Raw genomic sequence first — 54,993 nt, 5'->3', positions numbered from 1 at the left:
GTAGCCGTTCCCCTGACACTCGGGCGCGACCCAGTACATCAGGTTCCCGCGCTCGCCGGGCGAACTCACCCACCCGAACGCCACGACGCCCACCGGCTCGGGGTCGCCGTCCTCACCTTCCGTGCTCGCGGTTTCACCGTCTTCTCGCGGGCTCCGCCCGCTCGAACGGTCCGAGGGACTCCGTCCCTCGCTACTCGCTCCATCCGTGGACTCGCTTTGCTCGTCCACGCAGATGAGGAAGTGGTAGTCCTCGTCTTCGAGCATCTCCGCGACGTCCTCGACGGTCTTGATGGTCGTGTCCGTCAGCGGCACGCGCACGTCGGGGTGGTTGCGGCCGTACTGGATGAACTCGTGGTCTTCCTCCTCGATGGGGTGGAGGGAGACCGTCTCTCCGCGCGCGAATGCTGGACCGGGCATACTCGACGGTGACGCCCGCTAGCGCTTATATGCTCGCTGAAATTCAGTTCACCACTCCGTCAGCGCTTGCGCGCCGTGGGAGCGAACGAGCACCGCGAGGAAGGTGGCGACGCCCGTGAGCGCGAACGCGCCGCCGACGTAGAACGCCCACTCGATGCCGTACTGGCTCATCAGCCACCCGCCGAGGACGGGCGCGAGCACGCTGCCCGGCCGCCAGACGAGTTCGCGGATGCCGAACGACGAGGCGACGCCCTCGCCGTTGATGCCCTCGTCGGCGAACAGCGCCATGCTCGCCGGCTCGCGGAACGAGTCCGCGATGCCGAGCAGGCCGTTGACAGCCACGAGCGGGAGGAACGTCGCCGACAGGGTGCCGAGCAGCGGGAGCGAGACGACGACCCCGAGCGCGTTCCCGATGGCGGGCGTGAACGGGACGAGCATCGCGACGACGCCGTAGCCGGCGCCGCCCGCGGCGACGAACAGCGAGCGACCGTAGCGGTCCGAGAGCCGACCTGTGAACGGCTGGAACAGCATGTTCGTGAACTTCTCTGCGCTGAGGACGATAGCCAGCACGACGCCCGTGTACGCGAGGCCGCCGCGGCTGGCTTCGAGGCCGGCGTAGACCGCGACCCACGACCGAACGAGCGTCACCGCGACGGCGTACTGCGCGCGGAAGCTGGTGAGCGTGAGAATGCGGCGGTTCACTGCGAGGTCGCTGAACGGGAATCCCTCGATGCGGGTGTCGTCGGGGTCGAGCAGGAACCAGACCGCGACGAACGCGACGACGAACAGCGCGCCGAGCAGGTAGAAGATTGGCGTGAACCCGTAGAGGTCGTAGAGGGCGCCCGCAGCCCCGAATCCGAACAGCGACGCCGCGAACCGCCACGCGTTCGCCTTCCCGATGTAGTTCGCGCGCTCTCCCGGGCCCGCGAGTTCGCCGACGAGCGAGAGGCTCAACAGCCCCATGCCGGTCGCCAGAATCCCCTGTCCGCCGCGCACGGCGACGAGCTGCCACGACGACTCGACGAGCGTGAACGCGTACGAGACGACGACGCCGAACGCGAGCAGGCCGAGGAAGATGCGGCGCTTGTCGTAGCGGTCGCCCGCCCACGCCATCGGCACGACGACGAGCGTCTGCGTCGCCGTGAATCCCGTGTAGAACAGGCCAATCATCAGGTCGGAGGCGACGAGTTCGGTGGCGTACTTCGGGAGCAGGAGCGCGAGCGCGCTGAACCCGAAGCCGCCGGCGAATCGCGAGACGTACAGCGAGTAGAGTTGGAGTCGGTCCCGGTCCACAGTCGCGGGTAGATTGGGTGGGCAAAGACGGTTGTGAAAGACGGGCGGTGACGTAGTCGCCGGGCGGTGCCACAGCCGACAGAATCAGCAGGTGGAACAGCCGACATCCTGGTGGATTGAAAGGGCGAGCGGCTCTCGGAGAACCCCGACGAAGCAAGCACCGCAGCGAACGTAGTGAGTGAGGAGCGCAGCGAGTCGCGGGAGTCTCGTGAGTGAAGCGAACGAGACCACGGGAGACGAGCACTGCGAGTCTCCCGACGGGCGAGCGCCGCGAGGGCTTTCAGACGGTAGTGGCTACGTAGTCGGCCGCGACGGTGTTTCTGCATCCTGACGCCGCTTCCGCGAACCTTTTGGCTCGCGGCTCCGAGACACGACCATGGATTTGACGGACCGACCGCGGCGGCTGCGGCGGGACGGCGTGCGCGGGCTGGTCTCGGAGACGAGCCTGGCGCCGTCGGACTTCGTCGCACCCGTGTTCGTGGACGCGACGACCGACGAGCGCGTGCCCATCGAGTCGATGCCGGGCCACGAGCGCGTACCCGTCGAGGAGGCGGTGGCGCGCGTCGAGGAAATTCTCGAAACGGGCGTGGAGGCCGTCATCGTGTTCGGCATCCCGGCGTCGAAAGACGAGCGCGGCACGCGGGCGTACGCCGACGACGGCGTCGTACAGGAAGCCGTGCGGCGCATCACGAGCGAGACGGACGCCTACGTCATCACGGACGTCTGCCTCTGCGAGTACACGAGCCACGGCCACTGCGGAATTTTGGAGGAGCACGCCGACGACGACCCGGACCTCACCGTGAAGAACGACGAGACGCTGGACCTGCTCGCGAAGACGGCAGTCTCGCACGCGGAGGCGGGCGCGGAGATGATCGCGCCGTCGTCGATGACCGACGGGATGGTCGCGGCCATCCGCGAGGCGCTGGACGCCGCGGGCTTCGCGGACGTGCCCGTCATGAGCTACGCGGCGAAGTACGAATCGGCGTTCTACGGGCCGTTCCGGGACGCCGCGGACGGCGCACCCGCGTTCGGGGACCGCCGGCACTACCAGATGGACCCCGCGAACCGCCGCGAGGCCACGCGAGAGGTCGCACTCGACGTCGAGCAGGGCGCGGACGTGCTGATGGTCAAGCCCGCGCTCCCGTACCTCGACGTCGTCTCGGACGTGCGCGAGCAGTTCGACCGCCCGGTCGCGGCGTACAACGTCTCCGGCGAGTACGCGATGCTGCACGCCGCCGCCGACAACGGCTGGCTGGACGTCGAGGAGACGGCCCGCGAGTCCCTGCTCTCCATCAAGCGAGCCGGCGCGGACCTCATCATCACGTACTTCGCAGAGAGCGTCGCAGAGACGCTGACCGAGTAGCGCGCTCGCTCGTCCTACGGCCACCTCACGTTCGTTCGCGCGACTCGCTGCGCTCGACCGCGCGCTGGCCGCGCTCGCCTTTCGCGGCAATTATTGTGTAGACGTGCGTCCAGTCTCGACGGTCGAACGACCAGTTATCTGGACGGTTTACGACCTTATATGGACTAAATCCGCTTGTAATTCGAGTGTTCGTCTACCCTATACGAACTAAATAGTACATTCGTCAAGCAAACCTTTACATACTACCCGGTCCTGTAACTGAACTGTAGATGCGTGAAACGAACGCCCCAGCTTCGAACCTGGGAGTGGACGTGCGTACATCCATAACGCCTGTGTCAGCCACTCCCCGCTTCGACAGCGGACCCACCCCGACCCCGGACTGTGTGCTCGCGCCCCCGACAGGGGCGCCCTCGCGGGCGGAAGTGCCCGAAATCGGGTCCCCCGCCGGCGGCGTCGACCCGCGCATCTCCACGGAGGTGATACGTTAGTGACACGACCGCGAGGGCGTCTGTGACCACAGCGGACTGTGCTCACCGTGTGTGCGCCGGCCGCCATCGTCGGACTGTGCTCGAACGGCCGGCACCTTTTGCGGCGGCTGCTGTGACTGATTCTGTGTGATTCTTCGACCCGGTAGCGACGCCAACCCATCAGCTATTTTCGGGGACCCACCTAAGGCTCCCACATGAACCGCGAGACGTCACGCGACCTCTACGACCGCTCGCTCGACGTGCTCGTCGGCGGCGTGAACTCGTCCGTGCGGGCCGCCCCGCAGCCGTACCCGACGTTCGTCGGGAAGGGCGACGGCGGCCACGTCATCGACGCCGACGGCAACCGCTACGTCGACTGGGTGATGGGCCTCGGCCCGCTGCTGCTCGGCCACGACCTCCCCGAGCCAGTGCAGGCGGCCGTCCAGCAGCGCACCAGCGAAGGACCGATGTACGGGATGCCGACCGAACTCGAAGTCGAGCACGCGGAGTTCGTCGCGCGCCACGTCCCGAGCGTCGAGATGCTGCGGTTCGTCAACTCCGGCACCGAGGCCACTACGTCGGCCGTGCGGCTCGCGCGCGGCTACACCGGCCGCGACAAAATCGTCGTGATGCAGTCGGGCTACCACGGCGCCCAAGAGTCCACGCTCGTCGAGGGCAACAGCGAAGAGCGTGGTCCCTCCAGCGCGGGCATCCCCGCCGAATTCGCCGAGCACACGATTCCCGTGCCGTTCAACGACGCCGACGCCGTCACCGAGGTGTTCGCCGAGCACGGCGACGACATCGCCGCCGTCCTCGTCGAGCCGATTCTCGCGAACAAGGGCATCGTCGAACCCGTCGAGGGCTACCACCAGACGCTGCGCGACCTCACGCGGGACAACGGCGCGCTCCTCGTCTGGGACGAAGTCATCACTGGGTTCCGCGTCGGCGGCCTCGGCTGCGCGCAGTCGAAGTACGACATCACGCCCGACGTCACCACGTTCGGGAAGATTATCGGCGGCGGCTTCCCCGTCGGCGCAATCGGCGGCCGCACCGACATCATGGAGGAGTTCACGCCCGTCGGCGACGTCTTCCAAGCCGGGACGTTCTCCGGCCACCCCGTGACGATGGCTGCGGGGCTGGAGACGCTGCAGTACGCCGCCGAGAACGACGTCTACGAACACGTCAACGGCCTCGGCCGGAAACTCCGCGAGGGCCTCTCGGACATCGTCGCCGAGCAGGCGCCCTCGTACACCGTCGTCGGCACGGACAGCCTGTTCAAGGTGCTGTTCACGCGCGGCGGCGACGCGCAGTCCGAGCCGTGCGCGAACGGCTGCGAGCAGGACCCCGACTGCGAGCGCTTCGACGCCTGCCCGAAGAACGGCGCCGATGTCGGCCGCGGCGCGGTCGACCGCTGGAACCGCGTGTTCCGCCCGCAGGTCCTCGACGACGGCGTCCTCCTCTCCCAGAACCAGTTCGAGTCACAGTTCGTCTCGTACAGCCACACCGAGGAGGACGTCGAACGCACGCTGGAAGCCTACCGGAACGCCCTCTAGCTTTTCACGCCCGACCGCCAACACCCGCTATGGCAGAGACGCCCTCCACCGACACGGCCGCTCGCAGCGACGCCACGCCCAACTCGAAGTGGTGGTACTGGGTCGCCGCCGTGCCGCTGTACTACGTCGTCGGAACCGTGCTCGGCTTCTTCCTCGCAATCGCCGTGTTCGCGTTCACGGTGACGGGGATGGGAACGATGGAACACGCAGCGAGGATGCCGATGAGCGCCGGCTTCGGGTTCGCGGGCATCTTCCTGGTTTTCGTCGCGCTTGCCGGCGTCGGCTTACTGCTGTCGCTGGTGTTCCCGTTCGCCATCTACTACGACGCCAGCGCCGTCGCCGACGCGCCCGGCTCGTGGAACCCCGACCCCGAACTGTACGGCATCCTCGGGCTCGCGGGCCTCGTCGCCCAACCGCTGCAAGTGCCGCTGGCGGTGTACTACCTCTACAAGCGCCACGAGTCGGTGGGCGTCCCGTGAGCTACAAACGCCGTGACGCCTAACGCACGGACATGACTGAACTGCGCGTGGACTCGCGGTGGTGGTACTGGGCCGCCGCCGTCCCGCTGGTCACCGCCTTCTGGGTCGTGTGTTCCGTGTGGACGTTCGCCGTCGTCCAACTCGTCCCCGAAGCCGTCGTCTCGGACGCCGGGGACGTGCTCTCGCTGCCCGCCGTCGCGCTCGGCGTCCCCGCGCTCGCGGCGTACCTCGTGTTGCCGCTGGCGCTGTGGATGGACGCCCACGCGATAGACGCCGCGGGCAGCGACTGGCCCGGCGACGACTTCCCGGCGCCCGGCATCGCCGTGCTCGCGGACGTGTTCGTCGTCGGCGGCAGCGTAATGCTGTTCCGGGGGTCGACGCTCGGCGGGCTCGGCGTCGTCGTCGGCGCCGCCCTCGGGTCGTGGGTCGCGGTCCGCTACCTCCGTGACCGCCGCCACCACGTCGCCATGCCCGCGTCCTTCTGGGAGTGGCGCGACGAACTGCGCGCGGGCGACCGCAGAGAGCGCGCGGACGGAACGAGGGGGGAGCGGTAGCGACCCGCGAGTCGCGCGGGCGAGCGGAGGGAGTCCGCGGACGGAACGAGGGGGGAGCGGTAGCGACCCGCGAGTCGCGCGGGCGACGCTGCGCGGTGGTCGGACGGCGTTCTCGCTCCACACGCGGCTCACGGCTCACTTCGTTCGCCGTTCGCCAGAACGTGGTCTCCCTGCGGTCGACCACGCTGCTCACGCATCGCTTCGCTCCGCGTTCGCGCTAACGCGGCGCGCCGCCGACGCGCCACGCATGCAAACGCAGGGGGTTTCAACCCAGCGCGCGGAAGTACGCACATGACCGACGCGATACGCCTCGCTACCCGTGGGTCGGACCTCGCGCTCCGACAGGCCGGCGAGGTCAAGACCGAACTCGAAGACCACCGCCACGACGTGGAACTCGTGGAGGTCGAGACGACCGGCGACCGCGTTGACGACGAACTCATCCAAGACCTCGGGAAGACCGGCGCGTTCGTGCGTTCGCTCGACCGCAAGGTCTTGGACGGCGAGGTCGACGCGGCCGTCCACTCGATGAAGGACGTGCCGACCGACATGCCCGACGACCTCGTGGTGGCGGCGGTGCCGCACCGCGAGAACCCCGCGGACGCGTTCGTCACGCCCAACGGCACCAGCCTCGAGAACCTCCCCGCGGGCAGCGTCGTGGGGACTGCGAGCCTGCGTCGCGGCGCCCAGATTCAGGCCCACCGGCCGGGCCTCGACGTGGAGCCGATTCGCGGGAACGTCGACACCCGCGTCGAGAAACTGCTCGCGCCCGCGCTCCAAGCCGAACACGAGCGCCGCACGGAGGCCGAGAAAGAGCGCATGGAAGCCGACGCGCGCCAGCAGGAGCGCGGCGACTACGAGCCCAGCGAAGCCGTCGAGGAGGGCGTCGAGAACCTCGACGACGAATCCCCGGACGAACAGGAGAGCGAGTCCGACAACCGTCAGAACGCGGAGTTCGACGAGACCGTCGAGGAGTGGTTCGAGTCGCTGACGCCGCTCCAGCAGTCCGCGCTCGAACGCGAGGTCGACACCGAGTTCGACGCCGTGGTGCTGGCGCAGGTCGGCCTCGAACGCACCGGCCTCACCCACCACGTCCACGACGAGGAACTGCCGACGAACACGCACGTGCCGGCGCCCGGGCAGGGCGCGCTCGCTATCACCGCCCGGAAGGACAGCGACGTCGCGGACCAGCTCCGGGACGCCCTCGACCACGTTCGGTCGCGCGCGGAGACGACGACCGAGCGCGTCATCCTCGAGGAAGTCGGCGGCGGCTGCATCGCGCCGATCGGCGTGTACGCGCTCGTGCAGGGCGACGTGGTGCGCACGGACGTCCAAGTGTTCAGCCGGGACGGCACCGAGCAGGTCGGCGAGACCCGGGAACTCGACGTGGAGAACTACGCCAGAGACGCCCGCGAGTTCGCCGCGGACCTCCGCGAGCGCGGCGCGACCGACCTCATCGAGGCGGCCAAACGGGAATGACTGGAACCGTCTACCTCGTCGGCAGCGGCCCGGGCGACCCGGAACTGCTGACCGTGAAGGCCGCGCGCCTGCTCGAAGACGCGGACGTGGTGCTCCACGACAAGCTCCCCGGCCCCGCGATTCTCTCCGAGATTCCCGAGGACAAACGCGAGGACGTGGGTAAGCGCGCCGGTGGCGAGCGCACGCCCCAGTCCGAAATCAACGCCCGCATGGTCGAACTCGCGCGCGAGGGCAACGATGTCGTCCGTCTGAAGGGCGGCGACCCGTTCGTGTTCGGCCGCGGCGGCGAGGAGATGGTCTACCTCGCCGACCACGACGTGCCCTTCGAGGTCGTGCCCGGCATCTCGTCGGCGGTCGCCGCGCCCGCCGCCGCCGACATCCCGGTGACGCACCGCGACCACGCGTCGTCGGTGTCGTTCGTCACGGGCCACGAGGACCCCACCAAAGATGAGTCCGCAGTGGACTGGCAGGCGCTCGCCGACACCGGCGGCACCATCGTCGTGCTGATGGGCGTCGGCAAGCTCCCCGACTACACGAAAGCGCTCCGCGACGCCGGCATGGACCCCGAGACGCCGGTCGCGCTCGTGGAGAAGGGGACGCGGCCCGGGCAGAAGGTCGCCACCGGAACCCTCGACACCATCGTCGAGGCGCGCGACGAGGTCGGCATCGAGCCGCCCGCCGTCACCGTCGTCGGCGGCGTCGCGGGCGTGCGGGAGGAAACGCGATGACGAACCCGACGGTCGCGGTGTTCCGGCCCGCGGACGACCGCCTCGACGACGCGACCGCGCTCCTCGAATCGCTGGACGCCGACCCGGTTCCGGACCCGATGCTCGCCGTGGAGCCGACGGGCGACACCCCGCGAGACGGCGCGGACTACGTGATTCTGACGAGCAAGACCGGCGTCGAACTCGCCAGCGACGCGGGCTGGGAGCCCGGCGACGCCGCGCTGTGCGCCATTGGTGAGGCGACCGCCGACGCGTGCCGGGCGGCGGGCTGGACGGTCGACCTCGTGCCCGACGAGTACACGAGCGCCGGCCTCGTCGACGCGCTCGAAGGTGAAGTCAAGGGAGCGTGCGTGGAAGTCGCGCGCTCGGACCACGGCTCCGCGGTGCTGACGGACGGCCTGAACGACGCCGGCGCGTACGTCCACGAGACGATTCTCTACGAACTCGTCGTGCCCGCCGAAGCCGGCGACTCCGTCGAACTCGCCGCGGACGGCGACCTCGACGCGGCGCTGTTCTCGTCGTCGCTGACCGTCGACCACTGGCTCGACGAGGCCGAAGCACGCGGCGTCCGCGAGGCCGCGCTCGCCGGGTTGAACGACGCCATCGTCGGTTGCATCGGCCCGCCGACCCGCGAGACCGCCGAATCACGCGGCGTCGAGGTGAACGTCGTCCCCGAGGACGCGGATTTCGAGCAGTTGGCGCGCGCCGTCCGCGACGAACTCTGAGCGCGAGCCGGTAGTTTATACGCGATGCCGCGCTACCTTCGCCCGATGGACGCTCCGGTCCCGGAACTCCAAGCGCGCGCCGAGGCGTGCGCGGACGCTCTCCGCGACGCCGACTCGGTGTTGCTCGCGTCGCACATCGACGCCGACGGCCTGACGAGCGCGGGCATCGCTTCGACCGCGCTCGAACGCGCCGGCGTCCCCCACGACGTCGTCTTCTCGAAACAGCTCGACGACGAGGAAATCGCGGGCATCGCCGCCCACGACCACGACACGGTGCTGTTCACGGATTTCGGGAGCGGACAGCTCGACGCAATCACGGTCCACGAGGACGCGGGCGACTTCGTCCCCGTCATCGCCGACCACCACCAGCCCGCCGACGCCGACACCCAGTTCCACCTGAACCCGCTCCTCGAAGGCGTGGACGGCGGGAAGGAACTGTCCGGGGCTGGCGCGACGTACGTGCTCGCGCGAGCGCTGCTCGGAGAGGAAGCGACCGACCTCGCGGCGCTCGCGGTGGTGGGTGCGGTCGGCGACCGACAGACCGTCGACGGCGAGCTCGTCGGCGCGAACACCCAGATTGCCGCAGAGGGCGTCGAAGCCGGCGTACTCGACACCGCCAAAGACCTCGCGCTGTACGGCACGCAGACCCGCCCGCTCCCCAAGCTCTTGGAGTACGCCAGCGAGGTGTACGTCCCCGGTATCACGAACGACGAGAACGGCGCCGTGCGGTTCCTCGACGGCCTCGACTTGGACCTGCACGACGGCGGCGACTGGCGGACGTGGGCGGACCTGAGTCACGACGAGCGCCAGACGGTCGTGAGCGGGCTGCTCAAGCGTGCTGTGCGCCACGGCGTCTCCAGCGAGGACGTAGAGAAACTCGTCGGCACGACGTACACGCTCGCCGAGGAGGAACCGGGCACCGAGTTGCGGGACGCCAGCGAGTTCTCCACGCTGTTGAACGCGACGGCGCGCTACGAGCGCGCGGACGTCGGGATCGCGGTCTGTCTCGGCGAGCGCGGCGACCCCCTCGACGCCGCCCGTGACCTCCTGCGAGAGCACCGCCGGAACCTCTCAGAGGGACTGGAGTGGCTGCAACGCGACGGCGTCACCATCGATGACGACCTCCAGTGGTTCCACGCCGAGGACCGCATCCGGGAGACCATCGTCGGCATCGTCGCCGGGATGGCGCTGGGCAGCGACGCCACCGAGAGCGACCGCCCCATCTTCGGGTTCGGCTACAAGAACGACGAGGAGACGAAGGTCTCCGCCCGCGGCACGTCCCGGCTCGTCGACCGCGGCCTCGACCTCTCCGTGGTGATGAGCGAGGCCTCGCAGGCGGTCGGCGGCGACGGCGGCGGGCACACGGTCGCCGCGGGCGCGACCGTCCCCCGCGGCCGCGAACAGGAGTTCCTCGACGAAGTGAGCGACGTGCTTGCGGACCAGCTAGAGTGACCCGCGGCCGACGCGGCGCGCGAACGCCGCCGACAGCCCGGCGCCGTACTGGACAGCCAGCGAGCCGACGAAGCTCATCGCGATGACGTAGCCGACCGCGAACGCGGGCACGACCGTCCGAATCGTCGGGTCCGCGCTCGTCGCCGCGAGCGTCGCGACGATGAGCGAGAACTCGCCGCGCGCGACCAGTCCGAGGCCGACGCGCGCGGACCTACGGTCGTCCAGCCCGTAGACGCGGCCGCTGGCGTACCCGCTGGCGAGCTTCGCGGCGGTCGTCGCGACGACGGCAGCGAGCAACAGCAGCCAGACGTCCGCGACCACCAGCAGGTCGGTGCCGAGGCCGACCGCGAAGAAGAACAGCGCCGCGAACACGTCCCGGAGCGGGACGACGAGGCTCTCGACGCGGTGGACGAGGCCGGTGCCGTGGAACGCGGTGCCGACGAAGAACGCCGCGACCGCCTCGCTCGCGCCGACCGACAGCGCCGCGCCGCCGACGAGCACGGCCGTCCCGACGACCCGCAGCACGAACAGTTCGTCCGCCTCCGTGTCGAACACGCGGTCGACGTACTCCGTCCCGAAGTGCGCGGCACCGGCGAGCGCCGCGAGGAAGACGAACGACTGGACGACGGTCGTGACAGCGCTCCCGACGGTTCCGCCGCCGCCGACGACCGCCGCGACGACCGCGAGGTAGACGGCGATGACGAGGTCCTCCACGACGAGCGTGCCGAGAATCACCTCGCTCTCCGGGTTCGCGAGCCACCCCGCGTCCGTCAACGCCTTCGTGACGATGGCGCTCGAAGAGATGTAGACGACGCCGGTCACGAGCAGCACGCCGACCGGCCCGAACCCGAACAGCACGCCGAGCGCGACGCCGACCGCCGCGTTCACCGCGAGGTCGATGCCGCCGACCGCGGACAGCCGCCGGCGGTTCCGCACGAGCGTGCCGACGTCGAACTCCAGTCCGAGGAAGAACAACAGCAGGACGATGCCGACTTCGGCAGCGGTCTCGACGACCGCGCTCTCGGAGACCAACTGCAGCGAGACCGTCGCGACGCTCGTTGGCGCGTGCGGCCCGACGAGGATGCCGACGGCGATGTACGCGGGGATGACCGGCTGGTCGAAGTACCGCGCGACCGAGCCGGCGACCGCCAGCGCCGCGAGCGCGATGCCGAGTTCGAGGAGGAGCGCCTCCGCCATCGCGTCAGTCGGACTCCTCGGTGGCTTCGCCCGCGAGGAGCGCCGACAAGGCGTCCTGGTCGGACCGGGACCCGATGGCGACGAAGATGTCACCGGCTTCGAGGACGGTGTCCGCGCCCGGGCTCCCGATGGTCTCGTCACCGCGCTGGATGGCCACGACGGTCACGCCCGTCTCCTTGCCGATGTGGACGTCTCCCATCGTCTCGCCGGCGACCGGCGACCCCTCGGGGACTTCGGTCCACTCGATGACGGCGCCGCCGAGCGGCACGTCGACGTCCTCCAGGTCCAGCGGCTGGAAGTCCGTTCCCTCCAGCGACGTGGCTACCTGCCGGGCCTGCTCGCCCGTGAACTCGAAGAGCTTCTCGGCGTCCGCGTCCGCGTCGCTGCGCCGGAACAGCTCCCGCTTCCCGTCGTGGTGGACGATGACGACGGCGCGCTCGCCGCCCCCAGTCTCGACCTCGTAGCGCTTCCCGACGCCGGGAACGTCCGCCTCGTAGATGACCATGCCTGCAGTGGGGTGCGACGCACGCTTAAAGCTCGGGTGGCGCCCGGACAGCCGACCAATTCTATATCGTAGTATGTGGTTTATCACTGCCCCGAAGTGGTCTGCGGCGACTGCGAGCGGGGCAGCGAAGCGGCGGCGACCCTGCGACGAGCGAACCGACTGGGCGTCCTGAATGGTATCTCGCTCACTCCCCGGAAGTCTATCAGCTGACCAGCGGCTGAACCCGGGGTTGTCGGCGCCGCCACGAAGGCGAGACGAACCCATGAGTGGGGGTGAGGGGTTCGCGGGCCGGCTGTTCGTCGGCGGCGCCGACGAGAGTAGCACGGCCCGGCCCGACCGCCGCCCCGAAACCCGACTCCCCGCAGCGCGCGGTGGTTCCTCGCTCGTCGAACCCCGGGTGTGCGTGACGCGGGTCGACACTCTTTCGCGCGTGCGCGAGTCCAAGCCCGCCTGCTCGTCGCCGAACGGAAGCTCTCCGTGAGTGCCGTCGCCACCACTCCGAATCGAGCGGAGCGGCCAGAAGCTCGCGACGCCGAAGCCGATGGCCTCGGCTCGTCGGCCCCGCTCCGCTCGATTCGGCGACTCGCTGCAACCACTCACCGCTCCCGCTGTCGACGGACCCCTCAATAAATCTTATACCACGATATAGAAACTTGGTCGGCGGGCTCGCAGCTACCGACGGGCACTTCAATCCGACACGGCAAACAACGGGTAATGAGCGACCTGACGGCCGAGGAGTTCGAGGAACAGAAGTACGTCGACTACTTCCCGAAGCTCCAGACCGCGTACAAGAGCGCGTTCGAGACGATGAACGAGTCCTTCGACTCGGATCTGGTCCACGGCATCGACCAGACGATTCTCGCGGAGAGCGAACCCCACTTCGAGGACGGCGAGTTCACCGTCGAACTCCCCGACGACCCGCTCGCTAAACTCGACGGCGTCGTCGCCACTGACGAGAAGACCCAGCACGTCCTCGACCGCTACCTCGAAGAGATTCGCGCGGAGCTGCGCTCACAGTTCGACGTCGACGACGCGTAACCGCGGAGCCGGGGCGAACATCTTGCACCACAGGAGCTAAGCCACGGGAGCACCAACGGGTTCTCATGAGCACCGAGAGTCAGAGCGGCGACGACCTGGAGGAGCGCGTCAACAACTTCCTCCGTCGGAACTTCCCCCAGATTCAGATGCACGGCGGTACGGCCGCCATCCAGAACATCGACCGCGAGAACGGTGTCGTCGACCTCCAGCTCGGCGGCGCGTGTTCGGGCTGCGGCATCTCCCCGATGACGATTCAGGCCATCAAGTCCCGCATGACCAAGGAGATTCCCGAAGTCGACGCCGTGAACGCCGACACCGGCATGGGCGGCGACCACGACAGCGGCATGAGCCCGTCGTTCCCCGGCGAAGAGTCCGGCGAGGACGCCGAGGAAGACGAAGGCCCGCAGGCTCCGTTCTAACCCCCGCATTTCTCTCCGTCTTTCGCGCTGCCGAGCCACGCCATTCTCGCGAAAGACGACCGCAGAACGCCGCTTAGTCTTCTGTCCAGTAGTAAATCGCTTCCTTCTCGACGCCGCAGTTCGGGCACTCCTCGGGGAACTCCTCTTGGAGGTCGCCGAGTTCGCCGCACTCCGAACACCGCCACATGAGCTCCGCGCCGCCGAACTCGTGGCCGGCGCGCTCGTGCTCGATGGAGAGTTCTTCGACGCCGTCGCGCGTGGTCACGAAGAACCCGTCCCTGTCGAAGCCACGGACTGTCCCGAGCTTCTCGCCGTCTTCGTCGTAGACCGCGGTGCCGAGGCCAACACTGGCTGGTTCGTCACTCATACGTCGACGTTCGAGACGCGGCCTGATAAAGACAATCGCCGATTGCGTCGGCGCGGCGGGTCGCTTCGTTCTATCGACAGCCTCGACCAGTAGCAGCGTCGATGTCGTTGCTGGTATTTGTTGGCCGCACTCGAGGTCGCGCGCCGCTTCGACGGTGGACTTCGCCCCGGTACGACAAGTGCTGTCGAGGTGTGTGGGATGTTTGCAGTCGAAGTAGGGCCGTGTCGTCACCTCAGGCGGCCGTCGTCTTGGCAGCAGCCGTCGTCTCGGGCGGCCCGCCCTGTCTTGTAGAACGATTCCCTTTCTTGTCGTTATTTGGGCCGTTCCCGGGCCACCCCCAATCTGGGCACTCACTTCTCTCCTGAACGGTAACAGTCACCGCCGCAGTCAGTTTCCCCGTGACGTGTACGGTCACTTTTTCTCCCGCCTGTGAAACCGGGAACCGCTCCGAATTTCCTGGAATAATTTGTTTGGAAACTTTTCCGCCGGGTAGTTCGTCCGCCCCGCTCGTAATCCGCTCGACGGTGAACGTATCGCTGTACTGGTTCGTCACTGTCACTTTCACTGCACCTCCATTACGACAGGCGGTCGCATTGACGTACGCGTCCTCGCTGTCGACGACGTTCACGGAGACACCGCGGTCGGCGCTCACGCTCGTGAACCCGAGGCTCCCGGTGGCGAGCATCGTCGCCGCCGAGACTGCGAGCAGAACGCTGACCGCGCGTCGGTAGTTCATCTCACTGGAGTTCCGGTGGTTCGTCGGTCGAGCCGATGCGCTGCCCCCGCGCGTAGTACGTGTGTGCGACCGCCGAAACGGCGAACATCGCGGTGACGGCGACCCCCCACGCAAGATGCGGCAGGGCCGCGAACGGCCACGTGCCGGTCCAGACCGCCGCCATCAGCGACGCCGCGACGCCCGAGACTCCGAGGTAGTAGACGCTCCACGGAATCTCGTGGCCCTGCACGACGTCCATGTAGACCTCGACGTCGTTCAGGGAGTCGGTGGGTTCGACGGTGCCGCGGTTCTTGTCGAAGTCGACGACGCCGGCGTCGTCCATCATCGGGAAGTGCGACTGCTGGAGCGCGGTGTAGACGCGCTTGCGCTCCTCGTAGGACACCTGCTCGACGTCGACGCCGTACTCCCACGCGGCGACCTGCTCGGCCACGTCCCCGATTTCGGTGGCGCCGTCGGCGTCGTCGAGCGCGTGGACGGCGTACCGCCGGCGCCGGTTCGCGAGGACGTCGAACAGCTCGTCCTCGGTCGGCGCGTCCGCTGGTGCTTCGTCTCCCGGTACTCCCTCTCCCGTATCGGCGGGCTCCCCCTGCCCCCGATGCTGTGACGCCGATGACACGACGAGCGGAGCTTACCGACTACGCCCCCATAAGTGTTGGCGGTAATTAACGTACCAACTTCTGGTGATACCAATGCCGTAAAACTCTAAAATTCGGGTTTACAGACGTCATCGGGGAATCTTTCACACTTATATTTACGAATAGATTGTTGATACGAACCTGTGTTCGGCCGCTCAGGGCAGGTCTGACGCTCGCGCAGACCGCGGTTGTGGGTTTTCGTCGCCTCCTCAGGCGGGGGCAGACCACTGGGTGCTGGAGTACAGACCGGGACTGAACTCGCTCAATCGTGTCAATACTACTTACCATGGGGGTGATGGGGCAAGTGAGCGCTCTCGGCGACCGCGGTGGTCGCGGGAGTGCCCAAACGAGGCAACTCCAACAATGCAACGTCGCAAGTTCATCGCCGGACTCGGATCGCTCGCTGCCGCCGGGGCAGCTGGAATTGGTACGGGCGCGTTTACGAGTGTAGAAGCCGACCGCTCGCTCGCCATCAATACGGCGGGCGATGCGAACGCCTTCCTTGCATTCAGTCGGGCGAGTGACGGCGATGGTAACGTCTATCCGAACGCGCAGGAGTACGTCGAAGGGGACCTGAGCACCAAGACTTTCAGTATCGATTTCACTAATTCCGACGACACGGACGGCTCCGCGTCCGGCATCAACCAGAATGCGAAGACCATCTTCGATAACCTTCTAGACATCACAAACAACGGTACGCAGGACGTCAACCTCTGGATTGAATCAGATTTAATTGCATCTAACGGCGGGGTCTTGGGAATTTATGCGGAAGGCGAGCTAGGAGTTGACGGTGACGACGGAGAGCATTCATTCCACTATAATGATGATACGCCAAATAAAGCCACCCTCTCACCAGGAGACTCCCTCAAGAATATTGGTATCTACATCCCGAAGGGGCACTCAACGGGTGACCTGAGCGGTGGCACACTCACCGTCATCGCTGAACGCGTTGGCGGGAATCAAGATTAACGTCCTAGACAAATGAGACGGCGTAGATTCCTCGCGAGCGTTGGCGGGCTCGCTGCGACCGGGAGTGTGGCTCTCGGTAGCGGCGCGTTCACCAGCGTCGAAGCCGAGCGAAGCGTCTCAATCGCTGTCGCCCAGGATTTCCAAACCTTCCTCCGCATGGTACCCAACGAAAACGAGGGAGCAGGCGGAGAGAACACCGGGCGGTCCTTCAGTAACGGGAGTGAACTGGAGTTCGAAATCCCCGGTGACGAAAACGGTGAGAGCTCGGAACCTCAAGGTGTTGGTTTGAACTCAGTCTACGAGTTTCACGACTTGGCGACGATAAGTAACCAAGGGACGCAGCCTGTCCGGCTATCCAGCACCTACAACGGCAGCGACCTCGCTAATCTCGCTCTCGTTAACGAGAATGGCATCCTGAGAGACGACCCTCCAACACTCAACGTGGGAGAGGGAACCAATATCGGGCTGTACATCGACACCCATGGTTCCACAGACGGTACGTTCAACGAGACGCTAACAATCATCGGAGAACGTGTCGGCGGGAATCGAGACTAACCGACAACATCCCACACTGGTCATTTCTTTCGGCGGTTCGACTCCGCCGGTGGGTCTCGAACGGATACTGGACAGATGAAACGCTACCTCGCCCTCGCTGCCGCGCTCGCGCTCGCGGGAACACTCGCATTCCCGTCGGTAGCCGCGCCGCTGTTCTCCGGACCGACCGACAATATCGGCGAGGGCGTGGAGCTCGCGCCGAGCAGCGACTACGCGTCCCTCCGAGACGGCGAGCTCGTCGTCGACCTGTCGGCGGCGAACCCGGACGCGGAGGGCGTGAACGACGACGCGGTGACGGGCATCGAGGACGTGTTCCGGATGCGGTACAACGGCTCGCGGGTCGCGCACGTCTGGCTCACGCACGACTCGGAGGCGGTGACGTTCTACGCGGACGGCGCGCCCGTGCAGTCCGAGGCGGCGAACGTGACGCTCGCACCGAACGAGACCGTCGCAGTCGGACTGCGCGTCGACACGACGGGTGAGACCGCGGACGGGCTCATCGACCAGATTACCGTACACGCGCGGGCGGCCGACCCCGAGGATGTCGGGAGCGACGCGAGCACGCCGAGCGAAGCCAGCGGGTCGACAGTCCAGACGAGCGCGCCGAGCGCGGACTCGCGGCAGTTCACGGCGTTGGGTACGGCCTTCGGCGACACGGTCGCGTTCGACGCGTCGCGGCTGGAACTCGACCGCGCGGGGAACGCGTCGCTCTCGCTGGACGACGTTTCGGTGCGGAGCGGGGGCGGAACGCTGTCGATGCGCGTGGCTACGACCGACACGGGGGACGCGCGGTCGCTCGTCGCGAACGCGGGCGCGGAGCCGCTGGGCGCGGTGCGGTTCTCCGTCTCGACCGGGCGCGTCGACGCGGCGACGGTCCGCTTCAGCGCGCCGCCGGCGTACTTCGAGGCGCGGAACGTCACGCCGGCGAACCTATCCGTCTATCGCGATGGTGAGGCCGGCCGCTCGACGCTCGATGTCGAACTGCTGGGCGAGCGCGACGGCCGCCTGCGCTTCGCGGCGGAGACGCCGGGGTTCTCGACGCTCGTCGTGGCCGCAGACCGCGCGCGCCTCGCGGTGACTGACGCGGCTGTCGCGCCGGCGACGGTGTCGCCGAACGAGTCCGTGGCGGTGACGGCGACTATCTCGAACGACGGGAGCCTCGCGGGCGAGCGGACCGTGCCGGTGGCGGTCGACGGCGCGGTCGTCGCGGAGCGGACCGTCAGCGTGGCCGCGGGGGAGAGCGAGACCGTGACTGCCGAAATCACGCGAAACGAGACCGGCGAGTACGCGGTGTCCGTGGACGGGACGGACGCGGGCGCGTTCACCGTGGCTCCCGCGCCGAGCGCGGGTGCGGACGCGGACGCGGAGGCGGCGAGCCAGCCGCAGTCCGAAGCGGCGGATGCCGACCGGCCAGTCGAGGAGCCGGCCGGGTTCGGGCTGGCTGACTTGCTCGGGCTGGTCGGCGCGCTAGCCGTGCTCGCTGCGGTGATCGCCGTGACGCGGCGCACCGAGTGGCGATGACGGGCGTCCGGCGGACAGGCTTTTGCTGTTGCCACGGGGAGGGTGAGCCGTGATGTCGACCGAGCGCAGCGAATCCGTTCGCGCGGCGCTTCGAGATGCAGTTCGGCGCGGGGACGTCGCTGCGCTCGCTGTCGTTCCGGTCGTCCTGCTCGGCGTCTTCGCGCTGCCCGCCGGGACGCGCGAGTCGCTGGCGTTCGCGTACCGCGACCCGACGCTGGCGACGGCGTACACCGCGCACTTCGTCCACTTAGAGACTGGTCACCTCGCGGCGAACCTGCTGGGGTACGTGTTGCTCGCGGGGTCGGGGTACGTGTTCGCGGTGCTGGCCGGCCGGCGGCGGCTGTTCGGCGTCGCGGCCGCGACGTTCGTGCTGGCGTTCCCGTTCGCGCTCTCCGCGCTGAACCTCGCGGTCCCCCGGAACGCGGTCGGCTACGGGTTCTCCGGCGTGAACATGGCGTTCGCGGGCCTGCTCGGCTTGCTGCTGGTGGCGTACGCGAGTCGGCGCGTGGACGGTCGGCTGCGGGTGCGGCACGCGCCCGGCGCGTTCTTCGCGGCTGTCGCCGTCGTCACGCTCGTCGCACTGCCGGCGGGCCGCGTGACGTTCGCGCTCGCTGGCGGGAGCGCGCTGCTCGCGGCCGCTTACGTAAGCTCGGCGTGGCGGGCGGTCCGAGACTCGCGTGGGTCGATGGCTCCCGCTCGGCGGGCGGGCTGGCTGGACCTCGGGCTGCTGGGCGCCGTCCTCTTCTTGGGGTACCCGTTCGTCGGATTTCCCGCGCCATCGCCCGCGGCCGGAACTGTCGTGAACCTCTACGTCCACCTGCTGGGGTTCTGTCTGGGCTTCCTCGTGCCGTACGTCGCGCTCGCGGCCGGCGCGTTCGACGCGGGCGGCCCGCCGGCCGACCACGACCGAGGATTTTTGTCTGATTGACACGTCTGGCCGAGTGAATGTCTGTCCGTCGCGCGCTCACGCTCGGCGGCGAGGCGCTCGTCGTCCTCGTCGTCGTCGCCCTGCTCGTCGGGCAACTGCTCGGGACGCCGGTCCTGCTGGGGTACGTCGAGACCGGGAGCATGGAACCGACGCTGGAGCCCGGCGACGGCTTCGTCGCGGTACCGGCGGCCGTCGACGGCGACGTCGAGGTGGGCGACGTCGTCGTCTTCCGCGCGGAGGAGCTGCAGGGCGGCGGCCTCACCACGCACCGCGTCGTCGACGTGACGGAACGAGGGTACATCACGCGCGGGGACGCGAACCCGTTCACCGACCAAGACGGCGGCGAACCGCCCGTGAAGGACGCGCAAGTCGTCGCGAAAGCGCTCCAGGTCGGCGGCTCGGTCGTCGTCGTTCCGAACCTCGGCACCGTCGTTACCGGACTTCAGGGCGCGTTCGCCGACGTTCAGCGCCGGCTCGCCGTCATAACGGGGTCGCGAGCGTTGCTCGGTACGCAGGGCATCGCGTACCTCCTGTTGGGGCTGTCCGCGCTGCTGTACGTCTTCGACTTGTTCTTCGCCAGCGACGGCCGCGACCGGGACCGCGACCGGAGCCGGGACCGCGAACAGGGGGTCTCGCCGGGCGTCGTCGTCGCCGTCCTCGCCGCGGTGCTCGTGGTCGCCGCGACGGCCGCGATGGTCGTGCCAGCAGGCACCCAGCAGTTCGGCGTCGTGAGCGCGGAGTTCGCCTCCGAGAACCCCACGGTCATCCAGCAGGGCGAGTCCGCGACGCTGCCGTACAGCGTCCCGAACGCCGGTCTCGTCCCGGTCGTCGCGTACGTCCAGTCGGCTAGCGAGGGCGTCTCCGTGACTCCCGAGCGCGTCACCGTCGGCAGCCGCGGCGAAGCGGCCGTCGACGTCACGCTGTCCGCGCCCGACGAGACGGGGTACTACCGCCGGTTCGTCACCGAACACCGCTACCTCGCCGTGCTCCCGACGTCCGTCATCGACACGCTGCACGCCGTCCACCCGTGGCTCCCGATTCTCGTCGTCGACGCCGCGCTCGCGGGCGGGATGGCGGTGCTCGGGTTGGTCGTGCTCGGCGGGCGCCGCGTCCGCGTGCGCAATCGCGAGTCGCGCCACGATCGCTCGCTGTGGCGGCGCGCGCTCCGCTACCTGACTGACTGACGCAGTCGAGTTGGTTCACCGACAGTTCTATACAAGCGCGTTACAGACGGGGAGCCATGGGGGAGGGGTCGCGCTGGCTCAGGGTTCGGGCAGTCGTATCGTCGTGGTTCCCAGTACTAGTTGCGGCACTGGCCGTACTCGCGGTCGCTGGCGGCTGGGCGGCGTACACCGCTCACGCCGCTCCGGGAACCACCCAAGAGCAGTCCGAGCAACTGCACTGGCGGGTCTCCGGCGAGTTCCAGCACGCCGCCGAAATCACCCGCGAGAACCCGATTTTCGACGTGGGGACGACGCTCTCGAACCGCTCGACGTACTTCACCGATGCATCACCAATCCTCGACGGCCGGTACGTCGCGACGTACTCCGGCCTCGACGCGCCCGCCGCGTCCGTCGACCTCGACGCCGCGCTCGTCGTGCGCGCGGTCGGCGGGGACAGCGAGAACACCGTCTACTGGACCGACCGCACGCCGCTGGACGGGACCAGCGCCGACGTGCAGTCCGCGGAGTCGGCGAGCGTCGCGTTCTCGCTGAACGCCAGCCGGCTCGCGCAGCGCCAGTCCGAGATTCAGGCGTCGCTCGGGCAGACGCCCGGCACCGTCGAGGCGTTCGTCGCGGTGGACGCGACCACCGAGGGGAGCGTCGAGGGCCAGCCCGCGTCGCTGTCGCTCAGTCACCGCCTCCCGGTCTCGGTCGACGGCGACACGTACACCGTCGGGCCCGCGGCGACCGGCAGCGAGGCCATGACGACGACCGAGACGGTGACCGTCTCCAAGGAGTACGGGCCGCTGTGGTCGGTCGGCGGTCCGCTTCTGTTCGTCGGTGGCGTCGCCGGTCTCGCGGTGCTCGGCGTCGGTCGGGACCGTAACGAGTTCGCGCTGTCCGCCGACGAGCGCGACCTGCTGGCGTTCCGCGACGAGCGCGCGGAGTTCGACGAGTGGGTCGTCCGCGCGACCCTCCCCGAGGAAGTCCACGACCGCCCGCGCGCGACGGCCGCGTCGCTGTCGGACGTCGTCGACTTCGCCATCGACTCCGACACCGCGGTCGTCGAAGATCCAGACTCCGGGACGTTCTACGCCATCACCGACCAACTGCTGGTCGCCTACGAGCCACCCGCACTCGCTGGCACACCCGAGCCGGACGACGACGCGGACCTCGGTGCGTTCGAGGGCATCGAACCAGTCGACACTAGCGAGAACGGTGCCGACCGCTCGGCGGACGACGCTGACGCTCTCGATGAGTCCGACGACCGCGAAGACACGCCTCAACCGCAGGACTAGCGGGTCGCGGTCGCGTGCGAGAGGAGCCGCACGGCGCGCGATTTTGCAGGCCTAGGTGTTACATGAAGTCCGCGATGCCGCTCTGCTTGTTCTTGTCATTCTCGAAAATCGATTCGAGACTCGCTTCCAGGACCTCCAGTCGCTGCTTGGTGTACTCCCGGCAGTCGTACTCCTCGGCGACCGTGATAGCGGTGTCCATGTACTTGTTCACGGAGCCCTCGTGGACGGTGAGATTCACGCGCCCGCCGCACTCCCGGCAGTCCCCGGTGAGCGGCATCCGGCGGTACTTCTCCCCGCAGTCCAGACACCGCGTCTCCTGGCGGCTGAACGCGCGCAGGTTCCCGATGAGGTCCGGGAGGAAGTGGTACTCGATGACGCGCTCGGCGACGTCCGTCTCGTCGACGGCCCGCAGTTTCCGCGCGAGCTCGAGCTGGGCGTCCATTTTGTCCATCATCGACCCGAGCGTCTTGTACGCCGACAGGCTCGGCCCGAGGTGGATGTCCGAGGTGTCGTGCGTGTGCTCGAAGCCCGCGTACTCAGTGTCGGTCCCGAGGCTCTCTTCGGCAATCTCCACGATGTCCTCGACCTCGCCCGGGTCGGCCATCTCGCGAGTTGCCTCGTAGAACTCCCGCGGATACTGGCTGACGACGTCCATGTTGTGCGCTTCGTCGTCGATTTCGCTCGGGTCGATGCGCGAGGACATCACCAGCGGCGCGTCCATCCGCCCGCCGCGCTGGTCCGGCAAGTACGACTTAGAGAAGTTGACGAGGCCGTCCATCAGCAACATTACGCAGTCCTCGTCACCGTCGCACTGCGCCGCCGCAACGCCGTTCGCGAACAGGGAGTGCGTGTCTGCGACGGTGAGGCAGTACGTGTGGTCGGTGTCACTGGCGACGTGCTCGACGCTGGCGATGCCGTCGCGTCGCGTCGCGCCACCGTCGGTGACGCCAACCGCAGTATCCGCAGTTGCAGCCATCTCGGGTTCGTCGAACGTACTCGAGAGCAGCGTCTCGTCGCCGTCGAGTTCGCGGGCTTCGACGCGTTCGACACTGTTCCCCGCCCAGCACAGGAGCTCGTGGTCCGGCGTCACTGTCAGTTCGCGGCCGGATTCGGCCTCGATGCGAACCATGTGGTCGGGCGCTGGATGCTTCGAGACAGCCTCAACCGGCTTCCGCACGACTTCGCCGTCGTCGTTCACGGACGGCACGAACACGTCGCCGTCGAGTTCCTGCACGAGCGTCCCGAAGTCGTCCTGATTGGCCGTTTCGGGGTCGAGACGGTCCTCGACGAGTGTCTCGATGGGGTCGTGGTGCCACTCGCCGGCTTCGTCCTCGAACCACACCTTCGTCTCCGGGTGGAAGCAGTTCCGACGCTTTGCGGCGTGAAAGTACGGATGCGCGTAGCCGACCGAAGCCGACGTGAATCCGATGACGCGGCCGACGACGGCGGCGGAGGTGTGGGGCGCCATCCCGAAGACGAGTTCGCCGACGAGGTCGTCGCGCTCCTCCAATTCGTAGAACGGGTCGAGGCCGTAGTACTGGGTGAGGAGGTCGTCGACGAAGTCCGCGGTCTGGAGCATGTGTTCGGCGGCGCCGTCCGAGAGCACGACGTCCTGCACGCGGAGTTCGACCAGTTGGTCGTCGTGCTCCAAGGGGTCGCCGTGGATGTCCTCCTCGTATCCGAGTTCGCGGAAGTGCTCGACGGTGACGTCGAGTTCGCTGGGTTTGACCGACGTGACCGGGAGGTCGGTCATGTCGTAGCGGACGGTGCCGTCCTTGAACGCGGTGACGTCGTGTTTGGCGCGCAGGACGCCCTTCTCCATCGGTTCGGGGACTTTCTCCGCGGACATCAACCCCTGCACGCCTTTGAGTTGGTCGAAGGCGTTCTCGCGCTCGCCGACGGCTTGGAGGGCGTCGCGGTACTCGGCGCCGACGTCGACGGTCTGGACGGCGACGTTGTCGAGTTCGCGCTCGCAGCGCGGGCACTCGACGCGGCCGGACTCGTCGGGGTCGCCCTCGATACCGCAGTCGGGGCACTCGTAGTAGGGGTCGGTCCACTCGCCGCAGTCCTCGCAGCGCGGCTCGAACGTCTGGTCGCCGCAGTCCGGGCACTCGCGGACGCCGAGTTGCACGTCGAGTTCGCCGGGCGTGTCGCTCATGTCGGGGGCGTACCGGGCGGCCTCGCTGACGTCGCGCTGGCTGCCGCCGGCTTCGCCGATGGGGAACAGCGTGTGGACCGCCGGGGAGAGGTCGCGGGACTCGGACTTCTCGGGGCGGCCCATACGGTTTCCGATACGCGTGGGCGCGCGCTCGCGAACGTCGAACGGGGCGACCTCGTTGACGGCGGCGAGCGCGTTCGGCCACTCGCGGGCGTCCGCGGAGAGGTCGTCCCACTCCCGAGTCAGGTCGTCGGTAACGCCGAGCGAGCGCGCGAACGGCAGCCAGTCCGGAATCCGAATCTCGTCGTCGTCCTGCGTGTGTTCGACGAGCAGCGCTTCGAGCGGCTCGCGGACCGCGTCCTCGTTGGCCACGACGAGGTCGTCGCCGTCCTCCGTGTGGGCGTCCGCGACGACCTCTGCCAACGCTTCGAAGTCCGCGACGTCGATGTCGTGCCAGAGGTACGTGTACTCGGGGTGGAGCGGCGCGTCGTACTCGCTGGCCCACTCAAGTGCTTGGTCGGCGCCGGGGTGTTCGAGGTCGACGTACGGCGAGTCCCGCAGGGCCTGCACGTCCGCGCCGGCTGTCTCGAAGTCCTGCACCCACCACTCCGGGGCGTAGCTCGCGGGCGCGAGGTCGTGGTTGTTCTCCACGAACTCGCCGTAGTTCACGAGGTACTCGCCGACATCCAGAATCTCGACGACGCCGTTCCTGACTTCGAGGGCTTCCTCGGGGTCGTCGATGCGGCGCACGTCGCCGTTCGCGAGTTTGACCGTCGGCCCCTCGATGGAGTCGACGGGGACGATGCCCGCCGCCTTCCCGGGGCGCTCGGTCTTGATTTGGGTACCGGTCGCGAGGAAGTCGTCCACGAGGTGCATCGTCGCCGGGTGGATGCCCGCCGTCGCGAACCCGTGGTTGCGCGAACGGCCGTACCGGAGCCGGAAGCCGCCCTCGTTAGAGGGGTGGCCGAAGACCGGGCGGCCCGCGATGAGGTCGCGGAGGAACTTGTTCGACGGGTCGACACGGGGCGGGCCGTCGGGCGCCTCGGTGGCGTCGTCGGCGTCGCGCTCGTCTGCTTCGCTCGCGGCTTCGCCGCTCGCGTCCTCCGAGGCCTCCCCCTGGTCGGCCTCGCTCTCTCCGATGGTGCCGTCGATGAGGTCTTGGAGCCACGGCCACTCGACCTCGTCCAAATTCCGCGTGTAGCGCTGAATCTTGGGCGCCTTCAGCGCGATGCCCTCCGCGAGCACGAGACACATCCCGCCACGTGCGGAGTTCGTCGCGATGCGTTCGAGGTCGCGGAAGCCGTCCACTTCCTCGTCGCCGGTCGCCTCCCCGTCTAGCATGACGGGGCAGTGCTCGGTGATAAATTTCGTCTCCTTGTCCTTCGGCGAGTACTGGAGTCCGGTCTCGGAGTCGTAGAGGTCGACCTCCTCGGCGTAGCGCTCGATCTCCTCGTCACGCGGCTTGAAGCGGTCGATGTCCAGCAGCGCGCGGGCGTAGTCCGCGACCAGCACGGACAGCGCCTGCGCGGTCCCGCCCGCCGACCGAATCGGGCCGGCGTAGTAGACGGCGACGTACTCGGTGCCGTCGTCGTTCTGGTTGACTTCGACGCGGTCGATGCCCTCGATGGGCGCCGCGACCACGCCCTCCGTGAGCAGCGCGACCGCGGTGCGGACCGCGCCCTCGACTTTCCCGGCGTTCGTCTCGTAGTCGCCGACGCGCCCCTCGACGAAGTCCTCGACGAGTTCGAGCGCGGCCTCCTCGCGGGACATCTCGCCCTCCAACTCGCGGACGCGCTCGGCGACCCCGTCGATGCCGAGGATGTTCTCGACGCGGTCGGCCATGTCCTTCGCGACCGGAATCTCGACCTCGGGCTTGGGGTCCTCGCCGCGGCGCTTCGCGCGCTCGGCGACGTCGAAGGCGTCGTCGAGGCCGGCTTCCAGCGACGCGAAGTAGTCCTCGTCCTCGGGCCGCATTACAGCCAGAGATCGAGATCGGTGGCGTCGTCGTGCTCGCGGACCAGCTCGGTGTCGAGTTCGCGGACGTACAGCTCGCCGGCGAACACGGTCGCGCGGTCGAGGTGGCCGGCCAGCGCCTGCCCCGAGCGCCGGGAGAGAGTCACGTGCGTGTGCGCGAAGGGTTCACCGTTTAACTCCGAGAGGTTCCCGACGCAGGCCGCCACTTCGAGCGGTTCCTCGAAGCGCGCGGCCTTGTACTCGAAGTCGTCCTGGTCGTAGTACCAGAGTTCGGCGTCCTGCACCGCGCCCATGCCGATAAACCACGCGGCGTCGATACCCCGGTCGGCGGCCAGCGACTCGATCTCCTCGCGCCAGTCGGCGCCGTGGTCGAGTCGCGCGACGAACTCGCGGCCGCCGGAGACTTCGCGGACGTTCATGGGTGCATCCAACGGGCGCGCCAGCAAAAGTCCTACCGTCTAGGTGTCGGGGAACGACGAAACGGAAACCGCGAAAAAGTCGGAACGCCGTCGCCGGCCTATCGCCACGCCGAGAGCGCGGTCGCGTGGTCCGCTGTTACCGACATCCACGCCTCGTCGCAGGAGATGTCCGCGATGACGAGTCGGGACTCGGGGCCCTCGTCGTCGAGGGAGGCCATCACGTCGGTGCCGGACGCGTTCACCGGCTGCGCGGCGTCAGTCGTCATGACGTATGATACAACGTGACACCCACTACTTAAGCCCGTCGGACTGACAGGACGAGTCGAAATACCGCTCTGTCGGCCACGCTGGCGCCCGGTTGTACGTACGTTTCACGTTCCGATTTTATGCGTCGCACATCTACAAAAGCGGTAATTTTATCACTATAGATTAATAACCGGGGTTTGGATGACAGACACTGACAACCTCTCCCGCCGTCGGTTCCTGCAGGGAACCGGCGCCGCTGCGACCGCAGCCGCCCTGGCCGGTTGTACCGGTGGCGACGGCGACAGCGGAGGCACGACGAATGGAACGACCGAGCGCAACGACGAGAACCGTTATCGAGGCCGCCAGGTCGGGACGGCGGACTCGATGGACCCAATCTACGCGACGGACACCACCTCTGGTGCCCACATCAACAACATCTTCGACGGCCTGACCAACTACGTCAACGGCACGGTCAACGTCGAAACGCTCCTCGCGACCGACTACACGGTCTCCGAGGACAGCACCACCATCACCTTCCAGCTCAAGGAAGGCGCGACGTACAACAACGGCACCGAAGTCACCGCCTCCGACGTCGTCTACGCGTGGGAGCGCCTCGCGGCCTCCGACAACTCCAACCGCGCAGGCTTCATCCTCGACACGCTGGGCGTCGTCCACGAGACCGAGACCGACAGCGAGGGCAACGAGACGTACGTGCCCGGAAGCATAGCCGTCGAGGCCACCAGCGACTACGAGGTCACCGTCACCCTCTCGGAGCCGTTCTACGCGGCCCTGGAACTCATCGCGTACTCCGCGTTCGTCCCGATTCCGGAAGGCATCGTCGGCGACATCGAGGGCTACGACGGCGAGATGGACTACGACAAGTTCGCGTCGTCGGACCCCGTCGGTGCCGGCCCCTACGAGCTGGTGGAGTGGAGCGAAGCCACCACCATCCGACTCGACGCCCGCGACGACTACCACGGCGACGAGATTCTCAACGAGGGCCTCGACTACTCCGTGTTCACGGAGTCGAACGCCGCGTTCACGTACGCCACGTCGAACGTCAACGCCGACAGCCCGTACATCCCGTCGGCGAAGTACGACCCGTCGCTGCGGAACTTCGAAGGGACCGACGACCGCGGCCGCCAGTACGGTACCTACGGCCCCTTCGACCCCAATGACATGACCGCCCAGTACTACGAGGTTCCCACCCTCTCCACGTACTACTACGCCTTCGACACGCAGAACGTGGAGAAGCCGGTTCGGCAGGCGGTCGCGCACGCGATGGACCAGCAGGCTATCAACGACCAGGTCATCAACACGCCCGGGAAGCCGGGGTACTTCTTCACGCCGCCGGCGCTGTTCCCCGGTGGCGCCCAGCGCTACAACGAACTCCAGTCCGAGTACCCGTACGGGCAGACGGCCGAAATCGACCAGGCGCGACAGGTCATGGAGGACGCCGGCTACGGGCCGAACAACCAGTACACGCTCGCCTTCGACATGCCGTCCAGCACGGCGTCGTCGTGGGGCGAGCAGGCGTACTCGCTGCTGCGTGACAAGCTCCAGCAGGCACACATCAATCTCGAGTTCCAGTCCGCCGACTGGAGTACGTTCCTCAACCGCGGCCGCAACGGGAACTTCGAGCTCTACTACCTCGGTTGGATCGCCGACTACCCCGGCGCGGACAACTTCCTCTCGCTCATCAACCCGCCGAACACGTTCTTCCAGCAGGGCGGGTCGTCGTACCTGCGCTGGTCCGAGGAGACGGGCGACGCAGCGGGCGACGCGAAGGACGCGTGGGAGACCGTCCAGAACAACCTCGGGTTCTCCGACGAGGCCGCCTCGGCCCGCGAAGAGGCGTACCTCGAACTCGAACGCGCGAACTGGGAGGACGCCGTCCTGCTGCCGTTCCAGCACGGCATCACCCAGAGTTACAGCTACGACTGGATCGAGTCCCCGCGCTTCGGCGCGATGGGTCCGTCCCGGAAGAAGAGCCACCGCACCGAAATCGGCGACCGCGGCGAGTACCAGTAGCGCTCGGACCGACCCCTCCGCCTTCGGTTCGGCTATCCACATTTTCGTACGGCAGAGCCGGTAACTCCGACGGCCGGAGTGACCAAAACGCAAGACCTAAACACGCAAATTCGTATAGAAAGATGCGAACGAGTCACACAACTCGTCGATTACGCCCATGAGCCGGTGGACATACTTCGCGAAACGCCTCGTGCTCGCTATCCCCGTGATACTCTTCGGGACGTCGCTGACGTTCCTCATCATTTACGCGGGCCCGGTCGACCCCGCGACCGCGATTCTCGGACAGAAAGCGACGCCAGAGCGTATCCAACAGGTACACGAATCGCTCGGCTTGAACCAACCGCTGTGGGAGCAGTACGTGGACTTCATCGTCAACATGTTCACGTTCGACCTCGGGAACTCGTGGGTCGTGCAGCCGAACACGCCTGCCTACGAGGTCATCATGAACTTCGCGCCCCGGACCATCCTGATGGGCGCGTGGGCCGTGTTGCTGCCGCTTTTCATCGGCATCCCGCTCGGGTTCTACGCGGGCCTCAACCCGAACACGCTCGGTGACTACTCCGCCTCCTTCGGCGGTATCGTCTGGCGTGCGATGCCGAACTTCTGGCTGGCAGTGATGCTGATGATGGTGCTGTCCCAGTCCGAGAAGTTCCTGCTCGGGTTCGACTGGCAGAACTTCATCGTCACCACGAACGTTGCGGGCGCCCCGGACATGAGCAACATCTGGAACTTCCAGAACTTCCTGGAAGCCTCGAAACTCATCCTCCCGGCCTCGCTGGTCCTGGGGTCGGCGTCGATGGGCAACGAGATGCGCATCGGGCGGACCGCGTTCCTCGAAGTGAAGAACTCAAACTACGTCGAGATGGCGCGAGCCAAGGGACTTCCCGGCCGCACCATCGTCTGGAAGCACATCTTCCGGAACGCGCTCATCCCGCTGATTCCCGTCATCACCGCGGAAGCCGGCGTCCTCGTCGGCGGTTCCGTGCTCGTGGAGACGGTGTTCGGCATCAACGGCATCGGGTGGCTGTTCTTCAGCGCGGTGATGAACGGCGACCTGCCGCTGTCGGGCGCGCTGATGTTCCTGTTCATCCTGTTGCTCGTGGGCCTGAACATCCTCCAAGACTTCCTGTACACGGTCGTCGACCCCCGTGTCGGGTTCGAGAGCGAGGCCTAACACATGCAAAGCGAAACCGACCAGGTAGACTCCACGCTCGTACAGCGAATCAGACAGAACCCGACGCCTGCGGTGCGTTGGGGTGCGGTGATGGCCATCCTCGTTCTCGTCGAACTCGGCGCGCTCGCCGGGGTCGTGATGTCGATTCCGTGGGACGTCCCGGTCAACGCCATCGCCAGTACAGTCCCCGTCCTCGGTGACATCTTCGCGTCCATCGCGTCCGTGTTCGCGGCCGCCGGCGACGCTGTCGCGAACCTGCCGACGCTGCTCAGCCGCGAGTGGATTCCCAACCAGGGCTACCTCGTGCCCGGTGACGGCTGGCAGAACACGTTCCTCGGGCTGGAACCGAAGTACGCGTGGCTGCTCCGCGTGGGACTCGTCTACGCGTACGCGTTCGCGTTCCTCTACTGGGTCTGGCGGGGCTACCTCGTGTTCCGGCGCCACTACCGGTACGCCGACTGGACGCCCGCCGACGACATTGTCGACCGCTTCCGCGGCCACACGTGGGGTCAGTTCGGCCTCGTGTTGGTCGTCGTCTTCCTCGTGATGGCGGCGTTCGCGCCGACGGTCAGCCCGGTCAGTCAGGAGAAGAACATCATGCAGCCGTACGGTCACAACGTCACGTACTTCGACGCCGAGACCGGCAGCGTCGAGCAGGTGACCGTCGGCGTCGCGAACCTCAACTCGCAGTCCCGGGGCCAGCAGGGCAACGTCGCCCCGTGGACGTACGACGCCTACGATAGGTTCCATCCAGCGGGGACACTCCCGTCCGGGAAGGACTTGTTCACGTTCATGGCGTACGGCGCGCGCATCTCGCTGTTCATCGGGATTATCGCGTCCGGCATCGCGGGCGGTATCGCGCTCGCGCTCGCCCTGTTGACGTCGTACTACAAGGGGCTGGCCGACATGACCGCGGTCGTGATGAGTGACGCGTTCTCCGCGATGCCGCGGCTGCTCGTGCTCGTCATGCTCATCTACGTCCTCCGGGAGACGTGGATTATGGAAATCTACAGCGGCGCGTTCTTGCTCGCCCTCCTGTTCGGCATCTGGGGGTGGATGGGGCTGTGGCGCTCCATACGCGGGCCGTCGCTGCAGATCGTCGAGAACGAGTGGATCAAGGCGGCGGAGGGATTCGGCGAGAAGCCCCGCCGCATCGTCACGAAGCACGTCGCGCCGTTCGTGTTCAGCTACCTGCTCATCTACCTCTCGATGTCCCTGGGCGGGTACATCATCGGTGCGGCGGGCCTGTCCTACCTCGGGCTCGGCGTGACTGCGCCGACCCCCGAGTGGGGGCGCGCCATCTCGATGGGGCAGAACCTCATCAGCACGCAGTCGTGGCACATCTCCATCCTGCCCGGCGTCGCGATTACGCTGCTGGTGCTCGGCTTCAACGCGTTCGGGGACGGCGTGCGTGACGCCCTCGACCCGAAGGCCGGCGGCGACGGCGACGCGTCCGGTGAGGCCGCGGCCGCAGGGGGTGGTGCCTGATGAGTTCCCAGCAGTACGCCGAGGACCGGGACAGCGACCAGGACCCCCTCCTGAAGGTCGATAACCTCCAGACGGCGTTCTTCACGGACAAGGAGACGATTCGCGCCGTCGACGGCGTGAGCTTCGACATCCGGCGCGGCGAGTCCGTCGGCGTCGTCGGGGAGTCCGGCTCCGGGAAGTCCGTGACCGCTCGCTCCATCATGGGGCTGGTCGACAGCCCCGGTCGCATCGTCGGCGGCTCCATCAAGTACAAAGGCGAGGAGCTGACCGACAACTCCGAGAAGGAGTGGCAGAACGTCCGCGGCGGCGAAATCGCGATGGTCTTCCAGGACCCGCTGACGTCGCTGAACCCCGTCTACACTGTCGGCAACCAGATCAAGGAGTCGCTGCGACTCCACCAGGGGCTGCGCGGTCAGGAAGCCACCGAGGAAGCCATCAACCTCCTCGAAGACGTCGGCATCCCGGACGCGCCGCGACGGGTCGACGAGTACCCCCACGAGTTCTCCGGGGGGATGCGCCAGCGCGCCGTCATCGCGGTGGCGTTGGCCTGCGACCCCGACCTGCTCATCTGCGACGAGCCGACGACGGCGCTGGACGTGACCATCCAAGCCCAGATTCTGGACCTGCTCGAAGACCTGAAAGTCGAGCACGACCTCGGCATCATGTTCATCACGCACGACCTCGGCGTCATCGCCGAGATTACCGACCGCGTGAACGTGATGTACGCCGGGGAGATGGTCGAGTCCGCGCCCGTCGAGGAGCTGTTCGACAACCCGAAACACCCGTACACGGAGGGGATGCTGGAGAGCATCCCCGGCCGCAACGAGCGCGGCGAACCCCTCCGCACTATCGAGGGGGAGGTGCCGACGCCGAACGAACCGGCGACGTACTGTCGGTTCGCGCCGCGGTGTCCGAAGGCGTTCGACGACTGCGAGCAAGTCCACCCGGTGCAGGTGGACGTCGCCGACGGCGCCCAAGAGCACCGCGCGGCGTGCCTGCTCTACCCCGACGACGTCTCGCAGAACGAAGCGGTCGAAATCCACCAGTCGCGTGAGGACGACACCGAACGAGAGGTGAACGAATGACGGCGCTCTACCAGCAGGAACGAGAGGCAGAGATGGGCGCAGCGACCGGCGAGACGCTCCTCGACGTGCGCGACCTTCGAACGTACTACGGCGGCGGCGGCATGTTCGCCGGGAAGCCGGTGAAGGCCGTCGACGGCGTGAGCTTCGAAATCGAACGCGGGGAGACTCTCGGCCTGGTCGGCGAGTCCGGCTGCGGGAAGTCGACGCTGGGCCGCACGCTGATGCAACTGGAGTCCGCGACGGGCGGCGAGATTCGCTACGACGGCACCGACATCACGACGCTGTCCGGGAGCGACCTCAAGGAGTGGCGACAGAACGTCCAGATGGTCTTCCAGGACCCCGACTCCAGTCTCAACGACCGGATGACCGTCGGGGAGATCATCATGGAGCCGCTGAACGTCCACGACTGGCGGACGCCCAAGGAACGCCGTCAGCGCGTCCGCGAACTCCTCGAAACCGTGGGGCTCAGCGAGGAGCACTACTTCCGGTATCCGTTCCAGTTCTCCGGCGGGCAGCGCCAGCGCATCGGTATCGCTCGCGCGCTCGCGCTCGAACCGGACTTCCTCGTGCTCGACGAGCCGGTGAGCGCGCTGGACGTCTCCGTGCAGGCGAAGATTCTGAACCTCCTGAACGACCTCCAGGAGGAGTTCGGGTTGACGTACCTCATCATCGCCCACGACCTCTCGGTCGTCGAGCACGTCTGCGACCGGGTCGCGGTGATGTATCTGGGGAATCTCATGGAACTCGGTTCGACCGAGCAACTGTTCGAGGACCCCGCGAACCCGTACACGAACGCCTTGCTGTCGGCGATTCCGGAGGCGGACCCGTCGGTGGACAAGGACCGCATGACGCTGCGCGGGACGCCGCCGAGTCCGCGGGACCCGCCGAAGGGCTGCGTGTTCAGCACGCGCTGTCCGGTGAAGATTCGCCCCGAGGAGTACGCGGACCTCGACGACGAAGTGTGGGAGGGCATCGAAGTGTTCCGCGAAATCGTCCGCGAGCGCGCCGGCATCACGAAGTCCACGACCGACCGCGTGAAAGAGCTGCTCGGAATGAGCGCCGACGGCACGGACATCGAGGAGGTCGTCGACGACTTGTTCGGCGGCCTCGACGTGCCCAGCGAGGTCAGCCAGCACGTCGACACGGCCGTCGAGTACGTGAACCACGACGACGTGGCGAGCGCTCGCGAACACCTCCGCGAGGAGTTCGGGAGCGTCTGCGAGCAGGAGGTCCCGGAGAACCACGTGGTCGACGACACCGGTCGCTTCAGCCACTGTCACCGCCACCGGAGCGAGTACGAGGAACCCAGCGAGTTCCTCGACTCCCACGGGCGCTCCCAGTAGTCGATGGCTCGTGCTACGTCCGGCGTGCCGGACGCGCCGTCCGACCGCGTCGGCCAACTGTTGGACGCGGTCACGTACGCCGTCTGGCTGACCGTCGCGTTCGCGCTCGTGTCGGCGGTGCTCTCGGTGCTCGTGGGCTGGCCGGCGGCGCCGGGCGTGAAGTACGGGCTGTTCGTGTTCGGCTGGCTGGCGTTCGGCTACGGGACGTTCAAACTGCTGCCGTCGCGGCCGTGGAAGGACGACGGCGAACCCGGCCCCTTCGAGGCCGGCGCGGGCGAGGCGACGAAGTTCCAAGCGCTCGTGCAGCGCCTGCCGCCGGCGCGGTTCCGGCCGACGCCAGTCGTCGCCCGCCTCCCGACCGGCATCCGGGTGTTCCTCGCGTCGCTGGTGATGTTGGCGACGTCGATTGCACTTGAGCAATTGTTCGGAATCGGGCCGTAGCGTCCCTGAAACGTCGGCTATCGCGGAACTTTCTTACGTGTGAGAACACAACCCGTGCCCATGCCGAAGGAGCCCCTCCGTGACGACGACCTCCCCGAGGAGCAAGCAGAGCGGCAGGCGCGACAGGACAGACTTGAAACCGTCGCGACGAACGCCGACGAGTACAAGCAGTCCTGGAAGGCGACCCTCGAAGACCTGCACGCGCTCGCCGAGCAGCGCGAGGCCGAGGGATGGGACGTTCTCGAACTGACCGCCGGCGACACCGCGCCGATGGGGCGGGACACGAACGACGACGAGGGCGAGTTCGGGCTCTCGTACGTCGTCGGCGCCGACGACGCGGAGGCGTTCCGCGAGGTCTTCGAGGCCGGCGACTTCCCGGTCTACGACGTCTACCGACAGACCCAGATGGGCCACGTGTTCATCGTCACGGAGCTCCGGGACCCCGACACCGAGCAGGCCGTCTTCATCGCGGGGGCGTACGTCCAGCGCGACGAGCAGATGTGCGCGTACACCGCCCGCGAGGAGGGCGAGATGTACACGTACGTCCGCAAGCTCGACGGGACGACACTCGGCGTGTTCCGCCACGAGGGCTACGAGAAGTTCTTCCCGCACGCCGATCGAATGCCCGACCTCGACGAGGGTTGGACGTCCGACGCGTAGACTGCCGGAGTCGGACGCGAGACGCGCGGAATCGGTGTCGTAGCCTACAAATGGGTGGGAATAGTACGACGCCTACATGAACGTCGCTGACGCGATGACTTCCCGGGACGACGTGGTTACCGTCGAGCTTCCGGGGACGCGGGACGATATTCTCGAGTACATTCAGGAGCGAGCGTTCTCCTCGGTGCCCGTGGTGAAGTCGGGCGAGGACGGCGAGCAGTACCGGGGACTGGTCTCCCGGGACGACCTCATCGAGCACCCCGAGGAGGACCAGTTGGCGATGCTGATGCGGGACGTGCCGACGACGACCACGGACGCCAGCGTCCGCGAGGTCGCGGCGTTGATGCGCCGCGAGGGGACGCGTCGCGTGCCGGTCGTCGAGGACGGTCGCCTCGAAGGCATCGTCACCGTCACCGACGTGGTGCGGGCCATCGCGGACGGCGAGGAGGACGGCGACACGGCGGTCGGCGACCTCGCGCGAGCGGACGTGAACACGACGTACGTGGAGACGCCGCTGACGGTCGCAGAACGCGAAATTTCGCACGCGAACGTCCCCTACACGATCGTCCTCGGTGACGACGGCGACATGGCGGGGATGCTGACCGAAGTCGACGTCATCGAGGTCGCGCGCGTCGTCGAGGGCGAGGCCGACACGGGCGACTCCATCGCGGACGACGACGACGACTGGAAGTGGGAGTCCATCAAGGCGGTCGGCGCGCGCTACCTGCCGACGCGGAACGTCGAGATTCCGGCGGCGCCCGTGCGGGAGTTCATGACTGCCGACGTGGTGACGGTGACGAAGCGCCGGACCGCCCGCGAGGTCGCACAGACGATGCTGACCAACGACATCGAGCAGGTGCCGCTGGTGTCCGGCGACAGCCTCGTCGGCATCGTGCGCGACGTCGACCTGCTTTCGGGGCTGGCCGATGAGTGAGGACGCCCTCGACGAACTCGCGCGCCGGCGCGGGTTCTTCTTCCAGGCGAACGAGGCGTACGGCGGCGTCTCTGGGTTCTACACGTACGGCCCGGAGGGCGCGGCGCTGAAGCGAAACGTCGAGGAGACGTGGCGGGACCGCTTCGTCACTCGCGAGGGGAACATGGAAATCGACGCGCCGACGGTGACACCCGAGCCAGTCTTCGAGGCGTCGGGCCACCTCGACGGCTTCGACGACATGCTCGTGGAGTGCGCGGAGTGCGGGGAGAGCCACCGCGCGGACCACGTCGTCGAGGACAACACGGACATCGAGGACGCGGAGACGTACGCGACCGAGAAGGTCGAGGACATCATCGCGGAACACGACCTCGTGTGTCCGTCGTGTGGCGCGCCGCTCGCGGGTCAGTCCGTCGACGAGTTCAACCTGATGTTCGGCACGACAATCGGCCCGGGGTCGGGTCAGCCGGGCTATCTGCGCCCGGAGACCGCTCAGGGGATGTTCACGGAGTTCCCGCGGCTCAAGGAGTACGCGCGCAACCAGCTGCCGTTCGGCGCGGCCCAGATCGGGACGGGCTACCGCAACGAGATCAGCCCGCGGAACGCGCTCGTCCGCGCCCGCGAGTTCACGATGGCGGAACTGGAGTTCTTCGTCGACCCCGAGGGGGAGGGCCCCGACCTCGCCCGCGTCGAGGACGTCGAGTTGCCGTTGTACCCCGCGGACGCCCAGCAGGCCGACGGCGAGCAGTACCGCGAGTTGACGCCACAGGAAGCCCTCGACGAGGGCGTCGTCGGCGACGAGTGGGTGGCGTACTTCCTCGCGCGCTCGAAGGCGTGGTTCGAGCGCGTCGGCGTGGACATGGAGCGGTTCCGGTTCCGCCAGCACCTCCCCGGCGAACTGGCGCACTACGCCAGCGACTGCTGGGACGCGGAGGGCGAGGTCGACGGCGACTGGATCGAGCTGGAGGGCGTCGCGTCGCGGATGGACTACGACCTCTCGAAGCACAGCGAGCACGCCGACGACACCTTCACCGTCTTCAAGCAGTACGACGAGCCGAAGACCGTCGAGCGCGCGACCGTCGACCCCGACATGGCCTACTTGGGGCCGGAGTTCGGCGGCGACGCGGGCGCGGTCGCGGACGCGCTGGAAGCGCTCGCGGAGCGCGACCGCTCGGCGTTCGATAGCGACGCAGTGACAGTAGAGGTCGACGGAGCGGAGCACACGGTCCCCACCGAGAAGACCGGCTTCTCGGTCGAGGAAGTCACCGAGTCGGGGCGCCACATCGTCCCGCACGTCGTCGAACCGGCGTTCGGCGTCGGGCGCGCGGTGTACACGGTGCTGGCGCACAACTACCACGAGGACGAAGTCGAAGGCGAGACCCGGGACGTGCTGCGGCTACCCGCGGAAGTCTCTCCGACGACGGTCGGCGTGTTCCCGCTGATGGACAAGGACGGCCTCGGCGAGACCGCCCGCGACCTCGCGGCGGACCTCCGGGAAGCCGGGCTCTCGGTGACGTACGACGACTCCGGGAACATCGGCCGACGCTACCGTCGCCAGGACGAGGTCGGGACGCCGTACTGCGTCACCGTCGACTACGAATCCCTCGAAGAGGACACGGTGACGCTGCGTGACCGCGACACCACCGACCAGGTGCGCGTCGACGTCGACGAGCTCGTCGACGTCGTGAGCGCGCTCCGGGACGGCGAGCGCGAGTTCGCGGACCTGTAACGGTGAGCGAACTCGACCGCCGGCTCGTGCACGCCAGCGGGGCGCTCCTCCCGGGCGCGTTCCTCGCGGGCGTGCTGCCGTGGGCGGCGGTCGAGTGGCTGCTGGTTCTGGGGTCGGTCGTCGCGGCCGGCCTCGAAGTGCTTCGCTTGTCCGGGTACGTGTCGTGGCGGATTTTCGACCGCTTGACGCGCGACTACGAGCAGGACAACCCGGCGGGGTACGCGCTGTACGTGTTCTCGTGGACGGCGACCGCGTGGCTGTTCGACCCCGCGCTCGCGGTGCCCGCGATGTTGATGCTGGCGCTCGCGGACCCCGCCAGCGGCCTCCTCTCGCAGCGCAGCGGCCTCGGGACGAAACAGGGGTGGGTGTTGCTCGCGACGTTCGGGGTCTGCATGGCTATCGCAAGCCTGCTCGGCGTTTCCCCGGTGCCGGCCGTCGCGGGCGCGCTCGCGGCCACCGCCGCCGACGGCGCGACGCCCGTGGTTCGCGGCTACGTCATCGACGACAACGTCACGATTCCGCTGGGCGCTGCGGCGGCGATGTGGCTCGTGTGGCTGTTCGTGTGAGCGGTTTCGCATTCGTTTCTACTGCGCACTTCGTCGTTCACGACACCCGGAAAGCCCCAACGGGCTCGCGGTTCCCTCCGGTCACCGCTCGCACGTTCCGAGGCCTCCCGTCGGTCGGCCTCGCGTCGCACAGAAAGCCTATCAGCGCGAGCGCCCACCGTTGACGTAATGTCCGACGCGCAGGCCGCCCACACGAGCGACCCGTCCGGCCTCGTCGCCGACCTCGAAGCCGCGCACGACGCCCGCGACGACGCCCGCGACGCGGTCGAGGACGTCGGGAAGGCGCGACTCCGGAGCCTGCAGGACGCGCTCGACGGCCTCGAACGCCTCTTCGACCAGTACGAGGCCGACGCCACCGGCACGGGTGACTTCAAGTCGTACATCGACTTCCAGGACGACCTCGTGGCGTTCGTCGAATCGCTCGACGAGGACCTCCCCGAGCGCGACGCCTTCGAGTCGCTGCTGGACCTATTCAAGAAGCGCCGGCTCTCCGAGGCGGACTTCGCGGAGGCCCGCGACAGACTCGCGGACGCCCGCTCGCTCGCGGGCCGACTGGACGACCTCGAAGACGCTCGGGCGGCGTACGCCGACACGCGGACGCGCGTGGAGGCGCGCGCCGACGAGTACGCGGCGGAGGTCGAGCAACTGGAGCGCCTCCAGCGCCTCGGCGACGCTGACCTCGACGCGCCCGTGGCGACGCTGCGCGACCCAATCGAGACGTACAACGAGCGCGTTCGCGCCGCGTTCGGGTCGTTCCGGGACTCCGCGCCGGCCCGGGACGTGCTCGGATTCGTCGAGACCGCGCAGGCGTACCCGCTCGTTGGCTTCGACCCCGTGCCCGACGACCTCGCGGCGTTCGTCGCGGACCGCGACGCGGGCGCGGAACCGCTCTCCGAACTGCTGGAGTACGCGGAGTACTCGCCGTCGAAACTCGACCACTACGTCGACGCGCCGCGCGCGCTGAAGCGCGCGGTCGGCGGTAACCGCACGTACCTCGACCGACTGGACGCCGGCCCGCTGACCGTCGACTGGCCGCCCGGCCCCGCCGACGACCTCCAGTACCGGCTGGAGGAACTCGTCTCGGTCGTCGACCGGTTCGCCGACGACGACGCGCTCGCGGCGCTGCACGACGTCCGGCGTCGGGTTCGCGACGACAACTACCAGCGCCTGCGTACCGCAGCAGTCGCCGAACACGAACTCACGGACGCGGAGAAACAGCGTATCGAGTCCGGTGTCGCCGACGACCTCGCGGCCGCCCGCGAGGCCGAACGGGAACTCCGGGACGCTCTCGACCGGCTCTAGACGCCGGCTTTCGCGGCGCGGAGCGCGGCGGCGAACTCGTCGGCGAGCGAGCCCGCGCGCTCCTCGCTGGTGGCTTCCGCGTAGATGCGGACGACCGGCTCCGTACCCGACGGGCGTGCAAGCACCCACGCGTCGCCGTAGTCGAGGCGGTAGCCGTCGATGGTGGTGCGTTCGGCGTCGGCGTCCAACGCCTGTTCTTCGGCCGCGCCGAGCAGCGCCTCGCGCTCGGCGTCGTTCTCGTAGCCGACGTTGACGCGGACGTTGTGGTAGTCGCTGTACGGCGCGACGACCTCGCTGGCCGCGCTGTCGGCGAGCAGTTCGAGGAAGCGAGCGCCCGTGTACGCGCCGTCGCGGGTCATCCGGTAGCCCGGGAAGATGACCCCGCCGTTGCCCTCGCCGGCGACCGGCACCGTCTCGCCCTCCGACTCCAGTTGGCGGATGCGCGTCATAATCTGAGTGGAGCCGATGGGCGTGAGTTCGAGGTCCGCGCCCGTGCGCTCGCAGACGTCCACGAGGCGCTGGCTGACGTTCACCGCAGAGACAGTGGTATCGCTGTCGTCGAGTTCGGCCTCCGCGAGCGCCGCCAGCGTCGCGTCGCCCTCGATGTAGTCGCCGTGTTCGTCGAAGAAGATGGCGCGGTCGGCGTCGCCGTCGTGGGCGATGCCGACGTCGGCGTCGGTCGCCCGCACGAGGCCGCCGAGGTCGTCGAGGTTCTCCGCGACCGGCTCGGGGTCTCGGCCCGGGAAGTGGCCGTCCGGCTGGCCGTTCACGGTGACGACCTTGCAGCCGAGGCGCCGGTAGAACTCGGGGCTGGTGAGCGCGCCCGCGCCGTGGCCGGGGTCGAGCGCGACCGTGAGGTCCGCCGCTGCGATGGCCTCGCGGTCGACGGCGTCCAGCAGCTGTTCGACGTACTGGCGGCGCGCGGACGCGACGTCCACGTCGTCGCCGACGGCGTTCCACGCTACCTCGTCGAACTGCTCGGTGAGGAACTTCCGCTCGATGCGTTCGAGGTCGTCGACCGGCAGTTCCACGCCGTCCGCGCCGACGAGTTTGACGCCGTTGTACTCCGCGGGGTTGTGGCTCGCGGTCACCATCACCGCGGGCACGCCCTCGCGCTCGGCGTACGCCTGCAGGCCGGGCGTCGGCACCACGCCCAGTCGGTCGACGTCGACGCCGACGCTCTGGAGGCCGGCGGTCGCGGCGTTCACGAGCATCCCGCCGGTCGTTCGCGTGTCGCGCGCGACGGCCACGCGGTCGGTCCGCCACACCGACCCCGCGGCCTTCGCCACCCCCTGCACGAACCCGGGAGTGAGCTCCTCGTTCGCCACGCCCCGGGTGCCGCTGGACCCGAACACTTTCATGTGCGTTCCTGCGGCCGCCCGCGCCTAATCGCTTCCGAACTGGCCGAACTGTTCCGGTTCTACCCGTTGTCGTCGGTCTCCTCGACGCGCACCCGGTACGCGTCGCCGTCGTACCGGTAGACGGCGTCGCCCCGCCCGCAGCGCTCACGCAGCGCCGCCGCGAGCGCGTCGCCGGTCTTCCGGTCGACGTCCGTCACTATCCACTCGCCGTCGGGAGCTGTCGTCGCGGATTTCAGCACGCGCTCTAAGGCTGAGTGGGATTCCACGAACGACGCGGACAGCGTGCAGGCGGTGGCGTTCTCCGCGGCGCTGTCGCTGGCGCGCCGCGCGCGCACCTCTACCGGATTCTCACCGACCACGTCCAGACAGCCGCCACCAGCGGCCAGCGCGGCCGCCGCTGCGAGCACCGACCGCCGTCGCATGCGCCGCCATACGGCAGCCACGCTAAAGGCTTTTCGCGGCGCGCGACGCAACCGCAACGCTAACGCTGTCCCGCGAGACGCGTTCAGGTATGCCGACTATCCGCGAGAAGCGCGTCTACACCGACCAGTCCGAGACCGTCGACGCGTACGTCGCCGCCGAACTCGGCGTCGCCGTCGCGCGCGTCTCGCAGGACAAAATCGGCGAATTCAGTCTCGTCGAGCGCTGTACGGCCCGCGACGTCGCAGCGACCGAGCGCGGCATCGCGGCCGCGACCACCGAGGACGTGCTCGTCGGGGACGACGACGGCTTCGAGGCGACCGGGTTCGGGCCCGCTATCGCGGTCACGGACCTCGACGGCGACGTGCTCGCGGCTGGCGAAGACGGCCGGCTCGCGCGCTACGGGGACGGTGAGTGGACGACCGTCGCCAGTGTCGACGCCGACGTTCGCGCGCTCGACGCGGACCTCGTCGCCGCCGCCGACGGCGTCCACCGCCTCACCGACGACGGCCTCTCCGCGGTCGGACTCGACGACGCCCGGGACGTAGCGGCCGCGGGCGTCCCGCTGGCCGCGACGCCCGACGGCCTCTTCCGGCTCGGTGCGGGCTGGATGCACGCCGTCGACGGCGCCTTCGAGGTTGCCACCAGCGACCCCGTGACCGCGGACGCGGGGGAACTCGGACGCGCCCACGCTGCGACCGCCGACGCGCTCTACGAACACGCTCCAGGCGACGACGCCGGCGAGTGGACCAGCCGCGACCTTCCCGTCCAGCAGTCGGTCGTCGACGTAGCGTACGCGACCGACGCCGTCGTCGTCCTCACCGCCGACGGCGCGCTCGCCGCCGACGCCGGGGACGGCTTCCGACACCGTAGCCTCGGGCTCCGCGCGGCGTCCGCGCTCGCCGTCGTCGCCGAGGGAAACGCGTAAGCCGCCGGCAGGCCTCGCGTCTGGTATGATACTCAGCGGGTCCGCGACCCAGCAGCTCGCCGCGGCGCTCGCGGCGGAGCTCGGCGACGACCTCGCGCGCGTCGAGTACGAGTCGTTCCCGGACGGCGAGCACGTCGTCCGCGTCCCACCCGTCGACGGTCGCGCCGTCGCCGTCGCCTCCACCGTCTCCAGCGACGCGCACGTCGAACTCCTCCAGTTGCAGGACGCCGCCCGCGAGGCCGGCGCCGACGAAATCGTCACCGTCATTCCCTACATGGGGTACGCCCGGCAGGACGAGGCGTTCGAACCCGGCGAACCCGTCTCGGCGCGCGCGATGGCGCGCGCCATCTCCACGGGCACCGACCGCGTGATTACGGTCTGCCCGCACGAGCGCCGCGTCCTCGGCTTCTTCGACGTCCCCGCGAGTGCCGTGGACGCGTCCGCGCGCCTCGCGAACCCGCTGCCCGCGGACCTCGCGGACCCGGTCTTCCTCGCGCCCGACGAGGGCGCCGTCGGCCTCGCGGAGTCCGTCCGGGACGGCTACGGCACGGGCGACACCGACCACTTCGAGAAACACCGCCACTCCGGCAGCGAGGTCACGGTCACGCCCAGCGATGTCGACGTCTCCGGCCGCGACGTCGTCGTCGTCGACGACATCATCGCGACCGGCTCCACGATGAGCGAAGCCGTCGGCGAACTCGACGACCCCGCGCGCGTCTACGTCACCTGCGTCCACCCGCTGCTCGCCGGGAACGCCCGCCTCAAGCTCGCGAACGCCGGCGTCGAGGCCGTCTACGGCACCGACACCATCGAGCGCGCCGTCTCCACCGTGAGCGCCGCGCCCGCCGTCGCGGAGACGCTGCAGTCGCTGTAACCGCTCCTTCCCCGAAAATAGTCGTTCGTTCGCGCTCGCGGCCTACAGCTCCTCTATTTCGAGCGCGAGCTTCGTGCCCTCGACGTCCCACTCCTCGCGGTAGCCGTCCTCGACTTCGCCGAGTTCGCGAGCGCGGGTCTCCTCCTCGATGAGGTCTTCGTGCTCGGAGACCAGCCGCGCGACGCGGTCGTCGAACACCACGACGTCGAGGCGAATCTCGGCGTCCATCGCGAGGTCGAGGTCCTTGCGCATCTCCTGGACGCGCCGGATGACCTCGCGGGCGTACCCCTCGCTCTCGACGTCCTCGTCGAGTTCGGTGTCGACGTAGACCGTCCCACCGTAGGACTCGCTTTGCTCGTCCGACGAGCCTTCGCTCGCAGCGCTCGCGAAGACCCCCTCGAAGTCGGCGCCGGCGACGTGCTCGGGCGCCTCCTCGACGAACTCGACCATCTCCGGGGTGAGTTCCACGTCGCGGCCGAGGTCCTCGCTGACCTGCTCGGCGAGCGCGTCGAGGTCCGCGGACTCGACGTGCGCGTCGTTGAGCGCCTGCATGACCTCGCCGGCGTCGTCGCCGAACGCGGGGCCGAGCACGCTCATGTCGGCGCGCGCGCTGAACGCCAGTTCGCCCCAGCTCTCGCCCTCGTCGACGACTTCGACGCGGCGCGCGTTCAGGCGGTCGGTGAGCAGGTCGGAGTGTTCGCGGACGGCGCTCGCGACGCGGTCGTCGTCGGCGTCCACGACGATGCGCGTCACCGGCCAGCGGAGCTTCCGACCCGCCTGCTGGCGGGCGTGGCTGCCGGCTTCCTCGATGTCCCGCAGCGCCGCCACGTCGTCTTCGAGCGCGGGCTGGCGGTAGCGCTCCTCGACCTCGGGCCAGTCGCACATGTGGACGGTGTCGTAGGCGTCCTCGGCCGTGAGGTGCTGGTAGAGCTCGTCCGTCACGAGCGGTGCGTACGGCGCCAGCATCGCGGTGACTTCCAGCAGCGCGCGCTGGAGCGTGGCGTAGGCCGCGGTCTTCGACTCGGAGTCGCCCTCCTCCCACATGCGCTCGCGGACGACCTGCACGTAGTACCGGGAGAGGTCGCCCGTGACGAACTCCAGAATCTCGTCGAGGGCCTTGTGCTGCTGGAAGTCCTCCCAGTGGTCGGTCGCGTCGCCCTTGACGCGCTGGAGCGTCGAGAGCAGCCACTCGTCGACCGTCTCCAGGGAGACGTCGTCGACGGACACGCCCGCGTTCTCACCGCCGAACGGCTCGGGGACGTTCGCGTCGAAGTCGTCCATCGCCATGTACGGCCGCGGGAACCGGAACACGTTCCAGAGAATGTTGAGGTCCCGCTGCATGTTCTCGGTCTCCTCCCACGAGAACCGCATGTCTTGGCCCTGCGGGCTCACCGACAGCAAGAACAGCCGCATCGGGTCGGCGCCGTACTCCTCGATGACCTCGTTGGGCTCGATGGTGATGCCCTTCGACTTGGACATCCCGCGGCCGTCGGGCATGTTCGCGTACCCGTGCATGAGCACCTCGTCGTAGGGCACTTCCCCCATCGCCGCCGTGCCCATGCCGAGTTGCGACCAGAACCAGCCGCGGGTCTGGTCGTGGGCTTCCATGATGAGGTCCGCGGGCCACAGCTCCTCGAAGTCGTCCTCCTGCTCGGGGTAGTTCAGGGTGCCCCACGACGCCACCGACGAGTCCAGCCAGACGTCGAAGACGTCCGGGACGCGCGTGTACGTCGTACCGTCGACGGTGATGGTGATGTCGTCGACAGTGTCCTTGTGGAGGTCGACCGTCTCGGGGTCGATGTCTTGGTCGGCGAGTTCCGCGAGTTCCTCGCGCGTGCCGACGACGAGCACGTCGTCGACATCGCCGCTCCAGTCGCTCTCGGGCGTCCAGATAGGGACGGGAATGCCCCAGTAGCGCTGCCGGCTGACGTTCCAGTCCGGCGCGTCCTCGACGAAGTCGCGGAAGCGGTTGTCCCGCGCCCACTGCGGGTGCCACTCGGACTCGTCCATGTTCTCCAGCAGTTCGTCCTTGACGTCGGTGATGGTGATGAACCACTGGTCGGTGACAATCTGGATGATGCCCGTGTCGCAGCGCCAGCAGTGCCCGTAGGAGTGAGATACGGTCTCCTCGGCGAGCAGCGCGCCCTTCCCTGCGAGGTCGTCGATAATTCCCTCGTTGGCGTCCCGGACGAACTCGCCCTCGTACTTACCGCCTTCCGCAGTGTAGACGCCGTCCTCGCCGACCGGACAGAACACCGGCAGGCCGAGTTCCTCGCCGCGGTCGAAGTCCTCCTCACCGTGGCCGGGCGCGGAGTGAACGAGGCCCGTGCGGTCGGCCTCCACCCAGTCGCCGTGGTAGACCTCGTGCGTGCCGTCGGCGCCCACGGGGTTCGCGGGCACCTCGTCGGCCAGCGGCGGCGTGTACGACCAGCCGAGCATGTGGCTGCCCGTGAACGACTGTTCGACGTCGTAGTCGTCGTAGCCGCCCGCTCGTAGCACGTCCTCGACGCACTCCTCGGCGACGTAGAGCACGCGCTCTTCGCCGTCCTTCGTCGCGCGAACCTGCTGGTAGTCGCCGTCCTCGTCGACGGCGACGTACTCGTTGGCGGGAATCGTCCACGGCGTCGTCGTCCACACGACCAGCGACCCCTCGCGGTCGTCGAGGTCGAAGGTCACGTAGATGGAGGGGTCCTCGACGTCGTCGTACTCCACTTCGTTGTTCGCGATGGCGGTCTCGCAACGCGGACACTGACTGATGGAGCGCTTCCCGCGCTCGACGAGGTCGCGCTCGTGGACGCGGTCGAACGCCCACCACGCCGACTCCATGTACGACGGGTCGACGGTCTTGTAGGGGTTCTCCCAGTCCATCCAGACGCCGAAGCTCTGGAAGTCCGACTGCAGTCCCTCCAGATTCCGGTCGGCGAACTCCTTGCAGGCGTCGATGAAGTTCTGTTCGCCGTACTCCTCGATGTCCTTCTTCGACTCGAAGCCCAGCTCTTCCTCGACTTTCGTCTCGATGGGGAGGCCGTGCATGTCGTAGCCCGGGCGGTCGGTGACGTCGTAGCCCCGCATCCGGTGGTAGCGGATGTAGGCGTCCTTCAGCGTCTTGTTCCACGTCGTCCCCATGTGCGCGGCGCCCGACGTGTACGGCGGGCCGTCCACGAAGAAGAAGTCCTCGCCGTCCGCTCGGTGTTGCTTGGTCTGCTCGTACGCGTCGACGTCGTCCCAGTAGTCGAACACCCGGTCCTCGACGTCCTCGGGGTCGTACTGGTCGGGTACGTCGGCGAATCGGCTCATGGCGTACCCGTCTCGCTCGCACCTCAAAGGGTAATCGGTTGTACAGTCGCCCCCGGGTTACGGAAGTGCAAGGAGAAAGCCTCGCCCTTCAGGGCGGGGATGAATCCGACAATCGACTACACAATTCACCGTTCGATTGCACGGCAGGATATTCCACGTTGCGTCATCCACACCTTCAAGTAAGTTTGACAACATAGGTTACGTATGGCGAAACAGGTCGTCACCCGTACCTACACTGCTTCCATACGGAACCAGCAACAGGTGCAAGACGACCTTGACGCCCTCGGGTTCTCAGCCTCGAAACTCTGGAACGTTGGGCGGTGGGTCTGCGACCGTGTGTGGAGTGAAATCGGCCACATTCCCAGTCACACCGAACTCACCGCGTACCTCAAGAGCCACGAACGTTATGATGACCTGCATTCTCAGTCAAGTCAGCGAGTCCTTCAAGAACTCGCTGAGGCGTTCAACGGCTGGTACACCAAACGACGCAACGGAGATACACGGGCGAACCCGCCCGGCTACCGCAAACACGGTGACGAACACCCGCGAAGCACGGTCACGTTCAAGCAGAAAGGCTTCAAACTCGACACCGAGTACGGGAGAGTCCGACTTAGCAAAGGCTCGAACCTCAAGGAGTATTGGTCGGACTTCATCCTCTGCGAGTACCAGACCCGCCCCGATGTTGACCTCTCCACCGTGGAGAACGTCCAACAAGCCAGAGTCGTCTGGACTAGTGACGAGTGGGAGTTGCACTTCGTGTGCAAGGTCGAAATCGAGGTTTCTGAAGCACCCGGTGAGAAAACCGTGGGTGTTGACCTCGGTATCAACAACTTCGCCGCGCTCGCCTACGAGGACGGTCACAGCGAACTGTACCCGCTGAACTGTTTGAAGCAGGACGACTACTACTTCAACAAACGCATCGCTCGCTGTGATGACTCCGATTCCGAGCAGGCCACGCGGTTGAACCAGAAGAAGTCGGCTCGGCGCACCCACTACTGCCACACCCTCTCCAAGCACATCGTCGAACGGTGCGTAGACAAAGGTGTGGGAACGATCGTGGTGGGCGACCTCTCCGACATCCGCGAGGATGAGGAGAACGGCGAGTCAAAGAACTGGGACAAGCACGGAAACCTCGACCTGCACTCGTGGGCGTTCGACCGCTTCACCTCGATGCTTGAGTACAAAGCCGAGATGGAAGGCATCACGGTCGAGCAGGTATCGGAGCGTGATACATCGAAGTCGTGTTCGTACTGTGGTCGGAAGCGTAGCGCGAACCGTGTGGAGCGCGGGTTGTACGTCTGTGACGAGTGCGAGACGGTGGCGAACGCGGACGTGAACGGTGCTGAGAACATTCGACAGAAAGTATCTCCGAGTTCACCGAATCTGTCGGTGAATAGGAGTAACGGCTGGTTGGCACAGCCATCGACGTACCTGTTCGATTCAGAGAGCGGCTGCTTCGCACCGCGAGAACAGGTCACATCGTAGACCACAATATCCCAACGCGGGAATCCTCGCCCTTCAGGGCGGGGAGGATGTCAAGCGCTGCCGCCGCCGATTCGTGCGCGCACCTTGTCCGTGAACAGCATCGTGCCCGCGGCGATGGCGACGACCCCGATGACCGCCAGCCACACGCCCAGCACCGTCTGCCCGCTCCCGATTGTGGTCGCGCTCCGCAGTTCCGTGAGCACGCCCGTCCCCATCAGTCCCGCGCCAAGCACGGCGTACCCGAGCGTGACGGCGACGTCGAATAGCTCCGCGGCGTTGTTGAGCATGCTCCGGCGTAGCCTGCCGGCGCTCATAGCCTTTCTGTTCGAGACAGAAGGCTTAGTAGCGGTGACGCGCGTTCTCGCCACATGGGACGCTACGGCAACCTCGACTACTCGTCGCTCGTGAAACGCTCGACGCTCGCCAGCTTCGCGCTGTTCGTCGTCGGCGCGCTCGGCCTCGCGCTGGGCGGCGGCTCACTGCCCGCCTGGGAGCACGCGCTGCTGTTTGACGCGGAAATCATCGGCGTACTCGGTATCCTCGTCTGTCCGCTCGTGTTCGGCATCGTTCTCCCGCTCACGGAGTAACACGTTCTTCTCGCGCGTCGACACGCACGACGCTCTTACCCCGGCCAGCCAGCGCCACGGCGGTCGACGCAGTGTGCCGTCAGGACTAACACCGGCTGCGTCGTCTGCTCACGCATGGCCGACGCTTTCGAAGCGCTCGCCGACGCGGACGTTCGCGGCGACGCCACGTTCACGCTCGACGCCGAACACGCCACCGTCGCCTTCGGTCCCCACGACGACCCGCCGGGCGACCCCGCGGCCGTCGACGCGACGCCCGAGGAAGCCACGCGCGTGCTCGGGACGCCGCACCTCCTCGCGCAGTTCGAGGCGCTCGTGCGCGAGACGCTCCGCGGCCGCCTCCCCGAGGGCACCGGCGTCGTCGACCGCGGCGCCTCGGTGTCGCACCTCGCTCCCGTCTCGGTCGGCCGCGACGTCGACGTCTCCGTGACGCTGGTCGGCGTCGAGCGCCCGGACCTCTCGTTCGCGTGCCGCGCGGAGCGCGACGACGGCGCGTCCGTCGCCACCGGCGACCTCACGCTCCGCGTCGTCGACCGCGACCAGTTCCGGGACAGCGTCGCCGGGCGCCGACGCGAGTAGGCTTTTAATCGAGGCGGTCGTTTGGCCGCACATGAGCGAGGACTGCATCTTCTGTCAGATTGTGGACGGAGAGATTCCCGCGCGCGTCGTCTACGAGGACGCCGACGTGCTCGCGTTCCTCGACGCGAACCCGCTGGCGGCCGGGCACACGCTCGTCATCCCCAAAGCCCACCACGAGACGCTCGGGGACGTCCCGCCGGAGAGCGGCGAGATGATGTTCGCGGCGCTGCACTACCTCACGCCCATCGTCGAGGAGAGCGTCGACGCCAGCGGCAGCAACGTCGCGTTCAACAACGGCGAGGCCGCCGGGCAGGAAGTCCCGCACGTCCACGGGCACATCATCCCGCGCTTCGACGACGACGGCGGCCGCCCCATCCACGCCGTCGCGGGCGAACGCCCGGACCTCTCCGACGACGAACTCGACGACATCGCCGCCAACATCGCCGACAGCGCCGGCGAAGACTGACGAGGCGAACACACAAATTTTAGTGGCGGAACGCGGGGAAACTACTGGCATGCAGTCACGAACTGCCGCGCTCGTCGGTGTCGCCGGCGGCGCCGGCACCACCCGTACCGCCGTCGAAACCGCCGGCGTACTCGCCCGAGACGGCGCCAGCGTCGGCATCTTCGACGCCGCGTTCGCCACGCAGGGACTCGCACAGTACGTCGACGGCCGCATCGACACAGACGCCACGTCCCTTCTGATCGACCCGGACGTCGACCCCACCGCGGCGCGCCACGACCTCGCGCCCGACGCACCCGGCGAAATCGCTGCGTATCCCGCCTTCGCGCCGTTCGCGCGCATCGCCGAGGCGAAAGCGCCGAACGCGGCCGAACGCCTCGAAACGCGACTCGCGGCCCTCGAAGCCACCCACGACTACGTGCTCGTGGACACGCCGCCGGTCGCCGCGAATCAGGCCGTCGCCGCCGCCACGAGTGCCGACCGCGTCGCGGCCGTCCTCCCACCGGGTGACCGCGGCGTCGACAGCCTCCAGCGCGCCCGCGGCCGCCTCGCGGACGTCGGCACCGGCTTCGACCTCGCGGTCGCGAACCGCGTCGCCGACGCGCCACCGGACGCCGACCACGCCCTCCCCCCGCACGCCGAGACCGGAGTCCCCGGAGCGCCAGTCACGTTGGACGGAGATGGTGCCTATACCGCTGGAATCGCCGCGTTCGCCGCGTCGCTGTTCGACACCGAACTCGACGTCGAAATCGAGGACGACACGCTGCTGGACGCCGCCCGCGAGAAACTCGCCTGACTACGCGTCCGGCAGCGTCGCCGCCAGCGCGTCACGCTTCTCGACCATCGCGTCCTCCGCGTTCGACAGCGCGCTCTCGACGGCTTCCGCGGCGCCCTCGATTGGTTCGTGGGTCGCGACGTACGCCGCGAGCGCGAACTCCCGCTCGCTCGCGGCGGTGAGTTCGAGGGCGTCGGCGCGCGAGCACTCCGCGGCCAGCCAGTCGTCGAGCATCTCGCGCTGCAACGGGGAGAACGGGGACAACCCCTCGAACCCGAGGCGGTGCAGCGCCTTCGCCGCCGTCGTCGGCGCGACCCCGGCTTCGTCGGCGGCGTCACCGACGCTCGCACCGCCCGCGTACGCCTCCGCCATCGCCGCGGCCGCCTCGGCAGCCACCGGGAGGTCGTCGTCGAACGCGGTGAGTCGCGACGCCAGCGACTCCGTCGTCCGGTCGACGCTCGCAACCCCGCGCTCGCGCTGGCGCGTGGTCACCGTCACTCCCTCTGCGATGTCCGCCAGTCCCATACTGATTCGTTCTCCCCGCTAACACTTAAAATTACGAGTGGTCCGCGGTTGGACATCCACGCTACGCCCGACGAACGTACCGGTTATCAGTACGTTCCCAGCGCCCAGGAGCGGCGTTCACGGCGGTTCCAGCCCACGCTTAAATACTGCTTCCGGACCTACGTTCAGGTGATGAGCCAATCACTGACCTGTCCCGAGTGTCAGGGTTCCGTCCGCCAGCGAGCGACCGAACGCGTCTGCACCGACTGCGGACTCGTCGTCTCCGAGGACCGCATCGACCGCGGCCCCGAGTGGCGCAGTTTCGCTGACGACGACACCAACCCAGAGCGCACCGGCGCGCCGCTCACGCGCGCCAGACACGACCGCGGCCTCTCCACGGAAATCGGCCGCTCGACCCGCGTGAAGGGGCGCAAACGCCGCCGCCTCAAGCGGATGCGCCGCCAGCACAAGCGTGCCTCCATCCCGTCGAAAGCCGACCGCAACCAAGTGTACGGGTTCACCGAGATTCGGCGCCTCGTCGGCAAACTCGACCTGCCGCGCAGCGTCCGCGACCAAGCGTGTGCGCTGTTCGACTCCGCGCAGAACGACGGCCTGCTCCGCGGGCGCTCCATCGAGGGGTTCGCTGCCGCGGCCGTCTACGCGGTCTGCCGGACGAACGCGCTCTCGCGCACGCTCGGCGAAGTCGAAGCCGTCGCCCGCGCCGACGAGGGCGAACTCTCGGCCGCCTACGACGCGATGAACCGCGAACTCGGCCTTCCGACTGGACCAATCGACCCACGTGACTACCTGCCGCGGTACGCGACCGAACTCGACCTTTCCCAAGACGTCGAGCGCGCCGCCCGCGAGTACGTCGCGGAAGCCGAAGACAGGAACCTCGTCTCCGGGCGCAACCCCAGCGGCGTCGCCGCGGCGTGCCTCTACACGGCCGCCTGCGACCGCGACGTTCCGCTCACGCAGGCCGACGCCGCCGACGTCGCGGACGTGACGCCGGTGACGCTGCGGTCGACGTACGACGACCTCACCGAGTAGCGCTACTGCGTCGCCCGCACTCGTTCTGCCAGCGCCGCGAACCGCGTCACAGCCGCTGCCTCGCCGTCGGCTGCCGCGACCGGGAGTCCCGCGTCCATCGCCGCCGCCACCGACTCCTCGTCGGGCACCGCGACCACGGGCGCGCCCAGCGCGTTCGCCACCTCCTCGCCGGCGCTGTCCGCTCGGTTGTACGCGACGGCCGCGAGTCCCGCGTTCAGTTCGACGGCCAGTGACCGCGCGCGGAGCGCGTCCGCCAGCGCCGCGCGGTCCGGCGTCGTCACGAGCACGCAGGCGTCCGCGACCAGCAGCGGCAGGCCGACATCCGCACGCAGGCCCGCGGGACAGTCCACGACCACGTCGCCGTAGGCATCCGCGACAGCATGAAGCGCGTCCACCAGCCGTCGCGGGTCGCCCTCGCGAGCGCCAGCAAGCGTCCGCCCACAGGGGAGCACGTCGACTGCGCCGGACTCGCGGACCGCCTCCACCGCGTCGGCACGGCCCGCGAGCACGTCGTGGAGGTCCGGCCCACGGCCCGCCGGCACGTCCGCCATCCCGAGGTCCGCGTCCACGAGCACCGCCCCCAGTTCGGCCGCGAGGTTGAGCGCCGTCGTGGTCTTCCCGACGCCTCCCTTCCCGCCGCAGACAGCCAGAATCACTCCACGTCCTCCCGGAGGCGACTCGCGCGCGCCGCCAGCGCCGCCACACCGTCGCGGTCGGCATCCGTCGTCTCCCCGGTCGTCGCGCGCTCGTCGACGGCCGCCAGCCACTCGCGGACCGCCTCCGGGAGCACCGTGGTCGGCGGGCTGACGGCGTCGGCAGGCGGTCGCGGGTCGCCGAGGTCCGCCAGCGTCTCCGCCGCGGTCGGCTCACTCTCTCCCGCCCGTTCGCTCCACGTGACCTCGACCGGCGGGTCCGAGGGGAGCGCGGGCGTCGCGTAGCCCAGCGGTTCCGCTGCGCCCGCCGCGACGACGCCCTCCCAGCCGCCGTCGTCCCACCCCAGTGCCGGGACTCCCTGTTCGCGGGGCGGCAACACGGGGCCGTCACAGCGATTCGCGACTCGAACGCGCTGGGCGTGCTCACCGTCGTTGAGTACGCGGACCGCGACCAGCGTCACGCCGCGCTGCCGGTGAGTCGCCGTCTCCAACTCCATGCTCGGGAGTGGCCGCGCTCTCGGGCTTAAACTTCCACCAGCGCGACCGGCGCGTCGAGCGCCGCGGCCGCTCGCGACGCGTTCTCGAACTCGCAGGCGACCACGAGCGGTGCGCCCGGGCGGGCGAGCCGCGCGGCCGCAGCCCCGGCCACCCAGTCCGGACCCGAGAACTCCCGGGGCGGGGCCGGCTCGCTCGACACGGGCAGCGCGTCGAGAGCGGCCCGAAAGCGGTCGCCGTACACGTCCGCGAGTTCTCGCCGCGCCGCCCGCCGGAGGTTGTCCCGGCGGTCCGCCAGTGACAGCCGTCGCTCGCGGGCGTCCCGCGCTTCGCGCGCTCGCTCCCTGGCCGCCGCCAGTTCCTCTTTGGCGGCGTGGTGGTCGGTCTCCAGCGCGGCGAGTTCGCGGGTCGCCTCCCGTAACGCGGCTTCCGCGTCGCCGGCGTCCGCGTCGCTCTCTCGCTGGGCTTCGACGCGGCCGCTCGCCCGCGCCACGCGCTCCCGGAGGCGGTCGACGTCGCTTGCGGTCTCAGCAACGCGCTCGCGGACAGCCGAGAGGTCCACATTTGGGGCGTCGATGGCCGCGAGGTCGTCCTCGGCGGCTCGGAGTTCGGCGTCGTACTCGGTCGTCGCGCCGCGAGTGCGCGCCGCGGCCGCGAGCGCCGCGACGGGCGCGACCGACATTCCGCGATGGAGGAAGCCGACGCGCTCGTGGACGGGTCGCGGGCTGGCGCACGCCACCCGGTCGTCGTCGGCGTCTCGAACCGCTGCCGCCACGGACGCCGCAGTGACGTTGACGTCCCGCAAGTCGAGCGCTCGGCCGCAGCGCTCGCCACCAGCGAGGTCGACTCTCATAGCTCCTCGTCGGCCATCGACTCGGGGTCGGGATGCTCGCTTCCCGACGCGAACTTCGCGTACGGCGTGCTCGCGGCCTCCCGGTCCTCGTAGGCGGTGGCCGCCTCCCGCACGCGCTCGGGGACGTCGCTGAACTCGTTCAGCGGCGCGGTCCGCTCGACCTGCACGTCGCCGGCGTGTTTCTCTCGGAGGCGCAGCGCGTGGAACGCCGCGAGTTCGGTCTCCGCGAGCAGCGCCGCGCGCCCGAACCGCCGGACGACGGAGTCCTCGTGCGTCGAGCAGACGTTGCGCAGGCTCTGCCGGGCGGCCTGCGAGTGTGTCGCGACCAACAGCACGACCTGACACTCTACTTGGTGCTAAAAATTAGTTTCGAACGCGTGGAATCAATTTGCCGGTTCGACGCGAAACTCGGGGGATTCGTCGACCCGCGCGGCGACACGCTCGCGGGCAGCGGCCTTCGACTCGGCAACGACGACGACGCCCTCCACGCGTGGGTCGCCGGTCGCCCGGTACGCCGACAGGTCGCCGTCGTCGAACTCCGTCGCGTACGTCCGTAGCACACCGAGCACGCGGTCCTCCACGTCGCCCAGCGAGGCGTCGCCAGCCTCGAAGTCCGCGAGCGCGTCCTCGACGTTCCGCAGCGCGCTGATTCGATCCATCTATATCGCCCGCAGGTGGTCCTTGTTCGGCTGGTAGAGCTCGCCTTTCTCCTTGAGCTTCTCAATCTCGTGTTCGGCTTTCGAGGCGTCCATCCCGACCTCCTCGGCGCGGTCGAGCACCTCCTCGACGGGCGCGCCCTCGTCGAACTCGTCCTCGATTTCCTTGATGATTGCTTTGACGTTCTTCACGCGGTCGCGCTGGGTCTTCGAGCGCCCGGTCTCGACGACGTCGGCGTCGTACTCGCCGGTCTCCGGGTCGACGCCGATGTCCTGGAGACACGACCGCACGATCTCGATGACGCGCTCGGCGTCCTCCTTCTCGACGGTGTCCGAGAGCCGGACGCGCGCGGACGCCTCGCCGAGTCGCACCAGGGCTTCCAGTTGGCGCGCGGTCACCGGGACGGGCGAGTCCTCGCCCTGCCCCTCCGCGCGCAAGTCCACGTAGAACTCCTCGATGGCGTCCCGCGCCTCGTCGGTCATCGTCGGATAGCAGTTCCGCCGCGAGTACGCGATGTACTTCCGCAGCAGCGACGCGTCGATGGCGGGCGCGACGTTGTCGGTCTCCGCGCTAACCTCGTCCTCGGTGTGGTTCGCGCTCGCGAGCTGCTCCTGCTGGGTGTTGAGTTCGCCC

57 protein-coding genes (2 of these 57 cut by a window edge) are annotated in these 54,993 nt (G+C 68.2%); 36 read left to right on the top strand and 21 right to left on the bottom strand.

Translation table 11 applies throughout. The features are described from left to right. Both AVZ66_RS12285 and AVZ66_RS12280 read right to left on the bottom strand, forming a co-directional pair. On the bottom strand, window positions 1-417 hold the 5' portion of the coding sequence (locus AVZ66_RS12285; RefSeq protein ID WP_058984366.1) for a GNAT family N-acetyltransferase. It extends 222 nt beyond the left edge of the window; only the first 417 of its 639 coding nucleotides appear in the window; the start codon lies at window positions 415-417; its stop codon lies beyond the left edge, outside the window. 48 nt (window positions 418-465) lie between these two features. After that, entirely contained in the window at window positions 466-1,710 is a 1,245-nt protein-coding gene (locus AVZ66_RS12280) for an MFS transporter (protein WP_058984365.1), read from the bottom strand. Between the two features lie 376 nt (window positions 1,711-2,086). Here AVZ66_RS12280 and hemB point away from each other — a divergent pair, with 376 nt between their 5' ends. The 8 genes from hemB (at window position 2,087) to AVZ66_RS12240 (ending at window position 10,504) form a co-directional block, all read left to right on the top strand. Continuing rightward, on the top strand, window positions 2,087-3,073 hold the full coding sequence (gene hemB / locus AVZ66_RS12275) for a porphobilinogen synthase (protein WP_058984364.1): 987 nt from the start codon (window positions 2,087-2,089) through the stop codon (window positions 3,071-3,073). A 682-nt stretch (window positions 3,074-3,755) separates the two neighbouring features. Continuing rightward, on the top strand, window positions 3,756-5,093 hold the full coding sequence (locus AVZ66_RS12270) for a glutamate-1-semialdehyde 2,1-aminomutase (protein WP_058984363.1): 1,338 nt from the start codon (window positions 3,756-3,758) through the stop codon (window positions 5,091-5,093). 29 nt (window positions 5,094-5,122) lie between these two features. Further along, window positions 5,123-5,572 (top strand): hypothetical protein, encoded by a 450-nt coding sequence (locus tag AVZ66_RS12265; RefSeq protein ID WP_058984362.1) that lies wholly within the window; start codon window positions 5,123-5,125, stop codon window positions 5,570-5,572. Window positions 5,573-5,604: 32 nt separating this feature from the next. Continuing rightward, window positions 5,605-6,126 carry a hypothetical protein gene (locus tag AVZ66_RS12260; protein ID WP_058984361.1) on the top strand — a complete coding sequence of 174 codons (522 nt, stop codon included), beginning with the start codon at window positions 5,605-5,607 and terminating at the stop codon, window positions 6,124-6,126. Between the two features lie 291 nt (window positions 6,127-6,417). Beyond that, window positions 6,418-7,602 (top strand): hydroxymethylbilane synthase, encoded by a 1,185-nt coding sequence (hemC, locus tag AVZ66_RS12255; RefSeq protein WP_058984360.1) that lies wholly within the window; start codon window positions 6,418-6,420, stop codon window positions 7,600-7,602. Beyond that, window positions 7,599-8,330, top strand: coding sequence for a uroporphyrinogen-III C-methyltransferase (gene cobA / locus AVZ66_RS12250; protein WP_058984359.1), 732 nt, complete (start codon window positions 7,599-7,601; stop codon window positions 8,328-8,330). Before hemC ends, cobA begins: the two co-directional genes overlap by 4 nt. After that, complete coding sequence (locus AVZ66_RS12245) at window positions 8,327-9,052, top strand: uroporphyrinogen-III synthase (RefSeq protein ID WP_058984358.1); 726 nt, start codon at window positions 8,327-8,329, stop codon at window positions 9,050-9,052. The genes cobA and AVZ66_RS12245 overlap by 4 nt, the downstream gene beginning before the upstream one ends. A gap of 45 nt (window positions 9,053-9,097) precedes the next feature. After that, complete coding sequence (locus AVZ66_RS12240) at window positions 9,098-10,504, top strand: DHH family phosphoesterase (protein WP_058984357.1); 1,407 nt, start codon at window positions 9,098-9,100, stop codon at window positions 10,502-10,504. Here the strand turns inward: AVZ66_RS12240 and AVZ66_RS12235 are convergent. After that, window positions 10,496-11,701 carry a cation:proton antiporter gene (locus tag AVZ66_RS12235; RefSeq protein ID WP_058984356.1) on the bottom strand — a complete coding sequence of 402 codons (1,206 nt, stop codon included), beginning with the start codon at window positions 11,699-11,701 and terminating at the stop codon, window positions 10,496-10,498. The two genes, AVZ66_RS12240 and AVZ66_RS12235, sit on opposite strands and share 9 nt — an antisense overlap. 4 nt (window positions 11,702-11,705) lie before the next feature. After that, window positions 11,706-12,206: a cation:proton antiporter regulatory subunit gene (locus AVZ66_RS12230; RefSeq protein WP_058984355.1), complete on the bottom strand. Its 501-nt coding sequence runs from the start codon at window positions 12,204-12,206 to the stop codon at window positions 11,706-11,708. A 262-nt stretch (window positions 12,207-12,468) separates the two neighbouring features. Between AVZ66_RS12230 and AVZ66_RS16325 the strand changes: the two genes are divergently transcribed. The 3 genes from AVZ66_RS16325 to AVZ66_RS12220 all read left to right on the top strand — a co-directional run bounded on the left by AVZ66_RS16325 (window position 12,469) and on the right by AVZ66_RS12220 (window position 13,663). Further along, on the top strand, window positions 12,469-12,687 hold the full coding sequence (locus AVZ66_RS16325) for a hypothetical protein (RefSeq protein WP_157575662.1): 219 nt from the start codon (window positions 12,469-12,471) through the stop codon (window positions 12,685-12,687). A gap of 233 nt (window positions 12,688-12,920) precedes the next feature. Beyond that, a complete protein-coding gene (locus AVZ66_RS12225; protein ID WP_058984354.1) occupies window positions 12,921-13,244 on the top strand; it encodes a DUF5783 family protein in 324 nt (107 codons plus the stop codon). 65 nt (window positions 13,245-13,309) lie between these two features. Next, on the top strand, window positions 13,310-13,663 hold the full coding sequence (locus AVZ66_RS12220) for a NifU family protein (protein ID WP_058984353.1): 354 nt from the start codon (window positions 13,310-13,312) through the stop codon (window positions 13,661-13,663). 73 nt (window positions 13,664-13,736) lie between these two features. Here AVZ66_RS12220 and AVZ66_RS12215 read toward each other — a convergent pair whose 3' ends face one another. From AVZ66_RS12215 to AVZ66_RS12210, 3 genes are all read right to left on the bottom strand, one after another. Continuing rightward, the gene (locus tag AVZ66_RS12215) at window positions 13,737-14,030 is read right to left on the bottom strand and encodes a rubredoxin-like domain-containing protein (RefSeq protein ID WP_058984352.1); all 294 of its coding nucleotides are present in this window, start codon (window positions 14,028-14,030) and stop codon (window positions 13,737-13,739) included. 232 nt (window positions 14,031-14,262) lie between these two features. Next, window positions 14,263-14,766, bottom strand: coding sequence for a hypothetical protein (locus tag AVZ66_RS16320; RefSeq protein WP_157575661.1), 504 nt, complete (start codon window positions 14,764-14,766; stop codon window positions 14,263-14,265). A gap of 1 nt (window position 14,767) precedes the next feature. Continuing rightward, complete coding sequence (locus AVZ66_RS12210; RefSeq protein WP_058984351.1) at window positions 14,768-15,382, bottom strand: hypothetical protein; 615 nt, start codon at window positions 15,380-15,382, stop codon at window positions 14,768-14,770. Window positions 15,383-15,764: 382 nt separating this feature from the next. On the opposite strand from AVZ66_RS12210, the gene AVZ66_RS12205 reads away from it, so the two are divergent. From AVZ66_RS12205 to AVZ66_RS12180, 6 genes are all read left to right on the top strand, one after another. After that, window positions 15,765-16,370, top strand: coding sequence for a hypothetical protein (locus tag AVZ66_RS12205; RefSeq protein ID WP_058984350.1), 606 nt, complete (start codon window positions 15,765-15,767; stop codon window positions 16,368-16,370). A gap of 66 nt (window positions 16,371-16,436) precedes the next feature. Next, window positions 16,437-16,925, top strand: coding sequence for a hypothetical protein (locus tag AVZ66_RS12200; protein WP_157575660.1), 489 nt, complete (start codon window positions 16,437-16,439; stop codon window positions 16,923-16,925). Window positions 16,926-17,000: 75 nt separating this feature from the next. Further along, entirely contained in the window at window positions 17,001-18,446 is a 1,446-nt protein-coding gene (locus AVZ66_RS12195) for a DUF1102 domain-containing protein (protein ID WP_058984348.1), read from the top strand. 52 nt (window positions 18,447-18,498) lie between these two features. Next, window positions 18,499-19,374: a hypothetical protein gene (locus tag AVZ66_RS12190; protein ID WP_058984347.1), complete on the top strand. Its 876-nt coding sequence runs from the start codon at window positions 18,499-18,501 to the stop codon at window positions 19,372-19,374. A gap of 17 nt (window positions 19,375-19,391) precedes the next feature. After that, a complete protein-coding gene (locus AVZ66_RS12185; protein ID WP_058984346.1) occupies window positions 19,392-20,558 on the top strand; it encodes a signal peptidase I in 1,167 nt (388 codons plus the stop codon). Window positions 20,559-20,614: 56 nt separating this feature from the next. Next, entirely contained in the window at window positions 20,615-21,835 is a 1,221-nt protein-coding gene (locus tag AVZ66_RS12180; protein ID WP_058984345.1) for a DUF5305 domain-containing protein, read from the top strand. A 58-nt stretch (window positions 21,836-21,893) separates the two neighbouring features. Here the strand turns inward: AVZ66_RS12180 and AVZ66_RS12175 are convergent, their stop codons facing one another. The 3 genes from AVZ66_RS12175 to AVZ66_RS16685 all read right to left on the bottom strand — a co-directional run bounded on the left by AVZ66_RS12175 (window position 21,894) and on the right by AVZ66_RS16685 (window position 26,652). Next, window positions 21,894-25,967, bottom strand: a complete 4,074-nt coding sequence (locus AVZ66_RS12175) for a DNA-directed DNA polymerase II large subunit (protein ID WP_058984344.1) — start codon at window positions 25,965-25,967, stop codon at window positions 21,894-21,896. After that, entirely contained in the window at window positions 25,967-26,386 is a 420-nt protein-coding gene (locus tag AVZ66_RS12170) for a PPC domain-containing DNA-binding protein (protein WP_058984343.1), read from the bottom strand. Before AVZ66_RS12170 ends, AVZ66_RS12175 begins: the two co-directional genes overlap by 1 nt. 98 nt (window positions 26,387-26,484) lie before the next feature. After that, window positions 26,485-26,652: a hypothetical protein gene (locus tag AVZ66_RS16685; RefSeq protein WP_197407764.1), complete on the bottom strand. Its 168-nt coding sequence runs from the start codon at window positions 26,650-26,652 to the stop codon at window positions 26,485-26,487. A 181-nt stretch (window positions 26,653-26,833) separates the two neighbouring features. Between AVZ66_RS16685 and AVZ66_RS12165 the strand changes: the two genes are divergently transcribed. The 11 genes from AVZ66_RS12165 (at window position 26,834) to AVZ66_RS12115 (ending at window position 39,382) form a co-directional block, all read left to right on the top strand. Then, the gene (locus AVZ66_RS12165; protein ID WP_058984342.1) at window positions 26,834-28,663 is read left to right on the top strand and encodes an ABC transporter substrate-binding protein; all 1,830 of its coding nucleotides are present in this window, start codon (window positions 26,834-26,836) and stop codon (window positions 28,661-28,663) included. A 157-nt stretch (window positions 28,664-28,820) separates the two neighbouring features. After that, complete coding sequence (locus AVZ66_RS12160; protein WP_058984341.1) at window positions 28,821-29,837, top strand: ABC transporter permease; 1,017 nt, start codon at window positions 28,821-28,823, stop codon at window positions 29,835-29,837. Between the two features lie 3 nt (window positions 29,838-29,840). Further along, entirely contained in the window at window positions 29,841-31,325 is a 1,485-nt protein-coding gene (locus tag AVZ66_RS12155; RefSeq protein WP_058984340.1) for an ABC transporter permease, read from the top strand. Then, window positions 31,325-32,410, top strand: coding sequence for an ABC transporter ATP-binding protein (locus AVZ66_RS12150; protein WP_058984339.1), 1,086 nt, complete (start codon window positions 31,325-31,327; stop codon window positions 32,408-32,410). Before AVZ66_RS12155 ends, AVZ66_RS12150 begins: the two co-directional genes overlap by 1 nt. Beyond that, window positions 32,407-33,753: an ABC transporter ATP-binding protein gene (locus tag AVZ66_RS12145; RefSeq protein ID WP_058984338.1), complete on the top strand. Its 1,347-nt coding sequence runs from the start codon at window positions 32,407-32,409 to the stop codon at window positions 33,751-33,753. Before AVZ66_RS12150 ends, AVZ66_RS12145 begins: the two co-directional genes overlap by 4 nt. Before the next feature lie 3 nt (window positions 33,754-33,756). Further along, window positions 33,757-34,194 carry a hypothetical protein gene (locus AVZ66_RS12140; RefSeq protein ID WP_157575659.1) on the top strand — a complete coding sequence of 146 codons (438 nt, stop codon included), beginning with the start codon at window positions 33,757-33,759 and terminating at the stop codon, window positions 34,192-34,194. Between the two features lie 60 nt (window positions 34,195-34,254). Further along, the gene (locus tag AVZ66_RS12135) at window positions 34,255-34,854 is read left to right on the top strand and encodes a hypothetical protein (RefSeq protein WP_082678841.1); all 600 of its coding nucleotides are present in this window, start codon (window positions 34,255-34,257) and stop codon (window positions 34,852-34,854) included. A 76-nt stretch (window positions 34,855-34,930) separates the two neighbouring features. Further along, entirely contained in the window at window positions 34,931-35,788 is an 858-nt protein-coding gene (locus AVZ66_RS12130; protein ID WP_058984336.1) for a CBS domain-containing protein, read from the top strand. Beyond that, window positions 35,781-37,514, top strand: a complete 1,734-nt coding sequence (gene glyS / locus AVZ66_RS12125) for a glycine--tRNA ligase (protein ID WP_058984335.1) — start codon at window positions 35,781-35,783, stop codon at window positions 37,512-37,514. The genes AVZ66_RS12130 and glyS overlap by 8 nt, the downstream gene beginning before the upstream one ends. A 2-nt stretch (window positions 37,515-37,516) precedes the next feature. Next, on the top strand, window positions 37,517-38,080 hold the full coding sequence (locus AVZ66_RS12120; protein WP_058984334.1) for a hypothetical protein: 564 nt from the start codon (window positions 37,517-37,519) through the stop codon (window positions 38,078-38,080). A 168-nt stretch (window positions 38,081-38,248) separates the two neighbouring features. Further along, entirely contained in the window at window positions 38,249-39,382 is a 1,134-nt protein-coding gene (locus tag AVZ66_RS12115) for a hypothetical protein (protein ID WP_058984333.1), read from the top strand. On the opposite strand, the gene glmM is transcribed toward AVZ66_RS12115, so the two are convergent. Then, window positions 39,379-40,743 carry a phosphoglucosamine mutase gene (gene glmM / locus AVZ66_RS12110; RefSeq protein ID WP_058984332.1) on the bottom strand — a complete coding sequence of 455 codons (1,365 nt, stop codon included), beginning with the start codon at window positions 40,741-40,743 and terminating at the stop codon, window positions 39,379-39,381. The two genes, AVZ66_RS12115 and glmM, sit on opposite strands and share 4 nt — an antisense overlap. Window positions 40,744-40,802: 59 nt before the next feature. After that, window positions 40,803-41,165, bottom strand: a complete 363-nt coding sequence (locus AVZ66_RS12105) for a hypothetical protein (protein WP_058984331.1) — start codon at window positions 41,163-41,165, stop codon at window positions 40,803-40,805. A gap of 89 nt (window positions 41,166-41,254) precedes the next feature. Here AVZ66_RS12105 and AVZ66_RS12100 point away from each other — a divergent pair, with 89 nt between their 5' ends. Together AVZ66_RS12100 and prs are read left to right on the top strand one after the other, a co-directional pair. Beyond that, window positions 41,255-42,091: a hypothetical protein gene (locus AVZ66_RS12100; protein WP_058984330.1), complete on the top strand. Its 837-nt coding sequence runs from the start codon at window positions 41,255-41,257 to the stop codon at window positions 42,089-42,091. Window positions 42,092-42,116: 25 nt separating this feature from the next. Then, window positions 42,117-42,965 carry a ribose-phosphate diphosphokinase gene (gene prs / locus AVZ66_RS12095; RefSeq protein ID WP_058984329.1) on the top strand — a complete coding sequence of 283 codons (849 nt, stop codon included), beginning with the start codon at window positions 42,117-42,119 and terminating at the stop codon, window positions 42,963-42,965. Window positions 42,966-43,007: 42 nt separating this feature from the next. On the opposite strand, the gene ileS is transcribed toward prs, so the two are convergent. Beyond that, a complete protein-coding gene (gene ileS, locus AVZ66_RS12090; RefSeq protein ID WP_058984328.1) occupies window positions 43,008-46,262 on the bottom strand; it encodes an isoleucine--tRNA ligase in 3,255 nt (1,084 codons plus the stop codon). 204 nt (window positions 46,263-46,466) lie between these two features. Here ileS and AVZ66_RS12085 point away from each other — a divergent pair, with 204 nt between their 5' ends. Further along, window positions 46,467-47,747 (top strand): RNA-guided endonuclease TnpB family protein, encoded by a 1,281-nt coding sequence (locus AVZ66_RS12085; protein ID WP_058984327.1) that lies wholly within the window; start codon window positions 46,467-46,469, stop codon window positions 47,745-47,747. A 50-nt stretch (window positions 47,748-47,797) separates the two neighbouring features. Here AVZ66_RS12085 and AVZ66_RS12080 read toward each other — a convergent pair whose 3' ends face one another. Next, a complete protein-coding gene (locus AVZ66_RS12080) occupies window positions 47,798-48,034 on the bottom strand; it encodes a hypothetical protein (RefSeq protein WP_058984326.1) in 237 nt (78 codons plus the stop codon). Between the two features lie 81 nt (window positions 48,035-48,115). Here AVZ66_RS12080 and AVZ66_RS12075 point away from each other — a divergent pair, with 81 nt between their 5' ends. The 4 genes from AVZ66_RS12075 (at window position 48,116) to AVZ66_RS12060 (ending at window position 50,169) form a co-directional block, all read left to right on the top strand. Beyond that, entirely contained in the window at window positions 48,116-48,334 is a 219-nt protein-coding gene (locus tag AVZ66_RS12075; protein WP_058984325.1) for a hypothetical protein, read from the top strand. A gap of 114 nt (window positions 48,335-48,448) precedes the next feature. Further along, window positions 48,449-48,910: a thioesterase family protein gene (locus AVZ66_RS12070; RefSeq protein ID WP_058984324.1), complete on the top strand. Its 462-nt coding sequence runs from the start codon at window positions 48,449-48,451 to the stop codon at window positions 48,908-48,910. A gap of 31 nt (window positions 48,911-48,941) precedes the next feature. After that, window positions 48,942-49,376 carry an HIT family protein gene (locus AVZ66_RS12065; protein ID WP_058984323.1) on the top strand — a complete coding sequence of 145 codons (435 nt, stop codon included), beginning with the start codon at window positions 48,942-48,944 and terminating at the stop codon, window positions 49,374-49,376. Between the two features lie 49 nt (window positions 49,377-49,425). Next, window positions 49,426-50,169: a division plane positioning ATPase MipZ gene (locus AVZ66_RS12060; protein ID WP_058984322.1), complete on the top strand. Its 744-nt coding sequence runs from the start codon at window positions 49,426-49,428 to the stop codon at window positions 50,167-50,169. Here AVZ66_RS12060 and AVZ66_RS12055 read toward each other — a convergent pair whose 3' ends face one another. Then, entirely contained in the window at window positions 50,170-50,673 is a 504-nt protein-coding gene (locus AVZ66_RS12055) for a hypothetical protein (protein ID WP_058984321.1), read from the bottom strand. 171 nt (window positions 50,674-50,844) lie between these two features. On the opposite strand from AVZ66_RS12055, the gene AVZ66_RS12050 reads away from it, so the two are divergent. Continuing rightward, on the top strand, window positions 50,845-51,702 hold the full coding sequence (locus AVZ66_RS12050) for a transcription initiation factor IIB family protein (protein WP_058984320.1): 858 nt from the start codon (window positions 50,845-50,847) through the stop codon (window positions 51,700-51,702). A gap of 2 nt (window positions 51,703-51,704) precedes the next feature. On the opposite strand, the gene AVZ66_RS12045 is transcribed toward AVZ66_RS12050, so the two are convergent. The 6 genes in view from AVZ66_RS12045 to AVZ66_RS12020 are tightly spaced (at most 48 nt apart) and all read right to left on the bottom strand, a layout consistent with a single transcriptional unit that may run on beyond the window. Beyond that, the gene (locus AVZ66_RS12045; protein WP_058984319.1) at window positions 51,705-52,358 is read right to left on the bottom strand and encodes an AAA family ATPase; all 654 of its coding nucleotides are present in this window, start codon (window positions 52,356-52,358) and stop codon (window positions 51,705-51,707) included. Continuing rightward, window positions 52,355-52,852 (bottom strand): hypothetical protein, encoded by a 498-nt coding sequence (locus AVZ66_RS12040; RefSeq protein ID WP_058984318.1) that lies wholly within the window; start codon window positions 52,850-52,852, stop codon window positions 52,355-52,357. Before AVZ66_RS12040 ends, AVZ66_RS12045 begins: the two co-directional genes overlap by 4 nt. A 26-nt stretch (window positions 52,853-52,878) precedes the next feature. Further along, the gene (locus tag AVZ66_RS12035; RefSeq protein ID WP_058984317.1) at window positions 52,879-53,703 is read right to left on the bottom strand and encodes a hypothetical protein; all 825 of its coding nucleotides are present in this window, start codon (window positions 53,701-53,703) and stop codon (window positions 52,879-52,881) included. Beyond that, window positions 53,700-54,038 (bottom strand): hypothetical protein, encoded by a 339-nt coding sequence (locus AVZ66_RS12030; RefSeq protein WP_058984316.1) that lies wholly within the window; start codon window positions 54,036-54,038, stop codon window positions 53,700-53,702. Before AVZ66_RS12030 ends, AVZ66_RS12035 begins: the two co-directional genes overlap by 4 nt. Window positions 54,039-54,086: 48 nt before the next feature. After that, complete coding sequence (locus AVZ66_RS12025) at window positions 54,087-54,362, bottom strand: hypothetical protein (protein ID WP_058984315.1); 276 nt, start codon at window positions 54,360-54,362, stop codon at window positions 54,087-54,089. Next, window positions 54,363-54,993, bottom strand: partial view of an LAGLIDADG family homing endonuclease gene (locus tag AVZ66_RS12020; RefSeq protein ID WP_058984314.1) — the 3' portion only. It continues 3,932 nt past the right edge of the window; only the last 631 of its 4,563 coding nucleotides appear in the window; its start codon lies off the right edge, out of view; the stop codon is at window positions 54,363-54,365.

Source organism: Halobacterium sp. CBA1132 (genome assembly GCF_001485535.1).
Taxonomy (GTDB): domain Archaea; phylum Halobacteriota; class Halobacteria; order Halobacteriales; family Halobacteriaceae; genus Halobacterium.
This window is presented reverse-complemented; position numbering and strand designations above follow the sequence as displayed.

What these genes read in the sequence shown, in the direction of transcription:
- hemB (WP_058984364.1), top strand. Translation starts at nt 2,087, where the DNA reads ATGGATTTGACGGACCGACCGCGGCGGCTGCGGCGGGACGGCGTGCGC.
- AVZ66_RS12270 (WP_058984363.1), top strand. Translation starts at nt 3,756, where the DNA reads ATGAACCGCGAGACGTCACGCGACCTCTACGACCGCTCGCTCGACGTG.
- AVZ66_RS12265 (WP_058984362.1), top strand. Translation starts at nt 5,123, where the DNA reads ATGGCAGAGACGCCCTCCACCGACACGGCCGCTCGCAGCGACGCCACG.
- AVZ66_RS12260 (WP_058984361.1), top strand. Translation starts at nt 5,605, where the DNA reads ATGACTGAACTGCGCGTGGACTCGCGGTGGTGGTACTGGGCCGCCGCC.
- hemC (WP_058984360.1), top strand. Translation starts at nt 6,418, where the DNA reads ATGACCGACGCGATACGCCTCGCTACCCGTGGGTCGGACCTCGCGCTC.
- cobA (WP_058984359.1), top strand. Translation starts at nt 7,599, where the DNA reads ATGACTGGAACCGTCTACCTCGTCGGCAGCGGCCCGGGCGACCCGGAA.
- AVZ66_RS12245 (WP_058984358.1), top strand. Translation starts at nt 8,327, where the DNA reads ATGACGAACCCGACGGTCGCGGTGTTCCGGCCCGCGGACGACCGCCTC.
- AVZ66_RS12240 (WP_058984357.1), top strand. Translation starts at nt 9,098, where the DNA reads ATGGACGCTCCGGTCCCGGAACTCCAAGCGCGCGCCGAGGCGTGCGCG.
- AVZ66_RS12235 (WP_058984356.1), bottom strand. Translation starts at nt 11,701, where the DNA reads ATGGCGGAGGCGCTCCTCCTCGAACTCGGCATCGCGCTCGCGGCGCTG.
- AVZ66_RS12230 (WP_058984355.1), bottom strand. Translation starts at nt 12,206, where the DNA reads ATGGTCATCTACGAGGCGGACGTTCCCGGCGTCGGGAAGCGCTACGAG.
- AVZ66_RS16325 (WP_157575662.1), top strand. Translation starts at nt 12,469, where the DNA reads ATGAGTGGGGGTGAGGGGTTCGCGGGCCGGCTGTTCGTCGGCGGCGCC.
- AVZ66_RS12225 (WP_058984354.1), top strand. Translation starts at nt 12,921, where the DNA reads ATGAGCGACCTGACGGCCGAGGAGTTCGAGGAACAGAAGTACGTCGAC.
- AVZ66_RS12220 (WP_058984353.1), top strand. Translation starts at nt 13,310, where the DNA reads ATGAGCACCGAGAGTCAGAGCGGCGACGACCTGGAGGAGCGCGTCAAC.
- AVZ66_RS12215 (WP_058984352.1), bottom strand. Translation starts at nt 14,030, where the DNA reads ATGAGTGACGAACCAGCCAGTGTTGGCCTCGGCACCGCGGTCTACGAC.
- AVZ66_RS16320 (WP_157575661.1), bottom strand. Translation starts at nt 14,766, where the DNA reads ATGAACTACCGACGCGCGGTCAGCGTTCTGCTCGCAGTCTCGGCGGCG.
- AVZ66_RS12205 (WP_058984350.1), top strand. Translation starts at nt 15,765, where the DNA reads ATGCAACGTCGCAAGTTCATCGCCGGACTCGGATCGCTCGCTGCCGCC.
- AVZ66_RS12195 (WP_058984348.1), top strand. Translation starts at nt 17,001, where the DNA reads ATGAAACGCTACCTCGCCCTCGCTGCCGCGCTCGCGCTCGCGGGAACA.
- AVZ66_RS12190 (WP_058984347.1), top strand. Translation starts at nt 18,499, where the DNA reads ATGTCGACCGAGCGCAGCGAATCCGTTCGCGCGGCGCTTCGAGATGCA.
- AVZ66_RS12185 (WP_058984346.1), top strand. Translation starts at nt 19,392, where the DNA reads ATGTCTGTCCGTCGCGCGCTCACGCTCGGCGGCGAGGCGCTCGTCGTC.
- AVZ66_RS12180 (WP_058984345.1), top strand. Translation starts at nt 20,615, where the DNA reads ATGGGGGAGGGGTCGCGCTGGCTCAGGGTTCGGGCAGTCGTATCGTCG.
- AVZ66_RS12175 (WP_058984344.1), bottom strand. Translation starts at nt 25,967, where the DNA reads ATGCGGCCCGAGGACGAGGACTACTTCGCGTCGCTGGAAGCCGGCCTC.
- AVZ66_RS12170 (WP_058984343.1), bottom strand. Translation starts at nt 26,386, where the DNA reads ATGAACGTCCGCGAAGTCTCCGGCGGCCGCGAGTTCGTCGCGCGACTC.
- AVZ66_RS16685 (WP_197407764.1), bottom strand. Translation starts at nt 26,652, where the DNA reads ATGACGACTGACGCCGCGCAGCCGGTGAACGCGTCCGGCACCGACGTG.
- AVZ66_RS12165 (WP_058984342.1), top strand. Translation starts at nt 26,834, where the DNA reads ATGACAGACACTGACAACCTCTCCCGCCGTCGGTTCCTGCAGGGAACC.
- AVZ66_RS12160 (WP_058984341.1), top strand. Translation starts at nt 28,821, where the DNA reads ATGAGCCGGTGGACATACTTCGCGAAACGCCTCGTGCTCGCTATCCCC.
- AVZ66_RS12155 (WP_058984340.1), top strand. Translation starts at nt 29,841, where the DNA reads ATGCAAAGCGAAACCGACCAGGTAGACTCCACGCTCGTACAGCGAATC.
- AVZ66_RS12150 (WP_058984339.1), top strand. Translation starts at nt 31,325, where the DNA reads ATGAGTTCCCAGCAGTACGCCGAGGACCGGGACAGCGACCAGGACCCC.
- AVZ66_RS12145 (WP_058984338.1), top strand. Translation starts at nt 32,407, where the DNA reads ATGACGGCGCTCTACCAGCAGGAACGAGAGGCAGAGATGGGCGCAGCG.
- AVZ66_RS12140 (WP_157575659.1), top strand. Translation starts at nt 33,757, where the DNA reads ATGGCTCGTGCTACGTCCGGCGTGCCGGACGCGCCGTCCGACCGCGTC.
- AVZ66_RS12135 (WP_082678841.1), top strand. Translation starts at nt 34,255, where the DNA reads ATGCCGAAGGAGCCCCTCCGTGACGACGACCTCCCCGAGGAGCAAGCA.
- AVZ66_RS12130 (WP_058984336.1), top strand. Translation starts at nt 34,931, where the DNA reads ATGAACGTCGCTGACGCGATGACTTCCCGGGACGACGTGGTTACCGTC.
- glyS (WP_058984335.1), top strand. Translation starts at nt 35,781, where the DNA reads ATGAGTGAGGACGCCCTCGACGAACTCGCGCGCCGGCGCGGGTTCTTC.
- AVZ66_RS12115 (WP_058984333.1), top strand. Translation starts at nt 38,249, where the DNA reads ATGTCCGACGCGCAGGCCGCCCACACGAGCGACCCGTCCGGCCTCGTC.
- glmM (WP_058984332.1), bottom strand. Translation starts at nt 40,743, where the DNA reads ATGAAAGTGTTCGGGTCCAGCGGCACCCGGGGCGTGGCGAACGAGGAG.
- AVZ66_RS12105 (WP_058984331.1), bottom strand. Translation starts at nt 41,165, where the DNA reads ATGCGACGGCGGTCGGTGCTCGCAGCGGCGGCCGCGCTGGCCGCTGGT.
- AVZ66_RS12100 (WP_058984330.1), top strand. Translation starts at nt 41,255, where the DNA reads ATGCCGACTATCCGCGAGAAGCGCGTCTACACCGACCAGTCCGAGACC.
- prs (WP_058984329.1), top strand. Translation starts at nt 42,117, where the DNA reads ATGATACTCAGCGGGTCCGCGACCCAGCAGCTCGCCGCGGCGCTCGCG.
- ileS (WP_058984328.1), bottom strand. Translation starts at nt 46,262, where the DNA reads ATGAGCCGATTCGCCGACGTACCCGACCAGTACGACCCCGAGGACGTC.
- AVZ66_RS12085 (WP_058984327.1), top strand. Translation starts at nt 46,467, where the DNA reads ATGGCGAAACAGGTCGTCACCCGTACCTACACTGCTTCCATACGGAAC.
- AVZ66_RS12080 (WP_058984326.1), bottom strand. Translation starts at nt 48,034, where the DNA reads ATGCTCAACAACGCCGCGGAGCTATTCGACGTCGCCGTCACGCTCGGG.
- AVZ66_RS12075 (WP_058984325.1), top strand. Translation starts at nt 48,116, where the DNA reads ATGGGACGCTACGGCAACCTCGACTACTCGTCGCTCGTGAAACGCTCG.
- AVZ66_RS12070 (WP_058984324.1), top strand. Translation starts at nt 48,449, where the DNA reads ATGGCCGACGCTTTCGAAGCGCTCGCCGACGCGGACGTTCGCGGCGAC.
- AVZ66_RS12065 (WP_058984323.1), top strand. Translation starts at nt 48,942, where the DNA reads ATGAGCGAGGACTGCATCTTCTGTCAGATTGTGGACGGAGAGATTCCC.
- AVZ66_RS12060 (WP_058984322.1), top strand. Translation starts at nt 49,426, where the DNA reads ATGCAGTCACGAACTGCCGCGCTCGTCGGTGTCGCCGGCGGCGCCGGC.
- AVZ66_RS12055 (WP_058984321.1), bottom strand. Translation starts at nt 50,673, where the DNA reads ATGGGACTGGCGGACATCGCAGAGGGAGTGACGGTGACCACGCGCCAG.
- AVZ66_RS12050 (WP_058984320.1), top strand. Translation starts at nt 50,845, where the DNA reads ATGAGCCAATCACTGACCTGTCCCGAGTGTCAGGGTTCCGTCCGCCAG.
- AVZ66_RS12040 (WP_058984318.1), bottom strand. Translation starts at nt 52,852, where the DNA reads ATGGAGTTGGAGACGGCGACTCACCGGCAGCGCGGCGTGACGCTGGTC.
- AVZ66_RS12035 (WP_058984317.1), bottom strand. Translation starts at nt 53,703, where the DNA reads ATGAGAGTCGACCTCGCTGGTGGCGAGCGCTGCGGCCGAGCGCTCGAC.
- AVZ66_RS12025 (WP_058984315.1), bottom strand. Translation starts at nt 54,362, where the DNA reads ATGGATCGAATCAGCGCGCTGCGGAACGTCGAGGACGCGCTCGCGGAC.